At 34.8% G+C, this 47,306-nt stretch carries 32 protein-coding genes and 1 pseudogene; 6 read left to right on the top strand and 27 right to left on the bottom strand.

Annotated elements, in window-relative coordinates:
* Window positions 1-4: 4 nt before the first annotated feature.
* A complete protein-coding gene (locus QZN33_RS06385) occupies window positions 5-8,818 on the top strand; it encodes an amino acid adenylation domain-containing protein (protein ID WP_342764140.1) in 8,814 nt (2,937 codons plus the stop codon).
* Between the two features lie 11 nt (window positions 8,819-8,829).
* On the opposite strand, the gene QZN33_RS06380 is transcribed toward QZN33_RS06385, so the two are convergent.
* The 11 genes from QZN33_RS06380 to QZN33_RS06330 form a co-directional block, all read right to left on the bottom strand.
* The gene (locus QZN33_RS06380) at window positions 8,830-10,494 is read right to left on the bottom strand and encodes an AMP-binding protein (protein ID WP_296790121.1); all 1,665 of its coding nucleotides are present in this window, start codon (window positions 10,492-10,494) and stop codon (window positions 8,830-8,832) included.
* Window positions 10,495-10,655: 161 nt separating this feature from the next.
* On the bottom strand, window positions 10,656-11,228 hold the full coding sequence (locus QZN33_RS06375; RefSeq protein ID WP_296790120.1) for a helix-turn-helix domain-containing protein: 573 nt from the start codon (window positions 11,226-11,228) through the stop codon (window positions 10,656-10,658).
* A 378-nt stretch (window positions 11,229-11,606) separates the two neighbouring features.
* Window positions 11,607-12,404: a tetratricopeptide repeat protein gene (locus QZN33_RS06370; protein WP_296790119.1), complete on the bottom strand. Its 798-nt coding sequence runs from the start codon at window positions 12,402-12,404 to the stop codon at window positions 11,607-11,609.
* A 69-nt stretch (window positions 12,405-12,473) separates the two neighbouring features.
* Entirely contained in the window at window positions 12,474-13,334 is an 861-nt protein-coding gene (locus QZN33_RS06365) for a hypothetical protein (protein ID WP_296790118.1), read from the bottom strand.
* A 297-nt stretch (window positions 13,335-13,631) separates the two neighbouring features.
* Window positions 13,632-14,495, bottom strand: a complete 864-nt coding sequence (locus QZN33_RS06360; protein ID WP_296790117.1) for a hypothetical protein — start codon at window positions 14,493-14,495, stop codon at window positions 13,632-13,634.
* 186 nt (window positions 14,496-14,681) lie between these two features.
* A complete protein-coding gene (locus QZN33_RS06355) occupies window positions 14,682-17,252 on the bottom strand; it encodes a DUF3344 domain-containing protein (protein ID WP_296790116.1) in 2,571 nt (856 codons plus the stop codon).
* 276 nt (window positions 17,253-17,528) lie between these two features.
* Complete coding sequence (locus QZN33_RS06350; protein WP_296790115.1) at window positions 17,529-17,864, bottom strand: DUF2149 domain-containing protein; 336 nt, start codon at window positions 17,862-17,864, stop codon at window positions 17,529-17,531.
* A gap of 13 nt (window positions 17,865-17,877) precedes the next feature.
* Window positions 17,878-18,522, bottom strand: coding sequence for a MotA/TolQ/ExbB proton channel family protein (locus QZN33_RS06345; protein WP_296790114.1), 645 nt, complete (start codon window positions 18,520-18,522; stop codon window positions 17,878-17,880).
* Between the two features lie 9 nt (window positions 18,523-18,531).
* Entirely contained in the window at window positions 18,532-19,239 is a 708-nt protein-coding gene (locus tag QZN33_RS06340) for a DUF2162 domain-containing protein (RefSeq protein WP_296790113.1), read from the bottom strand.
* Between the two features lie 37 nt (window positions 19,240-19,276).
* Window positions 19,277-24,313, bottom strand: coding sequence for a cobaltochelatase subunit CobN (locus tag QZN33_RS06335; protein WP_296790112.1), 5,037 nt, complete (start codon window positions 24,311-24,313; stop codon window positions 19,277-19,279).
* Window positions 24,314-24,575: 262 nt separating this feature from the next.
* Window positions 24,576-25,943 carry an MATE family efflux transporter gene (locus tag QZN33_RS06330; protein ID WP_296790111.1) on the bottom strand — a complete coding sequence of 456 codons (1,368 nt, stop codon included), beginning with the start codon at window positions 25,941-25,943 and terminating at the stop codon, window positions 24,576-24,578.
* Window positions 25,944-25,989: 46 nt separating this feature from the next.
* On the opposite strand from QZN33_RS06330, the gene QZN33_RS06325 reads away from it, so the two are divergent.
* A complete protein-coding gene (locus tag QZN33_RS06325; RefSeq protein ID WP_296790110.1) occupies window positions 25,990-26,397 on the top strand; it encodes a flavodoxin family protein in 408 nt (135 codons plus the stop codon).
* Here the strand turns inward: QZN33_RS06325 and QZN33_RS06320 are convergent.
* Together QZN33_RS06320 and QZN33_RS06315 are read right to left on the bottom strand one after the other, a co-directional pair.
* Entirely contained in the window at window positions 26,394-27,212 is an 819-nt protein-coding gene (locus QZN33_RS06320; RefSeq protein WP_296790109.1) for a hypothetical protein, read from the bottom strand. The genes QZN33_RS06325 and QZN33_RS06320 overlap by 4 nt on opposite strands.
* Window positions 27,212-27,994, bottom strand: a complete 783-nt coding sequence (locus QZN33_RS06315) for a hypothetical protein (protein ID WP_296790108.1) — start codon at window positions 27,992-27,994, stop codon at window positions 27,212-27,214. Before QZN33_RS06315 ends, QZN33_RS06320 begins: the two co-directional genes overlap by 1 nt.
* 102 nt (window positions 27,995-28,096) lie before the next feature.
* Between QZN33_RS06315 and QZN33_RS06310 the strand changes: the two genes are divergently transcribed.
* Entirely contained in the window at window positions 28,097-29,935 is a 1,839-nt protein-coding gene (locus tag QZN33_RS06310) for a subtype A tannase (protein ID WP_296790107.1), read from the top strand.
* 77 nt (window positions 29,936-30,012) lie between these two features.
* Here QZN33_RS06310 and QZN33_RS06305 read toward each other — a convergent pair whose 3' ends face one another.
* The 9 genes from QZN33_RS06305 to QZN33_RS06265 all read right to left on the bottom strand — a co-directional run bounded on the left by QZN33_RS06305 (window position 30,013) and on the right by QZN33_RS06265 (window position 39,662).
* Window positions 30,013-30,147 carry a hypothetical protein gene (locus QZN33_RS06305; RefSeq protein WP_296790106.1) on the bottom strand — a complete coding sequence of 45 codons (135 nt, stop codon included), beginning with the start codon at window positions 30,145-30,147 and terminating at the stop codon, window positions 30,013-30,015.
* Between the two features lie 27 nt (window positions 30,148-30,174).
* Window positions 30,175-30,351, bottom strand: a complete 177-nt coding sequence (locus QZN33_RS06300; protein ID WP_296790105.1) for a hypothetical protein — start codon at window positions 30,349-30,351, stop codon at window positions 30,175-30,177.
* 16 nt (window positions 30,352-30,367) lie between these two features.
* Window positions 30,368-31,213, bottom strand: a complete 846-nt coding sequence (locus QZN33_RS06295; RefSeq protein WP_296790104.1) for a hypothetical protein — start codon at window positions 31,211-31,213, stop codon at window positions 30,368-30,370.
* A gap of 172 nt (window positions 31,214-31,385) precedes the next feature.
* A complete protein-coding gene (locus QZN33_RS06290) occupies window positions 31,386-33,698 on the bottom strand; it encodes a RyR domain-containing protein (protein ID WP_296790103.1) in 2,313 nt (770 codons plus the stop codon).
* Window positions 33,699-34,036: 338 nt separating this feature from the next.
* Window positions 34,037-34,192, bottom strand: a complete 156-nt coding sequence (locus QZN33_RS06285) for a hypothetical protein (protein WP_296790102.1) — start codon at window positions 34,190-34,192, stop codon at window positions 34,037-34,039.
* A gap of 53 nt (window positions 34,193-34,245) precedes the next feature.
* Complete coding sequence (locus tag QZN33_RS06280; RefSeq protein WP_296790101.1) at window positions 34,246-37,761, bottom strand: Hsp70 family protein; 3,516 nt, start codon at window positions 37,759-37,761, stop codon at window positions 34,246-34,248.
* Between the two features lie 20 nt (window positions 37,762-37,781).
* Window positions 37,782-38,576 (bottom strand): FHA domain-containing protein, encoded by a 795-nt coding sequence (locus QZN33_RS06275; protein ID WP_296790100.1) that lies wholly within the window; start codon window positions 38,574-38,576, stop codon window positions 37,782-37,784.
* A gap of 27 nt (window positions 38,577-38,603) precedes the next feature.
* Window positions 38,604-39,404: an SIS domain-containing protein gene (locus QZN33_RS06270; RefSeq protein WP_296790099.1), complete on the bottom strand. Its 801-nt coding sequence runs from the start codon at window positions 39,402-39,404 to the stop codon at window positions 38,604-38,606.
* A gap of 114 nt (window positions 39,405-39,518) precedes the next feature.
* A complete protein-coding gene (locus QZN33_RS06265) occupies window positions 39,519-39,662 on the bottom strand; it encodes a hypothetical protein (protein ID WP_296790098.1) in 144 nt (47 codons plus the stop codon).
* 248 nt (window positions 39,663-39,910) lie between these two features.
* Between QZN33_RS06265 and QZN33_RS06260 the strand changes: the two genes are divergently transcribed.
* Complete coding sequence (locus QZN33_RS06260) at window positions 39,911-40,450, top strand: tetratricopeptide repeat protein (RefSeq protein ID WP_296790097.1); 540 nt, start codon at window positions 39,911-39,913, stop codon at window positions 40,448-40,450.
* Window positions 40,451-40,561: 111 nt separating this feature from the next.
* On the opposite strand, the gene QZN33_RS06255 is transcribed toward QZN33_RS06260, so the two are convergent.
* The 5 genes from QZN33_RS06255 to QZN33_RS06235 all read right to left on the bottom strand — a co-directional run bounded on the left by QZN33_RS06255 (window position 40,562) and on the right by QZN33_RS06235 (window position 46,250).
* On the bottom strand, window positions 40,562-43,168 hold the full coding sequence (locus QZN33_RS06255) for a BspA family leucine-rich repeat surface protein (protein WP_296790096.1): 2,607 nt from the start codon (window positions 43,166-43,168) through the stop codon (window positions 40,562-40,564).
* A gap of 70 nt (window positions 43,169-43,238) precedes the next feature.
* On the bottom strand, window positions 43,239-43,739 hold the full coding sequence (locus tag QZN33_RS06250) for a nitroreductase family protein (RefSeq protein WP_296790095.1): 501 nt from the start codon (window positions 43,737-43,739) through the stop codon (window positions 43,239-43,241).
* On the bottom strand, window positions 43,740-45,296 hold the full coding sequence (locus QZN33_RS06245; protein ID WP_296790094.1) for a ClC family H(+)/Cl(-) exchange transporter: 1,557 nt from the start codon (window positions 45,294-45,296) through the stop codon (window positions 43,740-43,742).
* Entirely contained in the window at window positions 45,296-45,778 is a 483-nt protein-coding gene (locus QZN33_RS06240; RefSeq protein ID WP_296790093.1) for an MGMT family protein, read from the bottom strand. The genes QZN33_RS06245 and QZN33_RS06240 overlap by 1 nt, the downstream gene beginning before the upstream one ends.
* A gap of 163 nt (window positions 45,779-45,941) precedes the next feature.
* The gene (locus QZN33_RS06235; protein ID WP_296790092.1) at window positions 45,942-46,250 is read right to left on the bottom strand and encodes a hypothetical protein; all 309 of its coding nucleotides are present in this window, start codon (window positions 46,248-46,250) and stop codon (window positions 45,942-45,944) included.
* 145 nt (window positions 46,251-46,395) lie between these two features.
* Here QZN33_RS06235 and QZN33_RS06230 point away from each other — a divergent pair, with 145 nt between their 5' ends.
* Both QZN33_RS06230 and QZN33_RS11755 read left to right on the top strand, forming a co-directional pair.
* Complete coding sequence (locus QZN33_RS06230) at window positions 46,396-46,653, top strand: hypothetical protein (protein ID WP_296790091.1); 258 nt, start codon at window positions 46,396-46,398, stop codon at window positions 46,651-46,653.
* A gap of 93 nt (window positions 46,654-46,746) precedes the next feature.
* Window positions 46,747-47,184 (top strand): annotated as a pseudogene (locus QZN33_RS11755) (transposase); the annotation flags it as partial.
* Between the last annotated feature and the right edge of the window lie 122 nt (window positions 47,185-47,306).

Raw genomic sequence — 47,306 nt, 5'->3', positions numbered from 1 at the left:
GGTCATTGCAGAAGCATTTGAAAAAGTGTTCGGTCAGGAAAATATAGGAATATACGATGACTTTATAAAATTAGGCGGTGATTCATTAACTGCAATCCGCCTTGTGAGTTTACTTAAGGATTATAACATTTCTGCTGCAGATATTTTAAGTTTGCGCACCCCACATGCAATAGCCAATAATATCAATGATGTTTCTCTGGATTTGGACATTTATTCACTAGATTCAGGATGTCCTTTAAACGAATCTCAGCTGAATGTATATCTGGATATTGTAGCAAATGACAAGTCTGACTCTTACATGATTCCTCTTGTTATGGATATCGCCGGTGATTATACCGCCGATGCTGTAATTAACGCTTTAAATGAAATGATGGATGCTCATCCTGTTTTAGGAATGTGCGTCAGTGATGAATTTGACATTCCTTACTTAGTTAAAGGATCAAAACCAGCCATTACTGTTGAATCTGATGTCAGTGATGAGCATATTAACAAATTCTTATTGAAACCTTTCGATTTGCATGATTGCCTGTGCAGGTTTTTAGTTGTTGAAAATGACTCAGGATTTAAATTATTTGCTGTTTTCCACCACATTATCTTTGATGCGTTATCTGAGGCAATATTTAAAAAAGACCTGCAGTCTATTCTTGACGGAAAAACTGTTGACGCCGATAAATCATTTTTAAAAGTGTCTGCGTTCACTCAGCAGATTCAAAAATCCGATGAATTTGCAGAGGCCGAGGAGTTTTTTAACTCCATGCTGGCTGATAGTGACAGTGCAGGTGTGCTGCCGGATAGCGTACGGTCTGATGGACCGGGTTATTGCGCAATGAATTTAGATACGGATTATAAGTCATTTAATTCATTTTTAGATAAGTATAATGTCAGTGAAAACATTTTATTCAGCAGTGCTTTTGCCTATACTTTATCCAGATTTGCCGGAGACAGTAAAGTTCTATTCAACATTGTTGAAAACGGCCGTGACAGATTTTCAAATTATGACTCCATTGGAATGTTTGTAAATACCCTACCTCTGCTTGTTGAGTGTAAAAATCAGGATATCCGCTCATTTATGGAACATGTCTCACACAGGGTTTATGATGTAATGAGATACAATTATTATCCGTTCAGATTGCTTGCAAATAAATTTGATATTAATTCAGATATTTTATTCCAGTTTATTCCTGACTGGATTAGGGATACTGGTAATTCTGATGAATTTGACAATGAGAAAAATGACTTATTAAATAAATTTGATGATTTGATAGCTGATTTGATTGTTGAAATTATTCAAAAAGAGGATAATTATATTTTAAGCGTTTCATATTCTCACAGGTATTCCGGTGAGTTTATTGGACGTTTCATTAAAACTTACAAGTTAATTTTACACGGCATTTTAAATGCTCAAAAATTAAGCGAAATCAGTTATATTACAAAAGAGGATGCTGAACTGCTGGACAGCTTAAATCAGACCGAGCATGATCTGGAATATGGAAATGTCCTGGATGCTTTCAATCACAATCTGGTTAAAAATTCTCGCAATAATCTTGTATCTTATGGGGATGTTTCTTATTCTTATGGCGAAGGAGCATTTATAGCTTGTGAAATTGCAGAAAAACTGAAAGCATTAAGTGTTGATTCAACAGATTGTATCGGATTTTTACTTCCGCGCAGTGAATTATACCCATTTGCTGTTTTAGGTATAATGTCAATGGGTGCTGTTTATGTTCCTTTAGATGATGCTCTTCCTGACGAGAGCATACAGTTCATGCTGGATGATTGTGAAATTAAAGCCGTTCTTGTAAGCGATTCTACTTACAGACGTGCTGAAAAGCTGATAAATACAAATACTGTACTTTTAAATATTTCAGACATTGTTAAAGGTGAAATTAAAACATTGACAAGTTTGCCTGTGAAGTATAATGATTTGACCTGTATTTTATATACCAGCGGAACAACAGGAGTTCCTAAAGGAGTTAAAATCACCCGAAAATCAATTGTCAATGTCAGCCAGTATTATAGCGATAATTATGGTCTGAATAACAATGATGTTTTCGCACTGTTCTCAGCAATTGGTTTTGACGTATCCAATTTCATTATTGCTGCGGTTCTCTACAGCGGATCTTGTCTCAGCGTGATTCCTGAAGACATCAGGCTGAATATGGTGGAAATGAACAATTATTTCACCACACATGGCGTTACTCACGCATTCTTAACAACCCAGATAGCTAAGCTCTTTATGGAAAGCGTCAGTGATATTTCCTTGGATGTTCTGCTTGTTGCCGGTGAAAAACTGGGTGAAGTTGAAAATCCTGACAATTATGAGCTGATTGATGCATACGGTCCAACAGAAGCATTTGCATTCATGTCTTCCATCAATAACAGAAATAAGATAAATCCGTCTTCTGTAGGGCATTTGAATTACAATACCAAAGCTTACGTATTGGACGGGGAAAACAGGCGCGTACCATTCGGTGCTGTCGGTGAGCTGTGCATTTCAGGCTACCAGATTGCTGACGGTTACCTGAACCGTGAATATGAAACACAAAAAGCATTCACTGAAAATCCTTTTGATGACTATCCTCTGCTGTACCGCACCGGAGATATGGTCAGATTACTGCCAGACGCTTCCATAGGCATTGTAGGACGTCGTGACAGCCAGGTAAAAATCAGAGGAAACCGTGTTGAATTATCAGAAGTTGAAGCAGCAATCCGTGAAATAGACTATATTGAAGACGTTACCGTTCACACCATTAAAAACGGAGATAACAATGAGCTTGTAGCTTATGTCGTATCTGATAAAACAGACAATCTGAAAGATTCAATATGTGATTATGTCTCCACACATAAACCGGATTATATAGTTCCTTCATTTGTCATTAAACTGGACAGCATTCCTTTGAATATTAACGGCAAGGTTGACCGCCGTGCACTGCCTGAAGTGGATGTTTCTTCACTGGGTGAGGAGTATGTTCCTCCATCAACAGAAATCGAAAAGAAAATTGTCAATGCATTTGAGGTAGTGTTTAATCAAAAAGGCATTGGATTAAATGATGACTTTGTCCGTTTAGGTGGAGATTCTATTACGGCAATTCGTCTTATTACATTGCTTGAAAAAGAAAGTATTTCTTGTCGTGCTACAGATATACTGAATTATAAAACTCCATACATTATTGCAAAAAATGTGGAAAAAATAACTAAAAAATCTTACGCAGCAACTGAGGGAGAAGTTGATTTATTACCTGTTCAATCATATTTCTTTGATCAGCTTAACACCAATGATTTTTCACAGAAATTCATTCTTAAATCCAAGACTGCACTGGATTTGAAAATTTTACAAAGGGCTTTTGATGAATTAACAAATATTCATGACATGTTAAGAGCAACATATAAATACAGAAATGACAGTGTTGTGCAGGAGATTCTGCCTTTAAATACAAGTGTCTGTCAAATTAAGGAATATTCAACAGCCAGTTTGGATAAAGGTATTGAAAAAATCATTAAAGAATCTGAAATGTCCCTTGACATTGAAAATCAGCTGATTAAATTCTCTCTGGTTCACTGTGATAGTGAAGATTATATTGTTATTGTTATTCATCATCTGATTGTTGACGGCGTTAGCTGGAGCATATTAATTGATGATTTGACCTATATCTATAATCAAATTAAAAAAGATGGTGAAATCAATCTTTTAAGACCATATCCTTATAAAAACTGGGTTGAAAATGTTAAAGATTTAATTGAAGATATTTCTGAAGATGAAAAACAGCACTGGGCTAAAATTAACGGATTACTGGATGACACACTCATTAAAGGCAAATCCAAAGGATTTTATTTCAATGCTGATGCTTTATTTAATATTGACAACCAGCTGATGCTGAAAGAAGAGGAATATCTGGCTTTAGCTATATCCAGAGCTTATAAAAAGACCTACAGAGAAGACATTATATTTAACCGTGAGTCATATGGTCGTGATGAAAGTCTGGCAGAGGTTGGCGGAACCGTCGGCTGGTTTACCAGTCAGTTCCCTGTTCTTGTTGATGTAAATAATGAATATGACACCATTTCATTAATGAGTGATGTTTACAGCATAAAAAATGCATTAAATGATGTTAAGCATTTAGGTTTGAATTACGGATCTTTAATTTACACTACTGAAGAACTGGAATATAAACACTGTCCGGTTACATTCAATTTCTTAAGCACAGAGTTTTCATATGAAAATGAGTTATTTGTATCAGTAAATAAAACAGAAGATTCCTCTGATGAATTACAGACAGTTGATTTGGACTCTGATTCTTATGGCATTAGCCTAAATGTTTCCCGTGACGGTGATTCTTACACAGTTGGCGGAGATTATGCTGACGGCACATATCTATCAGACAAATTTGAGGAATTTGTTGACAATATTAAATATGAATTAAGGTTTATCGGTACTTATGAATCAGATGCCATTGTTTGTGCCTTGTCTGAACCTCAGCTAGGTATTTATTTAGATGAAAAAGTTAATGAAATAGGCACAGCGTATTCTGCTGCGGGAATATTGGAATGTGGAAAGCATTCTATTGATGAAATTAAAAACGCCATCCATAAGTTAACTGATAAACATCCTGTTTTATTGAGCCGTGTTGTTGATGGGGAAGTTCCATTACTGTATTGTGACAGTTATCCTTCAGTAGATGTAGTGAAATCCGGCGATTATTCAGAACTGATTAAGTCATTTGATTTAAATGAATCTCTGGCCCGTTTTTATATTATTGAAGATAATGATTCCAGATTCGTATTTTATGATATGCATCATATTATCTGTGATGCTACAAGCCGCACAATTATCAATAAAGAATTGACATTAGCTTTAAATGGTGAATTGGATGATGAAGTGGATTTAGGCTTTGTTCATGCAAGCCGTGATTCCTTTGATTTTAAATTTGATTTCAGTTACGATGAAGCTCATGAATTTTATAGGGGCAATCTTTGTGATGCAGATGATGTAAGTGAATTAATGAATGATGTTGACGGAAGCAATAATCATATCCAGCTTCCTATAAGAGACATTCGTGATAACGTGGAAGCATTTTGCCGTGAATACGGTATTACTGTAAGCAATTTATTTAATGCAGTATTTGCCTACACCTACTCCCGTTTTACCGGCAGTGAAAAGGTTTATTATACTTTTACTGAGCATGGCCGCCATAAAGATTACACTCAGGATGCACTGGGCATGTATGTTCGCACAATTCCAGTAATTATTGACTGTAAAAGCAGGTCTGTCGGCGAATATCTCTCTTATGTTTCCGGGTTGATACTGGATGCTATGAAATACAGTGTTTATCCGTTCCGTTTACTTGCTCATGAATTTAATCTGAATAAAAATGTTTCATTTGAATATAATGCGGATTTAAATGATATAGACATTGGAGATGAACTGGTCATTAAAGATTCAGATATCGGCCTGGTTTCTGATTTCTTATGCATTGTCAATGATCTGGCTGACGGTTATGTGGTATCTGTTCAGTCCTGTGATAAATACTCTGATGATACAGTTACCAGATTTTTAAATTCATTTAAAGAAATTCTGATTCAGATTTTGGATAAAGATAATTTATCCGATATCAATTACACATCCGAATCTGATTTAAATATTTTGGACAGTTATAATCTAACAGAACATAATTTAGAATACAGTGACGTTTTGGATGCATTTAATGATAATCTGGCAAAGTATCCTGACAAAACTCTTGTTTCATTCAAGGATGTTTCATATACTTACGCTGAAAGTGCATTTATTGCATATAAGCTGGCTGAGAGGTTAATTGAGTTAGGAGTAACTTCAAATGACTGCGTTTCATTCATGGTTGAACGTAGTGAACTATATATGTTCTCTATTTTAGGTATTCTGTCAATGGGTGGTGTTTATGTCCCTCTGGATGATAAGTTGCCTGATGAGCGCATAGAGTTCATGATAAATGATACAAAATCCAAAGTTATTATTGTTAGTGATGGGACTTATAATCGGGCTCTAAATTTGGCTGAGAATTGTTTAATTTTGAATATTTCTGATATTGTTAATGGTGAAATTAAACAGTTAAATAGCTTAAATAATAATTATGGTGATTTAGCTTGTATTTTATACACTAGCGGTAGCACTGGCCTCCCTAAAGGAGTAAAAATCACTAGAAAATCTATAATTAATTTCATTGATTTTCATGTTCATGATTTAGAAATTTTATCAGATGATGTTTATGGTTTATTTGCATCTATTGGTTTTGATGTAGCAATGGCAGCAATGTTTTCAGTAATTTATTCGGGAGCTTGTTTAGATGTTATTCCTGAGGATGTAAGATTAAATATAAGGGAATTAAATAATCATTTCATAGAATATGGTGTTACTCATACATATATCACTACACAAATAGCCAAATTGTTTATAAATCAAATTGAGGAAACTTCGCTTAAGGTGCTAGTTGCAGGTGGTGAAAAATTAGGTGACATTGATGTATTTAGACATTATCGTATTGTTGATGCATATGGGCCTACTGAGGCTTGTGTATATGTAATTAGTGCTACAACAATTGATAAAATTGATTCAAGTAGTGTGGGGCATGTGCATGCTAATACAAAAGCATACGTTTTGGATAGTGAATTTAGGCGAGTGCCTATAGGTGCAGTAGGGGAGTTATATTTATCTGGAAGTCAACTTGCTAAGGGTTACTTGAATAGGGATGAAGAAACTGTTAAATCATTTATGAATAATCCTTTTGAAAGTAATTCTGAATATTGTGAATTATATTGCACAGGGGATGTTGCAAGGGTTCTGCCTGATGGAACTTATGGTATTGTTGGTCGTCGTGATAGTCAGGTTAAAATTAGGGGGAATCGTGTTGAATTATTGGAAGTGGAATCAGTAATAAGAAACATGGATATTATATCTGATGTCACTGTTCAAACTGTTAATAATGATGGGAATAAAGAATTAGTGGCATATGTCGTTTTATCCAATCAAGAGTTTTGTGGTAATATTAGGGATATCATTTGTGATTATGTGAATGAACTTAAACCGGAGTATATGATTCCATCTTATGTTGTGAGATTAGAATCTATTCCATTAAATGTTAATGGGAAAGTTGATAAGCGCAGACTGCCGGAAGTTGATTTGGACAGTTTACGTAAGGATTACGTTGGCCCAAGAAACAAAAAAGAAAAAGAAATAGTCAGGGCTTTTGAAAAAGTATTTGATTTTGATAAAATCAGCATATATGATGATTTTATCCAATTGGGAGGAGATTCCCTTACTGCTGTTAAATTAATACAATATATTGAATCAAATGACGTCGTTACAGCAGATATTTTAAAATTACGCACTCCCGAAGCAATTGCCAAAAATATGGATGATATTTCTTTTGATTTGGATATCTACTCTTTGGAAAGCGGATGTCCTTTGAATGCATCTCAAATTAACGTATTTGCAGACGTGACCTTATTTAATAAAGTTGATGCTTACCAGATTTCAAATTACATAAAGATTGCGAAAAGCTATTCTCTTGAGGATATAGTTGACGCATTGGACAGATTATTATATGCTCATCCTATTTTAAGCATGATTTTAAGCGATGAATATGAAGTAGATAAAAAAAACAGCGTAAGTACTCGCCAGGCTTTAGAAGATCTGCTTAGAATAGCTAAAAAAGTAGGAATTAATGAAATCACAAAGCTTATCAAATCTTTCGGATTGAGGAATCTGGACGGCCTTTACAATATGCTTAAAATTTCAATAAGATTTTTTAAAGGAGAATACCCATATTTAATAAAAGGACCTAAACCTCCAATTTCAATTCACTCAAACTTTGATAGAGATATTCTGATAGATTTCCTATCTGAGAGTTTGAATTTTGATTCAAGTTTGTCAAAATTCATGATTATGGAATCTGATGATTCATATTATTTATTTTACATGATTCATCATATTATATTCGATGCTACATCCCAAAATGTATTTAAAAACAATTTCTGGACTCTTCTTGATGGAGGCAGCGTTGATTTGGATGATACATTTTTAAGAGTGTCTGCTTTTACACATCAAATAAGAAAAACTGAGAAATTTGATGAAGCAAAAGAGTTTTACGAATCAATGCTTGGAGATGTTGGCAAAGCAGGACATTTACCGCAAGACAATTCCTCAAAAGGATATGCAATATCCGAATATGATATGGAATTTGATAAAAATGCATTAAAATCATTTTTAAATAATGCTGAAGTCAGTGAAAATATATTATTCACCAGCGTTTTTTCATATGCCCTATCGAAAGTCGTTGAAAACTATAAAGTTTCATTCATTATGGTTGAAAACGGACGTGACAGGTTTAGTGAAAATTTCATTGATATGACATCCAATGTAATGCCGTTGTTAGTTGACTGCAGTGACCAAAGCGTAGGCTCATTTATGGAAAATGTTTCAGATATCATTTACGGATCAATGAAATACAGCTATTATCCGCTTTTAATGCTTTATCAGAAATATGATATCCAGATTAAAATCATGTTTCAGTTTTTACCTAACTGGATATCTGAGGAAATCGAAGATATAGAAGAAATCAGCTCTTCAGAAATTATGGATTATGTTTTCGGCTCTTATAATGATTTTCTAGCAGATTTATTTGTTCAGGTTACCCAGAACGGTGACGATTATAAATTACTTATTATAAATTCAAAAAAATATTCTGATAAAATGATTAACGATTTCAAAAATATTTACATGTCAATTTTATCGGATATTATCAATGCAGATATGTCATCTGATTTAAGTAAACTAAAAAAAAGTTAAAAGATGAAGAGCTATAACTCTCCATTTTCACGACGTTTTTCAAGAAGTTCCAGACCTAAATCTCCAAGCTTGTACTTTTGGATTTTACCGCTTGTAGTAAGAGGGAACTCATCTACAAAGAACACGTATTTAGGAACTTTATATCTTGCAATGGAACCTATACAGAAATCACGGATGTCCGCTTCTGTAACGTCGTCAAAGCCATCTTCCTTAATGATGAATGCACCGACGATTTCCCCATATTTTTCATCAGGAATTCCTGCAACCTGAACGTCCTGAACACAATCGTGAGTAAAGAGGAACTCTTCGATTTCACGAGGATAGATGTTTTCTCCTCCTCTGATGATCATGTCCTTGATACGTCCTACAATGGAATAGTATCCTTCTTCGTCAACTGTTGCAAGGTCTCCTGAGTGAAGCCATCCGTCAGGCTCGATTGTCTCAGCAGTCTTTTCAGGCATGTTGTAGTATCCTTTCATTACGTTGAAACCCCTGCACATTATCTCACCGGTTTCGCCCGGACCCAGTTCCTCACCGGTTTCAGGATCTACAATCTTGACTTCAATATTCGGGAACTTGCGTCCGACAGTATTGATTTTTTTCTCGAATGAATCTGCAGCATTGGTCTGTGTAAAACCAGGAGCAGCTTCTGTAAGGCCGTATACACTGGTAATCTCTTTCATGTTCATCTTTTCGATTGCATCCTTCATGGTTTCAACAGGGCATGTGGAACCTGCCATGATTCCTGTTCTCAGTGAGCTCATGTCAAACATGTCAAACATAGGATGGTTCATCATTCCGATAAACATTGTAGGAACACCGTAGATTGAAGTACATTTTTCCTTCTGGATTGAAGAGATAGCTAAAAGAGGATCATATTCCTCTAAAACAACCATGGTTGAACCGTGAGTGATTACTGCCATTACTCCTAAAACTGTACCGAAACAGTGGAAAAGAGGCACCTGCAGTAATAACCTGTCCTTTTCTGTGTAGTTCATGTTTTCTCCAATGTAATAACCGTCGTTTACGATGTTACGGCTTGTAAGCATTACGCCTTTAGGGAATCCTTCTGTACCGGAAGTATACTGCATGTTGATTACGTCATGCTGAGTTACTGCATCCTTTACTTTCTGGTATTCGTCATCGTCATAGTTCATACCGAGTAAGATAAGCTCATTTGTATTGTACATTCCACGGTGTTTTTCCTGTCCGACATGGAAAATGAATTTGAGATGAGGGAATTTCTCAGCAATTAAATGACCTCTTGCGCAGCTTTTAAGTTCAGGTACAAGTTCGTTAATTATATCAAAATAGCTTGTATCCCTGAATCCGTCTGTCATAGCCAGAGCTTTCATATCAGACTGTTTCAGCACATATTCAAGTTCGTGTGACTGGTATGCTGTGTTTACTGTAACGATTGTTGCACCTATTTTTGCAGTTGCAAACATATAGGTCAACCATTCAGGAACGTTTTTAGCCCAAATTCCAACGTGGTCTCCTTTTTTAATTCCGATAGCCAGCATTCCTTTTGCCAGATTGTCTATTCTTTCATCAAATTCCTTGTATGTAAATCTTAAGTTTCTGTCCGGATATACGATAAATTCATGGTCCGGCTGTTTTTCAACCATTGTTTCGAAAAATTTTCCCAGTGGCAGTTCTGTAAATAGTTCACTCATTTTATACTCCTCCGTTAATGTTTGTTGTTTGTAGATTTTGGCCCAATATGTTTAAACGCAACAGCAACAATCCCAACTCATGAGTAAATAAATGCATTTTTCCAACTAGGTCGTATTTTAATTCTAATTTAAACATATCATCAAGCCTCTCGTTAATTGTTTTAGTATGGAGTGTAGAGTACCGCTAAGATTTTAGCCTTGTCGTTTCCGCTTGCGTGAAGGTGGTGTGGCACTACTGAGTCGTAAAAGATTGTGTCTCCTTTGCCTATTGTGAATGTGTCTTTTCCATAGATTAATTCAATTTCTCCTTCAAGTACATAGATGAACTCTTCGCCTTCGTGGGATGAAAGTTCCTTATCCCCTTCTTCAAAATCAATGTCAATGATGAAAGGATCTATGTTTCTGTCTATTTTACCTGCTCCTAAGGAGTGGAATTCAAGATTGGTTGCATTTGTAACGTCTTCACGTCCTGAAAAGTAAAGTGAATTTTCGGTTTTACCTCCTCGGGTTACAACAGGTCCGAGTTCAGGTGTGTCATCGAGAAATGTTCCGAGACGGACTCCTAAAGCTCTTGCCATTTTGGTTAATGGAGTAAGTGAAGGAATTACTTCACCGTTTTCCATAGCCTGGAGAACTTCAAGTTTTACACCGCTTCTCTCGGATAGCTCTTCGATTGTCATGTCTTGTCTTGCTCTTATGTCTTTAATCTTTTGTGCAAAATCTTCGTTTGTCATATTTTTCACTCATTTTGGATTGTTACTTAAATTATTTAAGTATTTATAACTATATTTAAAAAGATATATAAAAGTTACTTTTAAATGAAAATTTTTTAAACTTTATTTAGATTTGATTTGAAAAAGAATTAAAAAATTAGTGGTTTATTCAGAATTTGCAATGCTTTTTCAATATTGATTTAAAATATCTAAATTGTCTTAATTCAAAATAATTGAGCTTATTTAATACAAAAAACATATATAAAAGCATATACAATCTATTAGTGTAGAGATTAATCCTCAAATCTTTACAAAAATCATGCAGAATTGAAATTAGTTGTGAATGAATCTAAAAAATTGGCGTATAAGGTTGGACTTCCAGCCTTATACTATTAAAAATCAGTTGCAGTTATCCCATAGCTGCTTATCTTTTTCATCCAAAGCATATATGGAATCTGCCTTTTTGAAAAATTCACCTGCATCTTTGAATTTTTCCATATCGTAATAGGTTAATGCTTTTCCTCTCAATGCATCAAATGACTGGCCGTCAACATTTAAGACGCTGTCATATATATCTATTGCATCTTCATAGTCTTCATTAAGTCTGTTTGCATCACCTATTGCCACTTTAGCATCAAGATTTTCTTCCAGTGCAAGGCTGTTTACAAACTCTTCAATAGCTTCATCATACTTTTCAATGTTAATCAGCGCTTTTCCCTTAATGAGATATGCTTCAGGATTCAAATCATTTACCTCAATAGCCTTATTGCATAATCCGATTATTCTTAAGTTTGTTTTTTCAGCATAATCAGGATTGTCTATAGAATCCAGACGTTTGAATTTCCTTCTGGCTCTTCTTACATAATCAGCGTCCCTGTTCAGTGCAACTTTGGCATTTCTGGATGAATCCTTTAAAAATTCAAGATCCTCACGGGAATTTACAACTTCATCCTTAAATTCTGACAGGTCACAGACAACATCATCGATTTGATTTACAGCATCTTCACTGAATTCCTCCAAATCAATATCGTCAAACTGCTGTTTAAGTTCACTGGAATCCAAATCCTGAAGTATTATATCAGCTTCCTGCTTTAGATAGTCTATGCTGTCTGATATATTCTGAAGAAATGTGGATTCGAAATGAACCTTATCACCTGTTCTTCTTGAAACTTTAATATCTTCCCAATCTTTTTTCATCATATCACCTCTGCGAAATGATTGTTTAAAGTATTGGCAAAAAAGTATATAAATTTTTTTAAAAATAGTCTAATCCTTAAAATTTTCCGGAAACTCTGCCTTTAGCCCGTCAATAATGTCGCTTATAATGATTTCCTTTAAAGGTTCGCCTTCATATTCGAAATTATCCAGACATCCGTTATAGTCATAGCACATGTTCTTTTCATGGGTTTTGATAAAGCATTCCAGATTCATGCCTGTGATACGGGAGTACTCTTCAGCATATTTGAGAAAGATTTCATGACCGTCAAGAGCCCTGTTCCATGATCCTTCATAATATCTTATCTTGATGTCTGATTTGTCCTGCTTGTCATGCTGTCTTTTGACTTCATGAACCAAATCCTTGGCCTTAGCGATTTCCATATCATAAACCTCCCTATTGTCATCGTCACCCATGTTGGTGTAAAACATCTTCTGGGTTTTGGATAAATCATCAAGAAATGCAGAATCTCTGAAATAAAACATAGAGTGTTTGACAGGTTTTAAATCCTGAAATTCATTATCTTCAAATTTATCGAATGGAATCAGAGCATGCATGATTGAAAGCTCAGTAATTGATACGTTTCCTACAAATTTTACAAGTTCAGGATATTCATCTATGGTAAGTCCGTTGACATTTTTATAGTCAGGTTTCCATCCGAGCTTATGTCCTCTAAAACAGATGAAAAATGTCCTGTCAAAATCAATTGACCTGAAGTCATCTAGAATAATGCTTTTGTCGGTGTAGTCGTTTAGAAGAGAAAATGCAACGTCCCTATAGTAAAGAATAATGTCGTGCTTGGCACAGTATTCTTTAAGATATGGGAAAACCTCCTTTAAGAAGTAGTAATATTCACCGAACATATCATAAAATGTACTGGTAATCATCAATGTAACATGTTGAGTCGCCATAAATAAAATCCTCTTAATAATATTTTAGAATTTATTAGTATAAATAGTTTTAAAAATGTTCAAAATATTAATGAAAAAAATGAATTATTCCAAAACTAAAAAAATAAAATTAAGTAAATGTAAACAATGAAAAAAATAAATCCGAAAAATATATTCAAATGACTAATATATTTTACTCAAAAATAATTAATTGGGTTTAAAAAGTGCTTTATTTAAAATCGAATCTAAAAATATCCAAATCACATAAAAAAATTTTAAAATATTAAAAAAAAATGAATAAATTTAATATAAATTAAATTATTTAAAATTTTCAGGAAACTCAAGTTTAAGTTCATTCAGAATATCTTCATACATCACTTCGCCAAGAGGTCTTCCTTCATGAGAAAGTTGTGATAATGCTCCTTTTTCATCTGTGCAAAGATATTCCCTGTGAATGTCTACAAAATCATCCAGGGGATTTTCTGCAATTTCGGAGTATTTGCCAACATAATCCATAAACATTTCAAAGCCGTCGAGATTTTTATCCCATACTGCATCATAGTTTCTTATAAAAATACGGGCATGATTATCAGGATTATCATCAAAGGCATGCTTGATTTCGTTAATCAGATCTTTTGACTTGGCAACTTCTATATCCTGTATTGATTTGAGCTCGCCGTTGGTTTTATTAAGATAATATGGCTTAATTGAATCATCCAAATCATTTTCATATCCATGATTCCGGAAATAAAAAAGAGAATGCTTGACCGGTTGCAAATCGCATTTGACACCATCCACATATCTGTCAAAGGGCACCAGCGCATGCATGATTGCTAGTTCCGTAATAGAAACATTTCCTATATATCCAACAAGTTCAGGATACTCATCGATTGTAAGACCGTCAATATTCATGTGGTTAGGTCTCCATCCAAGTTTTTGAGCCCTGAAGCATATGAAAAATGTCCTGTCATAATCAATGAATCTGAAATCCTGAAGCACAATTCCCTTATCAGCTTCTTTTCTTGGAACTGAAAAAGCAACATCACGATAATTAATCTCAATATCATGTTTCAGACATTCTTCCTGGAGTTTTGGCAGCACTTCATTAATAAAACAGCTGTACTCAGCTACCATATCATAGAATGTACTGTTAATCATTAATGTTAGTGTTTTTTTAACCATTTTTCCCACAATAATAAATATATGTTCATAGTATATATAAGTAATTATAAAATTAGTTTTATAACAGCCGAATAAATTAAAACATTTTAAAAAAATTGAACCAAAATTAAAAATAATTTAACTGAACTGAATAAATTCTGAAAATTTTCAAATCATTAATAAAAAAAAGGAAAATAGGGAAAAACCCTATTTAATAACAATACTGCTTGTTTTGGAAATAGCATACTTGGAATTTCCGGAATAAATTACAACCTTATGCTTACCGACTTTCAAGGATTTTGTATTGATTTTAGCAACACCCTTGGAGTCAGTTTTAGCAGTGAAAGTTTTGTATTTTTTGCCGGTGTATACTTTGATTTTTACTTTTATATTTTTAACAGCCTTTTTGGTTGCTTTGTTTTTGACTGTTGCCTTAAAGTATTTGGATTTTTTCACTTTTGCAGTAACTTTTGGAGCAGTGACAGTGGTTTTTGCCTTAGCTACTTTAATGGATGAAGTGGTCTTTTTGACATTATAGTTAGTTGCAGATGAAGTGATTTCCACTTTATGAGTTCCGATAGCCAATTTTGAAGCGAGTGAAAATGATGCAACACCATTTTTAGTTGTTACATAATAAGTTTTGGATGTTTTTCCTGTGAAAACTTTTAAATTAAGTTTTAATCCATCAACTGCATTACCATATTCATCCTTGACAGTTACAGTGAATAATTTGCCTGAATCATAAGTAGTGGACAATGCTTTAGGAGCAACAGTTGTATCAAGAGTGATTTTTTGACTGATAGCAAATATCTGCTGTAAAGCTAATATGGTGGAACCTGTTGCGACAAATGAAACATTATTCTGATGATAGAATTTTGTTACATCAGTGTAGAATACACCAATAGAGTTTGAAGAGCCGTTCCATACATTTTCAGATACCTCACCATTGAAGATTATATTACCTTCACCAGGCTGTGCACTGGCTGCAAAAATAAGCATGTTTACTTTTTCAAACTGATTAACCTCACTGTCAATTTCTAAGGATGCATCAGTTTTAACAGTTCTTCCTGCCTTGTTGTAGCTGCTTGCAGAGAGTAAATCAGCACCGTTTCCAATGAATATGGTGGTTAAAAGATCACTGCCTGTCATATTGGTAAAGTAAATTAAAGTACTTGGATATACAGCAGTCAAACCTGACTGTTTAGTGATGATTAATGTATTGTTGCCTTCTGCAATTAAATCAGAAACGTCATATATGAACAATCCATATCCGTATTTACCGTAGGTACCTAAATTGGACTGGTCTCTGTAATGAGCTTTAGGGGCAACGGAAACGCCGTTGAAAGTTGTGTTAAATACAGGTCCTGCAACGCCGGATTTATCCCAGTTATATGCAACATAAACCAATGCGTTTGTAAATGTGGAATTTTCATCAAGTTTTATTTCCCAAACGTCGCTTCTGTTAGTTGTAGCGGCAGACATATATGTTGAATCATCTTTAACTAAAACTTCCATCATTCCTGTTATTTCATACTTTTGAGTATCTTCAATATAGGTTGCATTGTAAGCGAAAGCTTTGCCTAAATTACCATTGTACAATACAGGTACTGTTTTGTTTGCCTGAGCAACAACATTATCACCGTATTTAACATTGACTGCATAAGTGACTTTAACATTATCTGCACCGTTAACTGTTGTTTCATTTACAGGCCTGACTGTCTGGTCAGTCAACAGGACTGTAGCTGTACCGTCAATATCAGTTTCAGTGGAATTTACAACAACACCGTCAGCCAATAATTCAACAGTGTATTTTCCCGGTTTATTTGAGTTTACAGTAATTGTGACAGTATTGTTTGTGCCTGCATAGCAGGTATTTGTGTATTCGGTAGCAAGTGTTGCATCGGCACTAATGGAAGATGTTTTTAATAGTGATAAAACATTCTTTATTGAACCGTAGGCACTTGTTCCAGCATACATTGATAAAAATTCAGTATCTTCACCTTTTTTAAAATTATCAGTTACATCCCAGTAATTGTACTGATAGTAGTTGCCTGATGCATGGTCTTTAGCATCACCCAACAGTACATCATTGACTTTATAGCTGCCGTCAGCACTGGAAAGAACAATACTGTATAATTCTGCATTGTTTAAAGCAGTTATGTTTTTTGTTGAAAATACTGTTGTAACATTTGTTTTTGACCATTTTTGTGTAGAGTCAACCCAGTAGTTGATTACATCGCTGTCTCCGTCATCATATGCAATAACCAGTCCTATCAGTTTGATTCTGCCGTCAAAGGTTTTATTATCCATTTTGAAGGTGTCCACTTTAAGTGTTATTGCAGATCCGTTTAATCCTTTAAGAGAATCAGTAATATCATAATACATCTGATAGTCTGAGTAACATTTTGTTGTATGGTCATTGACCGGGTAAACAGTACCATCTGCAGAACCGTCTTCAATCCAGAGTTCCTCACTGGCTATCTGTTTTTCGCCGTTTTGTGTTATTAAACTTATGTTAGCGTTTGCTCCATGAGTATTTTTTGCACTTCCGCCATATACATTTACATAAACATTTGCGCTTTTAATATCCTGAGCATCAGCAGGTATGTCATAGCTTAGCTCACCACTTGTATTCCACGGATTTGCGGTTTTAATATCAACATCACCAGATACTTCACCGGATATTCCGTCCGGACCGTTATCTGCACTTACCGCACTAAGAGAAAAAACAATCATGAAAACCAAAGCAAAAATAAAAACTAATGATTTCCTTTTCATAATATCCCTAAACAATTTTGTAGGCAGTTTATATATAAAGCATAAGGAATAAGAGATTTTTCAAATAAGAATTTTAATGCAATAAATAAAACAGCCTCAATTAAAATAGAGTAGTAATAACAATATAAAGATTATCTTATTACTAAATCAAGAAAAAAGCCCATAAAAGTATTACTTTTGCAAAATAGTAATACTCAACAAAGAAAAAAATTATAAAATGTAATACTTTAAAAAAATTTTTAATGATAAAAAGTAATACTTTTTACCAAATTTCTATTAACCTTCAACCATTATCAGCTTACCCGTGGAAGGGTCCTTATATACTTTACCCATTTCCATATATCCCTGACCGGAACTTTCTGAAGACTCCGGAGTCTCGTTTAGCTCCTGACCTTCAGTCACTTCAGTAATATTGGTTGGAGACTGCTGAACAGCTTGAGAAGGGTCTTGAGAGGTATCCTGAAATATGACACTCTGCATATTCCAGCTGATTACAACAAAAATCAAAAAGCCAACAGCAATAACAAGCATTGCATCTACAAGGTTGGAAGTTCCTGCCATAGGGTCCTCTTCACCCTCGCTGAATCGTTTTTTGCATTTGCGCCTGACCATATATAGAGCTCCATCAATGTTTTAACTTATCCAAAAGCGCATCACACAACGCATCCAGATTGGAAAGGTCCTCTTCATACCATCTGCGTCGGATTTTTGAAACAAAATATCCCACTGCACCTGCACCGATACCGACAACTGTTGTATCGAATGCTACAATGATAGCATTTGCAAGGGTATTTACGTCACCAGCTCCCAATGCCGCAAGACCAGGACCCATTGGAATTAAAGTACCCATCAGCCCTAAAGTAGGACCAATACGTGTAACGATATCTGTTCTTTCAATCCTTTTAGCAGAATTTGCCTCTTCAAATTCAACCAGCTTTCTTGCAAGAGTCTCTCTGGTTTGTGCAGTTAGGCTGTCACCTCTTAAAATCTTAACCAAAATGACTTTCTGATTGTCATAAAGCTTAGCGTTTTTAATGACATTCATCAGCTCATCACTTGACTGTGCATTGGATATTGCATAAATCAGTTTTTCAAGAGCCTCAGGAGATACCTTTTTTCTTGAAGTATACTCCGCAATCAGACTTCCCAGTGTAACCACTGCAAAAAATGCGAAGATTACAAGAAATATAATTACAGGAATCTGCAGGCTTTGAGCAATCATATTCAAACCGGAAGTTAGAATTTCACTTCCCGGAACAGTAGTAACCATAATAACACCTCAGTCCAAATAACTATTGTTTTTAAAGTAAAATCCGCCTAAAAACATTATCAATAACATTAATCCTAAAACAGCCAGAATATATTCAGGAGACTGAATAGATATTGCATCCATAGGGTCTGCAAGCAGTGCTGTTATATTCGGCAGGAACAATGCGGAAATCAGGAAATAAATTCCTAAAAAGAGCATGAAGTTACCTAGCACAATAGGATAAGGTTTTTTGATAAACTGAACAAGATAATTTGAAGCATAATAAGTCACTAAAATTGTCAGCATCAAAGCGCCCGCAACAATTACACTTAAATTCATCAGCCCAAGTCCTACAGTAGGTGCGACCAGCATAATACTTACAATAATTGATCCGAAACAGCACGGACATGGTGCAACAACCGCCATACAGGTTGCAGCAGTAGTATTCTTTTCAAATACCTTATATTCCCTTATTGTAAATATTCCTGCAAGAATCATAATTACTGCCATTATCAAAAAGAACTCAAAATTATAAGTATAAATCAGATCTGTTATCTGAGTTGTGAAAAATGATGAAATTTCAGTCAAAATTAAAACTCCACCACCATAACCAATAGTAACCATTGCCAAATATCTCTTGGACATATTTGCCAGACCTGTTGCAAGGCCCAGTTTTATTCCAAATATCAAAACTGCTGATAAAATACCCAGCTGCCATAATAAACTAATTACATCCATTTCCTTACCTCTAAAATAAAAAAATTAAATGAACTATTCATAATTTTTCATTGAATAGCTCATCCAAATTACTATTCGATTTTTTGTCTTTATCATTATCTCTAAAGTAGCCGACTCCAATAATTAATATTAAACATATTACACCTAAAACTGCAATAAGGCTCATTCCAACCTCGCTTGCAGATTGTTGTGTAACAGGATTGATTTCTATGGATTTCTTAACATCAGCACCTTCGCTGCTTGCTCCGCCAACATCTCCCTGAGAAGAGCTTTCGCCGGCATCACTGACAGATTGTCCCTGTGAATTTGCACTGCTTTGTGAATACTGATTGCTGTTTGTAGTTGTTGAATTTGCAGATATTGTTGATGAAGATGTTGATCCTTTGGTAGGATTAGGAGTTGATGCTTCATCATTTGTAGGGTCAATATTTTCAGGAGGAACATTATTATTGTTTTTCAAAAATATCGGATTTTGAGTAGCCTGATACAATTTAGGAAGTAACTGAGCCAGAATATCCGGATTTACATATTGAACTGCCCATTGCATCATAGCAATATTTCCGCAACTGCAGTCACAGCATGCAACGCCGTTCTGAACTGTAGCCTTAGCCCATGTATTGGCAATATCTGTTAAAGTTGACTTATCCGCATTCCAGTAACCCTCATAGGCTGCTGTCAGCATTGTTCCACTCATGGAAATTAATGAATATGCATTATTTCCACTCATCAGCCAGTCTTTAACACCAATTCCATATTTATCCTTGTAATATGTATTGTATACCCTATTCCACAAATCATCACTGACGGATGTTGGTCTTGTTACCTGCCAGCCATATAAATTGCTAACAAATTTATTTGACATATAGCGGGCTCCGCTGTAACCTTCATTCATCATTCCTTTAATCCAGTTCGGATTGTCATATCTTGCAGCAATTTCCCTATACATTACCTCTTCAAGAGAGGAGATATAGGCATTGTCCTTATCTGCATACATCAGCACTTTCATTTTCGGTGTTTTTCCGGAAGCATTTTCAACAGCCATGGAAAGACCGCCCCAGTAATCGAAGAAGTCATCATTGTCAAGAACACCGTACTGATTGGTGTTACGGCTAGTAATGATAGTGTCTGAGTTGGATAATGCTCTTAAAAAGACTAATGAGTTTGTATCTCCCCAGTAATTTTTAGAGTACATGTTACCCATTCTGCCCAGATAGAACTGAGCCAGCTCATCTGTATCATTCCATGTCCATGACATTGAAACCAGTTTGGATATTCCGGCACCGTAATCGCCGTTAGGAGGTGCGAAAATACGTGTAATAGCACATTCGCCGGCATAAGTAGCATTATAACCTATACTTAAATAATACAGACAGTCTTCAATCCAGTGCTGTGCAACATAATTTGTGTTTAAAGCTTCATTTGAAACTCCGTAATAATTGATTCCGCCGACAACACCTTCCAAAGCTTCCCTGAGCAGTGCGCCTTTTTCTCCGCTCATCAATGTTTTATTATTGATTAAAGTCAGATATGACCTTGCAAGAGTAACCCTGTATGCATTGTCAAGAAGGATTGCCTGTGAAGAATATAAATCCCTGAATAACCCACTGGTAATTACAGTTACATCTATTCTTTTGTTTTGCCATCCTTCAGGTCGGGTTAAATCATTGAGCTTGATTACTTCCGGCATTGAGCCTACCTTTTTACCTGTAGGGTTTCCTTCATCGTCAAAACCTGCACTTGAAGAATCTGTCCAGACCGGTTTCATTCCAAGCAGATACAAAACGGTTGATACTAAAGCACCATCGTCCCTTGCGGTTTCAACACACCAGATTCCCATGATAATCTTTTCGGTAGTGTCATTTAAATCTGCAAGAGTTAAAAGAGCGAGTGTTTTAGCATAATCCCATGCTTCCATTGTAGGAAGTTCGCTTGACTGGTCCTGGAACATGTTCTTTCCTGTCGGAAGAATTGCAGGTTTTACAACGATTTCTCCACCTTCACTAACTGGAATATACCTGCCGTTTAATCCGTCAAGCATTGCATTTAGTTCAGATGAAATGCTCTCATTAATCAGGATTATATAATTTTTACCCAAATTCAGACATCCCAAAACATTTGAATTGTTGAATTTGGAATTTTGACTGATTAAAGTGGAATAAACAGTATTTACATCCCAATAAATCAATGCCCTGGCTATATCATAGGACCTGTTGAGGATAAATTCCCTTTCAAATGCTGTCAGGTCACTGTATGCTTTGGAATAGTAGATATCTGAAAGCTCTCTGAACAGATTTAAAACTCCCTGATTGTTCTCTAAAACCAAATCTTTTGAAAGCATTGCACTGACAGTACTTGCCAGATCATTTTCATTCCACATATCACCTAATGCATGAAGACCCAGAGGATATAGTGTATCCTGTGTGGATTTCAGGAAATTATCAATCTTTTCAATAAGCACACTCATTGAAATGCTTTTGACATCACTTTTGTTTAATCCCAGATTGGTTGACAAATCATTTTTGATTATCAAATCACGAATCTCAGATTCAGTTTTCATATTTTTATTGGACTGATAATCATTCATCAGATTTGCCAATACTGTGAGATTTCCATAAAGGTGAGTGTATGCCATAGGAGAGGTTAAATGTGAAATTATAACTGCAAAACCTCTTCTTTTAGCTTGAATAGCTTCTGCTAAACCGTCTGCAATATAGAAATACAGCTGCGGAACATCACCTACAACAACTGAACCGTAATCAGTTGCTGAGAGAAGAATTTCCTTACCCGGAAGCCATTCATGAGTAGCGTGCCTACCCACAAATATCATTGCATTGGAATATTTAGTCTTCATATAATAATATGCCGCCAGATACTGATGTGTCGGAGCGACAGCAGTACAGTGGTAAAGATTTTCAATATCTGACTCCCATCCCCTTTGAGGTTCAGGAGCTATGAAAACATTACCAAATGTCAATCCAGGAATTACAAAGTAATCTGTTCCGTTTTTTGTGATTACCATTACATTTCCAGGAGCTGCACCCCATCCGTTTAATCCTGAAATGTTTAATTCATTGAATTCATTATAATACTTTAAATATAAATCATAATAATCGTCTGACTGAGTTTTAGCATAATTTTTCAGGCTAGAAACTATATTGTCAAGAACTCTTTTTGCTTCAGCGGATTTGTCATCCGGAAGAAGTGATACCACCTGATTGTACCAGTCTGTAATTGTATCGGCAATTGTTGAAGTGTAGTTCAGCTCAACTGCACGTCTTGTCAGCTCGCCGATATATGCTACAGTACCGTTTTCAACCTGTATCTTTACAATATCATCGAGAGAGTTGAACCATGATGTGTATTCATCTACCGCAAGCAGAGTCACTTCTGAGCGGTTTGCAAGTTTTGCAAGTTCTCCCGGCGCCCAGGTAGCTACATTGATACCGCATGAGATAATCAGATTTTCAAGCTCTGAAACATTGCCCGGAAGTTCACCGACATCATAACCTGCATTCTTTAAGGTATGAAGCATATTATATATACTTTTGATTGTATCCAGATAACTTGAACCGATATTCTGCTTTCCAGGAGGATAATTATAATAAATTATTGATATAAGCTTATCCTCATTGGATGTGTACTTCAAATCAACCCATGAATCAATTCTGTCGGATAAAAGCTCTATATTGCCTTTATGCGCAATGTATGTTGTAATCTGGGCACCTGTCAGATTTGAAATGTAACTGGATGCGCCACCTACAAATGTAGCATCAATAATTCCCTGAGTTTCTGCTATTGTAATATGCCACCATTTGTCACTTCTCTCAGTGGTAAGACCTGTTGATCCAAGCTCCCACTGTTCATTTGAAACATAATCTGAGTGAACTGCCCTGAATACAGGAACTCCGGCTTCTTCAAAAAAGTCTGTAGCCTTTGTGAAGTTTTCGCCTCCGACACCATATGCCACCATGGAAACAATTGCATCAACATAGACTTCATATGATGAAGAATCTGCCAGAAATCCTGATATATCTGCTCCTGCATTAGTCCATGACTCAACCATCACAGCCAGCTGTTCGGCAGAACCTCCTGCAGCAAATACTGGAATTACATTATATCCTCTTGATTCCAAAGATTCAATAATTTCATAGCAGGTATGCAACTGCTGAGATTCAATATACATGGTACTTTCCAGAACACCTACTGTACGGGTGTTGGATTTGTTGAAGAAGGTTTCTATGTATTCATCAAGGGAATACCATCTGTCCCTATAAATTCCATAGCTTTTAGAGCCTGTGAATGTAGGTTTTTCATAATTAAAATTCAAACCCATATAATTAAGAATATAGAGAATCTGATTTTTCAGATTGTCCTTGTCATTGAGGTTTTTGTATAAAACCAGCTGATTTAAAAATTCATTGAAGTTGTCTGCATCCTTAGTCACATAATCATTGACGCTGGAGTATGCGAGACCTCTTTTGGTATTTTTAAAATACTTGATTAATTCATCATTTGTAAAACCTGCAAATATCTTGTTATAGTTCACAGTATTGTTTCTTAAAAGCTTGATGGAACTGGAATCTGAATTCAGATTACCGGAAGGAGCCTCCAATATGAGAAATATTTCCTTGTTGGACATTTCAGGATATTTTCCAAGAAGACTTGTTAAAACTGAATCGACATCACTGCTGATCCATTCACCTATGAATGCATCACTGTTATTTAAAAGAAATGCCAATTCATCTTCACTCATGGTTTTAACCTGATTACCATTACGGATAACCAAATTCACACCTTTCATGTCATGTTCAGCGAAAAGTTCCTGACTGGCCTTATCCAGAACGTTTGTTCCAGGATTATCACTGACTATAAATAAAGTAGTATTTTTAGAATTCTGAACAATATCATTAGAGTCACCAGATTCACTATTTACAACTACTTCAGTATTATCATGCTGGCTTAAGTCTTCGCAAGTCGTATTTGACTCTGCAAAGGCAACCTGAGAAAATAAACTGACCGACAATATTATCAGCAGCAGAAATAGTACAATCTGTTTTCTTCTAACAACATTCATTTTTAAACTCCTTAATAAAAGGTTAACATAGTAGCAAAAATTTATAAAAAAATATTACTACAATTAATTATTTTGTAATAAATCTAAATATAAACATTTCTAAAAAAAGTATTACTAAATTGCTTAAATTCGCTAAAAAAGTAATAATAATCAGTTACATTAGATAAAAGTAATAATCAATATATAAATAAACTTTTTAAAAGTAATACTCCCGATTAAAGTATTACTAAAACCTTAAAATCAATAAAAAAAGTAATACTTTTTAAGAATTTAAGCATACATTTCTGAATTTCAAATTGAAAATCCAGATTACGCAAAATCCTATGAAGGAACCTATATTCATTCCGATGATTGCTCCAAGATATACTCCAAAAATGCCCATATTTAACGTAATGCCCAAAATATACGCAAATGCCATACTCAGGACAAGTTCCCTCATGACTGTCAGAGTTAAAGACTTGAATCCTGAACCGACACCCTGATAGGTATAGGCTGCAGTTGCTCCGAAAGGTATTAGAAAGTTATAGAATACAAGCATCTGAAGTATTTCAGCTGAGCGGTGAACAAGTGCAGGGTTTCCCGCCTGGAAATTAAATATTTCACATAAAGGATAAGCAAAAACAAAAAATATTCCGCAGATAAGAAATGTGATAGCAAGACTTAAAAGAGTCGAATACTTGATGGTTTCATTGAAATTCGGCCAGTTACGGGCTCCGTATGCAACTCCGGAAACAGTTATGGTTGCAAGACCTATTGCCATACATGGGATAAATGCTATTGATATGAATCTCCATGCTATTGTAAAAGCCGCAACCTCACCTACCCCTGCAGTTAAAATTATCAGATAATTCAAGATAATAACAACAAGTGAGAATATAATCTCTTCTGATGCTGCAGGAAGTGAAACAACCAGTATTTCCTTATATATTCCAAGATTGCGGATGTAATATGATAAACTGAACTTGAAGAAAGTGTCTTTTTTGATATAAATCCAGTAAAGCATCCAAATCCATCCGATTAATGACGCAATAACAGTTGCAAGACCTGCACCGAAAATACCCAAATCAAAGCCGTAAATCAGTACAGGATCCAAAACCATGTTTAAAACAGCTGTCAGCATCAGAGGCTTGGTTGCACGGCTCACATCGCCTTCCCCCCGAAATACGCTTGCGGTAACATTGGGTGCAAGAAATACAATATTCAACAAAAAGATAATGCTGCCGTAGCTTAGGCAATATGACCTGACATCAGATGCTCCCAAAAGAACAACAATATCCTCCAAAAGAAAGATACCCACAATTAAAACACCAACAGACACCATAACTGTTAAAATTATTGAATGGATAACTGCGTTGTTTGCATCACCAATACGTTTCGCACCGACATATCTTGATATCAGTGAATTGGCACCTGCTCCCACACCACTGCCCAGACCTATGATTACCAGATAAAGTGGTGTTATAAAACCCAGTGCGGCAAGAGCATCAGCATTGATTCCTGAAACCCAAAAACTATCTATCAGATTATTTAAAAACATCAAAAGCATCGAAGCTATTGTCGGAAAGGCCAGTTTGTTTATGGCCTTTCGGGGATTTCCTAAAATTGAATCAATATTAGAATTATTTTGCATTATATTTATATTGTTTAAGGAGTAATTAAAATATTAAGGTGAAAAAATGAAAATTGCAATTAGATACTACACAAAAACAGGAAATACTAAAAAACTTGCAGAAGCGATTTCCAGTGTTGTAAATGTTGAAGCAAAAACCGTGAATGAGCCTTTAACCGAAGACGTTGACATTCTGTTTTTAGGAAGCGCAGTTTATGCTGCAGGAATTGACAAAAAAATTAAAGAATTCATACAAAACATCAATGTTAACGTTGGTGAAGTTGTAAACTTCTCATCAGCAGCTCTCATCGAGTCCACATACAAACAGGTCAAAAAGGAAGTTGAAGCAAAAGGACTTAAAATGAGTGAGGATGAATTCCACTGCAGAGGAGCATTCAAGCTTGTCCACAGAGGACGTCCTAATGATGAGGATTTAGAAAACGTGAAAGAATTTGCAAAAAGAATAATTAATTAATTTTTCTTATTCTTTTTAATCAAATCTTCGATATGGTCAAATCTCTTGAAAAGACTTCTTCTAACGATTGCCACCGCCAGTGTAGCCGAACCGACACCAGATAAAATGAAACCTGCCCACACCAGAAGTATAGCATTAATTTTACCAATACCTGATGAACCTAAAACCGCATAACCGTTACTTGTAAAAGCATTGGAAACCATCACAATTGAATCCAACGGTGAAACATCTTCCACAACGATTGTAAACAAAAAGCTGAACAGTACTATCAGATACAAAAGCATTATTGTTATTCCCAAACCGTTTGTCTGAGTATAATCCCGGAACTTCTGATAATAGACTTTTATCATATAGACATATGACAGACAGTGAAGCAGATCCAGGACATAGAAAATCATGGACCCGAAAGGATCTCCTCCGATTAATGTAAAAATTGAACTGAACGGAATCAAAAAGAAAAACAGAAATTTTCTTTGAACACTTTTTTTATTCATTTCATATGCAAGATATACTGAAAATACTACATCAATTGCAATAATAATATGTCGGCCGCTTTGCCATCCGAATATGGAGTATAACATGATGAATACAAAAATTATAATCATTATCAGATAATAAACCTGTTTTATTGTTTGTGCTTCCTCCATAGGCAGATATTCCTCAATTTTTAAAAATTTTGAAGATTTAATTTTGGAATTGTTTTTAAGTCTAGGAAAAATGAATCTTACAGCGAAAAACATGCCCGCAAAAATTAAACTGCAGGCCAATAAACTCACAACTAAACCTAAAATTATCATTGACTCACTCATCACCATTATTCATCACTCCCATCTTCGAGAAGATTTTCCAATTCATCCAGCCGCCTGTTGAATTTTCTAATTAAAATTGCTGCGGTAAGAGTTGCTGAACCGGCACCTGATATAATATATCCTCCCCAGACGAGAAGTATACTGTTCAGTTTTCCGAAAATGGAATTACCGAGAACTGCATAACCATTACTTGTAAAAGCATTGGAAACCATTACCAGTGAATCCAGTGCACTTTTGTTCTCAGCAAATTGAGTAATGAAAAAACTGAAGAAAATTATTGCAAAAGTCAGTACAACTGTAACCCCAAGACCGTTTGAAAATGTATATTCCTGGAATCTGTCATAGTAATACTTAATGAAATAGGCAAATATCAGAAAATGAACTAAATCTGCTACGTAAGTCAAAGAAATACCATCGAAAAGTAAAAACGATAGAGATCCGTAAGGCACTAACAGCAGCAGAATTATTTTATTTATCCTGGATGTTTTTTCAATAGTAACAGCGATAAACAGTGAAAGCAAAAGATCAAATACTACAAAATATATCCATGAGTTATCAAAGAGAGATATTGAATAAAACAGGTTAATGAAACATAAAGCCATCAGTATGAGATACAATACCTGTTTTAAGGTTTGAACTTCCTCAAGAGGAAGGAACTCCTCAGGATTAAGAAACCTGCTGGAACTGTTTTGAATCTTATCAGATACCTTCATGCCTATAAAGACCAGAACAGAAAAAATAGCTATTACAATAATAAATTCCAATATAGACTTTGCAACTAATTCCACTTAAATTCACCTACATAATACATTTAATTAATTTAGTATATGTAATTTTACAAAAAGTTAAATTCCATTACGATATACTACATATTATAGAACGGTGAAAATATGAAAAACATATACAAAATACTCATAGTTGCCATTGTATTGATAATAGCCATTGCAGGAGCATTCACATTATTTGGAAAAACCGCACCGGCAGGTGAGGGACCTTCATATAATGCCTCTGCATTAAGCCAGAAGATATCAATAAACATGGACAACTGGAGTTACGATGAAGAAAATGACATTTACTATCAGATAGGACTCATATACTGTATGAATACTGAAGATACAAAATATCAGTCATGCGGAATATACGTTCCCGGAAAGTACTTTGAAGCAAGCGAAAACTCAAACGGAACATACTCATGCAAAATAAAAGACGGGCAAAAGGTTGGAAACTACACAGCAACATCCGCACCAATAGTAATGCCAGTAAATACACCGGGATACTCATCATGCACAGCACCAACCAGCTACAAATCAGGAGAAGTTAAAGACTACACCGATGCAGGTTTCATTTATTTGAATGCAGGCTGCAGAGGAAGAGACAATGCTGAAGCGCCAGACGGAGTAACCGATTTGAAATCAGCAGTAACCTACTACAGATTCAACGGCGATGTCCTTCCGGGAGATTCAGAAAAAATATTTACATTCGGTCACAGTGGTGGAGGAGCACAGTCTGCAATAATGGGTGCAAGCGGAAACAGCAAGCTCTACAACCCATATCTTGAAGACATTCAGGCAGCAATGGTGGATAAAAACGGAAATTCTCTATCCAATGCAATTGCAGGAGCAATGTGCTGGTGTCCGATTACAAACCTTGACACTGCAGATGCTGCCTATGAATGGAATATGGGTCAATATGTAAGAAACAGCTCTACATTCACTGGTGAGTTCAGCAGTGACTTGGCAAAAGAATATGCAACATACATCAATAATTTAGGCCTTAAAGACCCTAATGGAAATACATTAAAACTGGAAGAAAGTGATTCAGGAGTTTATGCATCAGGATCATATTATGACTACATGTTAAGCGTTACTGAAGAGTCACTTAACAACTTCTTAAATGACACCACCTTCCCTTACACTCCAAGTGCAGGAGGAATGGGCGGAATGCCTTCAGGAGATGCACCAAGCGACTCAGGAAGTATGCCATCAGGTGAAGCTCCATCAGGAGATATGCCATCAGGTGATGCGCCAAGTGACTCCAGAAGTGCACCATCAGGCAATGCCGGCGGTGAAATGGGTTCATCAGGCAGCTCAGACAATACAACATACAATACTGCAAAAGATTACATTGCCTCACTTAACGGCAATGACACATGGATTGAATATGATGAAAAAACAAATACTGCCAAGATAACCAGTCTTGAAGCATTTGTAAAACACTGCAAAAATCCTTCAAAATCAGTACCAGCCTTTGATGATTTAAATCGTTCACAGGCTGAAAACGGACTATTCGGACTTGATGCAAACGGTTCAGCTCACTTTGATAAAATAGCTAGTGATCTTCTTAAAAACAACAGTGACAAATACTCCAAATTCGACGATTATTCATCCAATTATGCTGATGAATACCAAAGCGATTTGGAAAAAACAGATGCAGTGAACAGTACAATGCAAAGCCGTGTTGACATGTACAATCCGATGTATTACCTATGCGATTATTACAATGGTTCAGGCAGTTCCGATGTAGCCAAATACTGGAGAATAAATACAGGTATTGAACAGGGAGACACATCCCAATGTGTTGATGTAAATCTGTATTTAGGTGTTTTAGGTAAAGTAGGATCAGACAATGTTGAATTTTCAACTGTCTGGGGCCAGGGACATACCCAGGCTGAAAGAACCGGTGACAGTACCACCAATTTCATCAATTGGGTAAACAAATGTTTAAATTAAGAAATCAATTTTGATTTCTTAAACTTTCTTTTTTTAATTAATTAGAAGACTTAATTTCTTTTTCAAGTTTTTCAATCTTACTTAGGCAAATTAATATTCTCAGAAACAAATTCCGCAGAAAAACCATTGATTAACAAATTTTTAGCAGCTTTCATCATACCTCCTTCAACTTTTTCATTAGCCAATTCTACAATACAATCCACTTTAGTCATGAAATCAACCCCAAATAATGATTAAAATTATTTAGAAGATTCAACTTCTCGTTTTAACTCTTCAACTTTATCAATAGGCAACTCCATAATATTAGAAACAATATCTACTGGAAAACCTTTAACTAAAAGTTTCTTAGCGCCCTCCATAAAGCCCTCTTCAACTTTTTCATCACATAATTCAACAATACAATCCACTTTAGTCATGAAAATCCTTCCAAAATTATTTAGAAGATTTAATCTTTCTTTCAAGTTCCTCAATTCTACTTAAAGGCAACTTAGTATTCTCAGAAACAAATTCCGCAGAAAGACCACTAATTAAAAGGTTTCTAGCAGCTTCCATCAAACCTTCTTCAAATTTTTCATCACATAATTCAACAATACAATCTATTTTTCCCATGAAAACACCCTGTATTTTTTTTCTAATCCTATCAGTAATATCAAAATAGATATTGCTTAACAACAGCAAAATGCCCACAAATGATATCCTTGCCTCTTCATCTTCAAAAACAATATAATCCATCATTTCTGAGAGTTTGTAGAACTGATTAATAATTCCTTCACGAGTTGGTGGCATTAATGAAGTTAAAGCTAATTTAACCAGTTCTTCAGCTGAAAAGACTTCTTGTTTTTCAATTTTGTCCAAAGAGTTATTTATAATTTCCTCATATCCAAGCTCTGCAATGTTGAAAATAGTTATTTTGAAATTATCTATATCTCCAATTTTGTATTCTGCGATTTTAGATTTCTCTTTTGTGGTTATAACGCAAAATATTATGTCCAAATCATCATCATTATGTTCATAGTCATACAATGCAACATATGCATGAAATCTTTTTTTAGATGGCTTTCCGACATATGAGCTTTCAAATTCGAACATAACTATAACATTGCCTGATCTGCCTACAAAGTCCGGTTTAAGCTGAGAGATTTTTAGAGATATCATCTCCTCAGTTTCTTCCCTCAACTGATACGGGTCAACTGTTTCAGGCATATTGACAAGATCGAATAGTACTTTAATGAAATTTTTTCCAATATATTTAAAAGTAGTATCTTTCTCGATTGCCATAATATCACATCTAATCAATACATTAGATTATTAAAGTATTTAAATTAATATGATATAAGTTTAGGGCAATTATACAAGGTTAAAACAATTTTAAAGAAAAAATAAAAAATTGATTTCATTTTAAAAAAAATAGATAAATTAATGAATTGAAAATCCATTAACTTTTTAATAATTATTCGCTTTTAATGATTTTTAAGCCAACATTCGGATCTTTACAGATAAACGGAAGATTTTCAAATGTTTTCTTGTTCATTTGCTTGACTGATTCGTCCAAATCATCCCATTTAACCAGATTAGGTGAAGTCATGTCTTCACCAGACCCGAATTTCCATCCCAGGTCATATTTGAGTTTGCACCAGCCATAATGCTCTCTTTCAGCAAAATAATTGATTTCATCCTCATCAAAATGATTGACTGGTTTACCTGCCTCATCAACAGAAACCAAATCATATCCTTTTTCATTCAATATTTTTACAAGGAAATTTGCCTGTTTGAAATTTGCATATTTGATATGATTATTAAGTTTGTTGAATTCATCTTCACCTGTTGAATTAGGATTTAACTCCTCATTATCAAAGAATTCCTGCATTTTGAATGTTAAAAGTCTGATTTTGCTTCTTACAACCTTCAATCCAAGATGTTCAAGAAGTTCAGGAATAATCAGTATGGCATTTCTATCCAGCTGTTTGGTTCTCTCATCAAGTTTATCATATTCCACAAGATAAGGTGTTTCACGCTTGGTCCTGTCCTTGATTTCACCAAAAGTCCATCCGGTACCTATTTTTTCTTCACACCATTCAAGATGTTCAAATTTAGCCAAATCTTCAATTTCCTTTTCATCAAAATCATCTTTTGTCAGGGCTCTTCGGTTATCCGCATCAATACTTGCGATTTCACATCCGATCATGTTTAATTTCTTTGGAATTGATCTTGCCTGTCTGAGATTGGACAGTTTGAATTCCGCATCCAAATCATTGAAATCGCACATATATTCATATGATTTCTGCAGATTCTCATCAATTGGAAGGCCTTTTTCCAGTTTTTCTTTGTATTCCTCTTCAATGCTTACATTGTACAGCCTGTTGATTTCAATGGCAATCTCTTCAATGTTTCTCATCAGCACATCCGGAGCCTGAATATCTTCAATATCTCTATTTCTCATAATTTCCTCCTGAATTCCAGGTTCCACATCACTTGAAACAACCAGACCCATATCAAATATTGAATGAACATCCAATACACTGTCAATGAATGATTTTTTATCCTTGGAAAATCCCAGTCCGAGATAACCGTTTTTCAGGATGTATTTTACCCTTAACAGTTCCTTGTCTATACTGATTTCAAGTTCGTTTACATGGAGTTTCTTTTTATCAATCTGGCCAAATGGCTGTCTGTTCCATTCCTGGAGTTCATCACATAAAATAAGCAGGAACGCAATAGGGTTTTTGTAGGGAGAAAGCAATTTCAGGTTGAAAGGATCCTTCTGCAGTGTCTTATTATAATAGTTGTGAAGCAGAATTGCAGTTGCACTGTCCACAACAGGATAGAAAAAGAAAACCTTATCCTTTTTATATTTCTGGAAGATTTTACCGTATGAATTCAAAACAAGAATAGCTGAGTAGAATCCGTGGTCAATAAAATCATTTTCTCTCATATAATCAACAAAGGCATTGAGATGATTAGTCACCTGCAGAAACTTTTCATCATCAAAACCGAAATCAAGGGAAATCTTATGTGCCATAATATCAGTCGGTTTAAATAAATCCAGCATCTTTGTCTGCTTATATTCCTCACGGTAATTATCTGCAAAATCAAAGGGATCCATTTTGATTATTGAATTGAACTGATTGAAATCACTATAATTGATACCTATATCAACATCATAAGAGTTTGAAATTGACTTGACTCCGTCATTTATAATCTTTTTCAACTGCTTTCCGACAATTTCAAAAGGATAACCTATATCATGCAAAAGTGAAGCCACACCCCAGCGGTAGAAGAACTCTTCACGAGACACTTTGCCTACGTCATGACCGTAGTATTTTTCATATTTGCTGTCAGTAATGTATTTTTTAAATATTGAGCGGAACTTTTTGTTTTGGGAGTAAATTGCTAAACCCAACAGAAATACATTAACTGAATGAATGAAGTGGTCTCTTTGCCTGTCAATCAGCTCCCCAGTGTTCTTTTCATATTTTTCCATTACTTCAACAAGGCCCAAAAGAGTATTCGGTTCACTTATAACAGTCATATCTTCCTGTCTTTGGGATTTATCCTCATCAGTTATCTGATAAATCATGAAAAATGTTCTATAAATTTCTTTAGCAGTGTAATCACTTTCATGATCTAGAAATACATCAATTCCCGCCTTTAAAATATCTTTATAGTGATGTCTTCCACCATAATCATCATATAATTCAAGTCCTTCAAAAAAATCATCGATATATCTTTTGAAATTGTTTGTTGAATCAGTATTTTCGCTCATATACCCACCTTATAAAATAGTTAGTATTAGTTTTATACAAAATAATAAATAAAGCAATATCCGAATGGAAAATTTAATTTACAAAATCCATGAATGTTAAAAATTTAAGTGATTTTCATATTAATGGATACTGTGATTTTTAATATTATTCCATCCATGGTTTTGCGAAAGAGTGTAGAAATTTGAAAATTCCCCTTTTCACCACATATCTTCATAATTACAACAGAACCTTACCTCCATCAGTTCCACAATCAGATTTTTGGCAAAAACAATGAAAATCTATCAATATTAACCCACAGACTTAGATAATAAATATTATCACCAAATTCCGGAAATCACTAACAACCATTACCATTCTCCTCACCTTTTTTAATTTTGTTCAGCGCATTAATTGCTTCGGATAAATCATGTGATGAATTGAAATCCAGAAATCCATCAGAATTATTTTTATTAAGCACAACTGTTGATTTTATAGAATTTTTAGGGTTTTTCATAATAACCACATATTTAATTTTATTCAATTATATACTTAAATTATATAAAGCTTTTAATTTACCCATCTCTCATCAAGTTCATAGAGCATATTAACAATATCCAATAGTTCATCATAATCTTTGACATATAAAGCTGATTGCCCTTTATCTAATAGCTCAAAGGCAAGGTTTTCGTTATTTGAGTAAACTCCTTCAAGTTTCAAGTTATAAAAACATTCTCTGATGACTTCATTTTTGTTCAAAAAGACATATTTTTCAATCAGACTGCTGTAGAACTCCTTCAGCTCGGCCAGATTTTCATTTTTAGAAATGTGTTGTGTATCATCAATATCAAACAGGTCATTTTCTTTGACTATCCTGATTTTTCTTAAAACATTTTCCCGAAGTATTGAAAATTCAAGATCCTCTTTGAAATTATTTACAATATAATCCAGGTGATTTAGATAGATTTGAGTCAAATTGAAAGCAATTGGGTTTCTTTTGGATATTTCAATCAATCTGTCAATGTATTTCATCAAATCATCATCAATTCTGTATGAATGGTCTTTTAGAAACTCAACCTCCTTCAAAAGACGAATATATCTATTCATCAGACTGTCCAATGATACGGCGTTCCCATCGATTGAAAATGAACTTTCAAGATATGGAATCCTGATTGTATCTCCACGAGCAGAACCGGGCGATTTTATATCAAGATTGATTTCAGCATCATTATGGTAAATGTTAATGTTAAAGTTATTATCATCCAGTTCAACACTGAATTCACCGTCAATGCTGAGAGGAACCTTAACCAGATTATCCCTGCTTTTAAAGCCTATCTCAAATCCTAAAAACGAGAATCTCTCATCTATGGAAAATACCTTACCTAACAATGAATTATTTTTTCTGTATAAAATAACGGAAAATTCCTCTTTTTTGACTTCAACTGAAGGTTTCACCAGACTTCCGGCATATATTGCTGCCCCCTGTGAAACTACAGTCAGAGGATTAATGCTTGAGTCAGTCTCAATGTCAAATTCATCCTCAATACATTCAGCTACAATAGGAGACAGGCATGACCCTCCGACCAGAATAATTTTATCCAGGTCACTGTCATTTAGTGAATGCTTATTTAACAGGTTTCTTGACATCTTAAATGTATAGTCAATAAGGGGCATGACAGTTTCCTTAAGCTTTTCTCTTGTTAAATGGTATTTAAATGTATAATTTTCAAAAAGCTCATCAACACATATGGATGCATCTGTTGATTTTGTCAAATCTTTTTTAATTTCTTCAGCGGCATTTTTCAGTCGGGCAAATGTCTTGACATATTTCGGGTTTTCACGTCTGAAATCATTAATATTCACGTCAGATGCAATTTTGGGACGGAAGAGCTCATTTACAATTTTCCAGTCAAAAGCATTTCCTCCAAGATTTTCCAGCCCATCGCTAGCAATCATCTCAATTTCACCATTATTGTCACCTATCAGAGTAACGTTGAACGTTCCTCCGCCCAAATCATAAATCATCCAAATGCCGTTATCCTTTCTAAGCCTATATGCAAGTGAAACTGCAACAGGCTCCGGTATAAGACGGTGTGACCTGAATCCTGCCAGTTTTGCAGCATCATTTATGGCTCTTGTTTTAATAGGATTGGAATTTGCCGGAACACAAATTACAGCATGTTCAACGCTGATTCCATCCTGCTTGAAGACGGATACCCTCAAATCCTTTAGAACTTCAGCAGAGAGGTCTTCAGGATACATAACGCGGGAAGAGTTTTCAAATCTGAAAGGAATTGAAAAACCCATATTGTTTTTGAATTCAGATACTGCATTGTTATCCTGCTCAAAAATGGCATCCCTTGCACGGACACCAACTTCCATCCCATAATCATTTATTAAAACAGCAGATGGAGTAAAATCATCTCCTGTCCTATGATTTTTAACAATAACCGGATTACCATCGTTAAAGTAAGATATTACCGAATCTGTTGTTCCCAAATCAATAGCATAATCAATAGTTTCTTTATTGGATTCATGAGTATGATTGAAATGCATTTTCATGTTCTGTTTCCATAAAGACATCTTGTATGCATATTTTTTTCGGATTTCAGAATTCGAAACAACAGCAAACTCCATCAGATTTGCTGCCTCGAAGAGATTATTTGATTTAACCAGACTGACAGCTTCAACAACAATATCATCAACAGAATAGCTTTTAAGTGCAGGAAGAATATTCCTATAACGTTTTTCTATCTCAGGACTTGTATCCATAAGATCTTCGAGCAATGCTACTGATTTAAAGAGATTTCCATGACTTTCAAGATCAATGAAAATTTCCCACAAATCAATATAATGCTGATATTTATTTCTAAGTGACGGATTATATGCAATAGCTTCATTTAAAAAATTAGTGGCAATTTTATAGTTTTTTCCTTTAAGATTTACTGTGAATGCCTTTGATATCAGTTTCAAATCAGGATTTTTTGATTTCCAAATTCTCAATATTTCAGAATAGCATTTTCGAACATTATAATCGCTGAGAACTTCATGTTCCATAATTTCAATAGCATCATGCAGTCTGTTCTCACATTTGGCAAGTTCAAATGCCTGCTTTATCGAATCGTTGATGATGTATTCTTCATATTCATCACGATAGTCATCGATTATGCTGATTTCAGTTACAATATGTGCTGAGTTATATTCATCAATTGCCTTTTCAACATCCCTTAAAAGTTCACCGGCATCAAAATATCTGCTGCCTGCATCAAAATCAAGACACTTCAAAACTATTTCATCCAAATCTTCAGAAACATTTTCATTATAATAACTTGGAGCCTTAATGTCATTTTCCCATGGTTTCAGGTCAATCAGCTCATGGTTGGTATATTTTTCAACATCATAGGGATATCTGTTGGTGAGAAGCTGATAGAATATTACACCAACCGCATAGATGTCACTTCTGGTGGATACAATCTTTGAGAATAATTCCGGAGCCATGTAAGGCCGGGTCCCTGCAATGTCAATATCGGAAATGGATGTTGTAACTTCCTTTGCAAAACCGAAATCGGAAATCTTGATTACAATGTCTCCTGATGCAGTGAAACTCAAAAGGACATTGTTGAGCTTTAAGTCCCTGTGAATTATCGGAGGTGAGGCGGAATGCAATACCTTAAGGCCGCTTAAAATCTGTCTGATAAAATCAAGGCTGCGGCTGATGGATATGAACCTGTCATTTTCAATGAATGAATTCAGGAAATGTTTCAAATCTCCTCCCGGGACATATTCCATTAAAAAATAAGCGTGATTGGCCCCGTCTTCAAAATCAGAAATCTCAGCTGCATCATAAATGCTTATGATGTTTTCATGCCTCAGCTGGCAGGCCATAGTAACTTCGCGAAAAATATCTTTTTTATTGGTGGAGACTTTTAACGGCTCCTTGACTATTTTCATAGCCATCAGGGCATCAAGATAGTTATGATTTACAAGATAAACCTTTGCAAAGGATCCTTCACCCAGAAACTTTTTAACTTCAAATTTACCGTTGAAAAATTCTTCAATTAAGTGTTTAACCTCGTTAAAGTCCACTTAAACCACCTAATATCTAATTAAAATAAACAATAGATAACTGCTCCTCCATTTCCTCTGGATAGTTTTAAAAATGAATTAGCCTTTAACTTAGTGGCTTTTCCTTTCCGTACTTCAATATCACCAATGAATGTTCCGTTTGAACTGGCTTCATCAACTATATACCAGTCTCCATTTTCATGAAAGATTTTAAGATGAGGTTTGGCAATACTGGAAACAGTTTCATAGCTGTTATCCAAAAGGATAGCAAATGAAGCCACATCAGCCTGATTGAAATCAGCCTTACGACCTATCAGAACCGTTTCATCTTTTCTAACCTTAAATGTCTTTCCCTTATCTACACCGTTAAATACTGTCAGGACACAGTTTTCATCTTCATGGAATCTCTGATTGAACTTGTACAAATCAAAGAATGTGAAAAGCTGGTCTGCCAGAAAGTTGACATGCAAAAACAAATCGTCAAAAGCATCTTCCTTGAGAGCATATGCCTTTACGGTTCTTTTTCCTATCTTATTGGGAACTTCCTTTTTGATTTCAATTTCACTGACCCAATCAGCGCTCATCAGCTGTTTCATGTGTTGACCCAACATTTGAGGAGTAATATTAATGTTATAATTTTTTAAAAGGATGCTGTTGATTTCGCGGGAGTATAAAGGTTCGCTTGATTCAGTCCTATTGTATCTCTGATTATCTCTTAGAATTTCAAGTATTGAAAATCTGACATTATTGTTGACAGCCGCTAATTTTTCTGAAATCAAATAAGAGTCTTCTGAATCCAAAATTAATGTTTTGCTGATATCTGAATCATACATCATAAAATCTCCCAAATTTAATATTGCTTTTTAAATTGCACTACTTAAAACATCATGGAAAGCCTTCAAGTCCTTTTCACGTAAATTCAACTTATGCATCAGTTCAACGATTAAAGCATCAAGCAAAACCAGGGCTGATACTTCAAAAGCAGTTCCCATTAAAATCAATTCAAGCGGACGATAAATATTACTTATCCCATATATTTCATGAGGCAGTTCATACATCTGAGCCATTATCTTTTTATCGGCCATATCAATGTTTTTTCTTGGAAGTGCATCCAGCTGACGTTTGACTTCATCATTATTTTCAAAATTCATTATAGTCTTCGGTAAAAACTCAATGAAATTGTCAATATCAGAATCTTCAAGATTTACAAGTATCTGGGGCAGAGAATCGATGACTATTCTTGCATCAGATTTTTGGGCAAGTTCAGATTCAGTGTTGCCGCAAACAGCCAGAAATTTAACATTGTCTATTTTAGAATCTTCAACAATCTGAGTAATTGAATTGGATTTGCCTGATTTTGAAATAATTATAATTATATCTCCATCCTGAACAGGAGGGGCTATTGTTTCATTAAATACATATACATAGAAACCAAGATGCATCAGCCTCATAGCGAATGATTTTGCAACAAACCCTGATCTTCCGGCTCCTGCCAGAAAAATTGTGGTTTTCTGCTTAGGTGAAGTTCGCTTATTTGAAGCTGTCAGAATAATATCTCTGAATTTGATAATTGCCTCTTGCTGATTTTCAACTACAGTTTTAGTTCTATTCAGATTCTTTAATATTTCATCCAATGATAAATCCATATATTTTAACTCAGACATGTCAATAACCTTTATTTAAGCTTTAAAATTGTAAACTGGTTTACAATATACTACTTTAACTTATCTTTAACATTATTTAAAATATTATCTATCGGCCTTTTGGTCATTGGATATTCATAATATTTTTCTGTGATAGGTATTGAACTGCCACAACTTATAGAAGTTGAGAACTGCTGCAAATAGTAATGCATTCAATACAGCATCTTTCGAAATATCATGGAAACTGCCTGAAGATTTAAAGTTCCATACTATAATCATCAAACAGAACACTAAATTAAATCTTATCTTATTTCTATAATCCAAATTATTTAACACGATTAAAGTTTTTTCTTTATGTGACTTATTATTTTAAATAGTTATATTATTATATAAGTGTTAAATAATGATTAACCTTATCTAAAAAAGGAATTAAATTGAAGATAATATGAAAATTATCTACCCCTCATTAAGTTTAAATCTTTTTTAAAATTCATTTTTTAAAAAATTAATTTGCATAGGGGATTTTCGTGCAAGAAGAATATATTACAGAAAAAATTAAAAAAGCTTATGATTACATCCACAATGACAGCAACAAAGCTCTGACTATTTTTGAGGAAGTTCTAAGAGTTGAGCCCGAAAATATTGATGCAATAACCGGCAAAGGATCAACACTGATGAAACTTAAAAGAATTGATGAAGCGGAAAAATGCTTTGACCAGTCTTTAGAAATTTGTGAAAATCTTTCTGCTCTTTTAAACAAAGGAATTATTTTAAAACATAAAAATGACAGTGAAAAAGCAATGGTTTATTTTGATAAAGCATTGAAATTGAATCCTGATTTTAAAAATATCATATCAATTCTTAAAGGAAATCTTGAAAATGACATACATGCCGATGAATATAGCGATGAAGCAAACAGGTTAATTCAGGAAGGAATGGAATTAAAAAACGAAAATAAACTACAGGATTCACTGGATTGCTTTAAAAAAGCTATTGAAGTTGATAAAAATTGTGAAAAACAAGTCAGCGAATTAATTGATGAAATCAAAAAAACACTTGAAAAATAGCCAAATACGACACAGCAAATACCTCGATAGCTATAATCATACAATCCACATGTGAAATCTATTTATTACTGCCTATTTGCAAAAAATTAAAACTTATGAAAAAATAAGAAATCATGAATCTTGATTTGGCTCTTTTTCAAGTTCATGCTTTTCCTTAAGCTTCTGCCTAATAGCTTCCTTTTCATTATTTGCCAATTCTTCTTTTTCCTTAAGCTTCTGCTTAATAGCCTCTTTTTCCAGTTCTTCTTTCTCTTTAAGCTTCTGCTTAATAGCCTCTTTTTCCTGCTCTTCTTTAAGCTTTTGTTTTAATTCTTCTTCCTGTTCCTGTCTGATTTTTTGCTCTATCATTTCCTGCTGTCTTTGAAGTGCCAATAAAAACCATTTCGGATACTGTTTTAAAGAGCGGCATCCTTCAAAAATCAAGTCCATTTTTTCAAGTTTTTCAACATTCCAATTATCAAGAACAGATCCGTCCTCAAGTTTTTCACAGTCAAAGAACATATGGTCCATGGAACTTACATTGCTGACATCCCAACTGGCCATTGGAGAAGCATTTACAAGTGCCCTGCAGTGTTCAAACATTCCGGACATGACATTTACATTAGAAACATTCCAGCCGGCAAGGGATGAGAAGTTTTCTATGGAAATGCATCCGAAAAACATTCCGTTCATGTTTTCAACATTTCCAACGTTCCAGCTTCCTAAAGAAAGAATATTTACAAGAGATATACAGTTCCAGAACATTGCTCTCATAAACTGTACATTTTCAACGTTCCAGTTGCTTAAAGGCACATCAACCAGTGACAGGCATCCTAAAAACAGCCCGTTCATGTCTTTAACCTTTGATACATCCCATGAGGAAATTGGTGTTAGATTATTGAGGAATTTGCAGTCATGGAACATGAATTTCATATCTTCCACATTGGAGACATCCCACAGCTTTAAAAATGAAATATCTTCTAAAGACTGGCATTTGGCAAACATTCCAGTCATTTTCTCGGCGCTGTCGACACCATACGCAAATACTGCCTTTAGAGATGTAAGACCTGCATAATGTTCGGTCAAATCGGTTACGCCTGATAAATCCTCATTGACATATAAAATGTCCTGCCTGTTTTCAACCTTATCCCAGCTGGTCAGGTTTGTACCGTCCTTTAATATGATTAAAACTTCAAAATCTCTCAAATTAAAGATATTATCAGTAATTTTATTTAAACTGTTGAATTCAAGAAGATATTTGCTGCTTCCTTTAAATACACCGCTTGGACACCACATCGGATAGATTTTAATGTTTTCACAGTTTTCAAAAACATTATCTGCATACTGAATCTCATCCAATATCCAGAAGTCAAGTGAATTAGTATTTTCAAGTGCCTTGCAGTCACGAAACATGTCATTTATGTTTACTATATTAGACACATCCCATTTTTCAAGTCCTGAAATGTCAGTCAGTGATTCGCATCCGTCAAAGAGACTTTCCATTGTCTTTACATTGGATGTGTTCCAGCTGAAAAGTGATGAAGCGTCAGTCAATGATTCGCAACCTGCAAAAATACCAGTTAAGCTTTTTATATTGGAAATGTCCCATGATACAAGAGGTGTGATGTCAGTCAATGCTTCACATGAGTTGAATAAATCCTCCATTTCATTAACATTTGCAATATCCCATGATTTTAGAGCAGATATGTCTGTCAGTGATGTGCAGCCGCAAAACATTTCAGTCATGTTTTTGACACTGCCAACATCCCAGTCCTTTAAAGCGGAGATGTCTGTTATGGATTCACAGCCGTTAAAGACACCTTCCATATCTGTAACCTTTGAAACATCCCAGTTTTTCAATGCGGAAATGTTTGAAATTGAACTGCAACCGTCAAAAAGCCTGCTGATTCTGGTTATATTTGATAAATCCCAGTTTTTCAAAGCAGAAATATCCTTTAGGGAAGTGCAGTCAGTAAATAAAGATAAAAGTGATGAATTGTTGCTCATCCCGGACAAGTCCCAGTTTTTCAAAGCTGAAATGCTTTTCAGTGATTCACATCCCCTAAACATTGCAGTTATGTTGAATGCACTGGACAAATCCCAGTTTTTCAGGGCAGAAATGTCTTCAAGAGAGACACAGTAGTCAAATATGCATGCCATATCAGATACATTGGATACGTCCCATTTTTTTAAAGCGGAAATATCGCTCAGAGAGACGCAGTCAGAAAATATGTAGTGCATATCCTCGACATTGCTTACATCCCAGTCCTTAAGTGCATCCAAATCTTCAAGACTGGCACAATACCAGAACATGTTTCCCATGTTTTTAAGACTGGAAACGTTCCAGCCAGAAAGTGCTGAAATATCGCTTAGAGACTGACATCCTTCAAACATGCTGGCCATATTTTCCACATTTGAGACATCCCATGATTTTAATGAGGTAATGTCCGATAGGGATTCACATCCCCGAAACATTCCTTCCATATTATGGACATCACCGAAACCGAAAGCTATTATTGCCTTTAGATTCTTAAGACCAGCATATCGTCCTGCCAAATCAGTTTTTCCAAACAGATCTTCAGTAACATAGATAACATCATCCATATTATCTACGAAATCCCAGCTGGTTAAATTGGAACCGTCCTTAAGGATAATAAGTACATTTAACTCATTCAATTCATAAATACTCTGAGTTGTAGTATTCAGCATCTCAAATTCTCTAAGCTCTTTACTAATCATGTCATCATCTAAAAAATAAATACAAATAATAATTTTGTACAATGGACTATATAAAAATAATTAACACTATTCAATATCGGTCAAAATGAACCTTTGATTTGTCATATCTAAGGCACACTTGACTTTCTACTGCCGGATAACCGACACATATTACTGAAAATGGAATGCAGTAATCAGGAATATCCAAGTACTCCTTTAATCTTAATGTACGATCTTCTATCGGATGAAAACCCAGCCATACGGCACCCAAGCCCTCATGTGTTGCCTGAAGCAGGATGTTTTCATTGCATGCTCCAAGGTCCTGTTCAATCATTCCGATGACTTTTGCCTCATTTAAGTTTCCCAAAGTAATTATCAGATGGGATGCACCTGCTGCCGGCTTTGCAAACTGATGCATCTGAGAAATTGCTTTTTTATCTTCATCTTTTGAAACGACAACAAATTCCCATGGCTGGGAATTGCATGATGAAGGTGCCTGCATACCTGCTTTAAGCAGGTTTTCAATCACATCATCTGGAACAATTTCATCTTTAAATTTACGTACACTATGTCTTTTAAAAATTAAACTCATTTAACCACCGAATAGCTCTTCAATTTCTTCTCTAACATAAGGATAATCGTTGCTGTCTGTTAAAATCTGAATCTGGTCTGAATATTTGATATGGAAATCTTCAGTTGGAATAATATATCTTCCATTTCTTATTACTGATACTACTATTGCATTTTTCGGAAACGGAATGTCTTTAATCTTGAAGTTAATGTAATTGCAGTCAAGAGGAACAACATATTCGCTTAAAACATGTTTGGAAGGCTTTTTGACAAATTCTCGGTTTTTCTTTAAAAGCAGTCTGTCATAAAGTGATTCATAAATCGGTTCATTGCCTAAAAGGGTAGGGATTACATAAGCAATCAGTGAAACGATAATCATTGCAACAAGGGATTCTGTTGAACCGCACATCTCCGCCAAAAGAACGATACCTGTAATCGGTGAGCGAACGGTAGCTGCAAAAAATCCTGCCATTGAGATAATTATGAACCTGTAAATCAAATCATGCTGCCATCCGAAAGTTGGAACAACAATTGACCCGAATACGGCACCAATATATGCACCCAATACCAGAATAGGCAGGAATATGCCTCCAGGAGCTCCTGATGAGAATGAAAACATGGAAAATACATATTTTAAAACCAAAAGCAAAAGTAAAACGCTTAAAGATGGAATAGCTATATCCAGCATATCCATCATGAAGTGTCCTCCATCACTTATTTCAGGAATCATCAGTGCCACAACACCGGATACCATAAATACAAGTACAAATTTAAGCCATGATGGAATTTTAAGGTTGTTTACAATATCGCTTGATTTAATCATACCAATATTGTATACGTATCCTAAAAGGCCTATTACGACTCCAAGTATAATTAAAATCCAGTAGGACTCCAATGGAATATTTAAAACAGGGAAATTCAGGATTGTAGACTGACCAAATATTCCTTTTGATATAAAATCTGAAACTATTGCAGAGACTAGTGCAATAAATACCAGAGTCTTGTCAAATCCGTGATTGATTTCTTCAAAAACGAATATTACACCTGCAAGAGGTGCATTGAATGCTGCTGTAATACCTACTGCAGATCCGACCAGAATCAGTCTAAGCTCATCAGTCTTTGATCCCTTAAAGAGTTTCGCTATTCCTTTTCCTGCCATACCCCCAATCTGAACTGACGGGCCTTCAGGACCTAATGACAAACCGCCGAGAGCTGTTAAAACTCCGGCAACAATCTTTGAAAATAAAACTTTTGCCCAGTTAGCTTCCATGTGCCCTTTTACCTCAGCATAAACCTGAGGAATACCGCTTCCGGCAGAGTCAACTTCCCATTTAGTTAGAAAATCTATCAAAAGACCCATTAAAGCCAGGGCAATGAAAAAGATAATAATATAAAAAATATTTCCATTAATAATACTTAAATAGTCTCTTAAAACATGCTCTGAACCTGAAAGTAAAAAACGATACAGACAGACCATAAGTCCTGCAAATATACCGACCATTACTCCCTGAAGAGTTAGTCTAAAAATATATTTGGGATTTTCCACTACAGATTTCAGAGTTTTTTCAAGAGCTTTCATCATTTATTAATTTGACTTAAATCATATAAGTTATTTTCATAATCCTCCACAAAATACCTTAAAAATTTTCTCCCCTTAATGATAATCTTGTGACCTTCACATTCAAGCATATCCTTTTGAAATTCGATTCCTCCAGGATATTTCGGATTTAATTCACCTCCTGACTTTAAAGTTCTCCAGAATGGAATTTTACTGTAATTTCTTTCAAAACTTGCCTGTGCTGCCAGAGAGATGAATATTCCGGCAGTCATCGGACATGTGAAGTCTGCACCATGCTTTTTTGAGAGAAACTCCCTGATTTCTCGGGTAGTGATTAACTTTCCTTTAGGAATTTTAGCCATTATGCCATTATATTCAAGCGGAGGAGCTATCAGCATATTTTTACCGCCAAATATCTTAATGGACTTTTCATTTTCAACTACTACTATTTTCGGCAAATCTTTAGAGTCTCGTAATTTATCGTTGAAAGTTATTTGAGCCATACTATCACCTAAAATTTAGTGTAAATAGTATAGATTCATTAGTATTTAAAAATAATTACTTTCAAAACAGTTAATGATTAACTGAACAAAAAAAAGAGCATTTTATAATATAATTATTGCAAGAATATTTAAAAAATAAAAAAAGAGTAGTGAGAAATTAATCTCACTTGATTGTTAATTTTATTTTTTTGCTGACTGCATTGTAGGTATTGCTTCCAGCGTATTTTACAACTGCAGTGAATTTGCCTTTTTTAGTCAAGTTAGTGATTTTGAAGGTTGCCTGACCTTTGGCGTTTGTTTTTGCAGTGTATGTTTTGCCGTTGACTTTAAGTGTTACTTTTTTACCTGCTACAAAGTAAGTTTTACCATCAATGGATGAACCTTCAATGGTTTTTAAGGTAACTGTGTATGATTTGGTTTTTGCAGAAACCTTATAATAAGGTACTAGAAAATCAATACATGAAACTAGCATAAAACACTATTTATTTCACCAACTACAATATCAAGTTCATTAATTTGAATGGGATTGGCTAGTTTTTTATTATTAAAAAAATAGAGTCATGATAAATCATAAAATTTAATAATAATGAGTTACATATATTTATTTGTGATTCAAAATGCAACCAGGATTAAACTATGACAAACACGACCATAGATTTATTCTATTGGGCAAAGTATTTAAATTTATCGAAAACGAAAAAGTAAAAGACATATATAATCGTAATGGTATTAAAAATCGTTCCAAATTTGTTATTTACTTAAAAATATTTTTTAATTATAGGATATCTGATGTTGTTAATGAGTTAAATAGATCTTCTAATCTTAGAAAATTTACAGGAATTTCTGAGGTTACAGACGAATCTCAAGTTTTATGAGTATTTAAGCAGATATAGCTCCGAAATATATTGTAATATTACAAACTCAATACTAAGAAAGTTTTTTAAACCTCATAAAACAAGAAAGATGTTTATATTACTGATGCAACACCTGTCGAATGCGATATCAATATTTTAAGGAAATATATCTCCCAAAATCATCTGAAAAAATTAAGATTAAAATTCGGATATTCTAACTCCAAAGGATATTTCATAGGCTATAAAGTAACAGTTGTCCTCGAAAAGAACACCCATACACCAGTTTCCATTTTAATCCATCCTGGTGCACCTAATGATTCAAAAATTTTCGACGAAGTTTTAAAAGAACTCAAAAGAAGAAGCCTAATCAAACCAAAAGACCTAATATATTTCGATAGAGGATATTTCTCCTATGAAAACTATAAAATTGGAATTAACAAATATAAAATCATACCAGTAATATTTCCAAAAGAAATATTCAAAATAAACAAATTCCAAGACCAAATGTCCTACTCTTTAATGATTTACAAGATTGAACTTCCCCGTCTTTGAGAAGACGGGGATTCGCAAACCCAAAAAAAAGATATGTATTTTTTTGGGATATTTTTACTGCACCGTCGTCCCGACGATTTTTAATCCTTCATTAAGGATGTTTATAGCGGCATTCCTGTCAC

The sequence above is a fragment of the uncultured Methanobrevibacter sp. genome (genome assembly GCF_900314615.1).
GTDB lineage: Archaea > Methanobacteriota > Methanobacteria > Methanobacteriales > Methanobacteriaceae > Methanocatella.
Note: the sequence above shows the minus strand (reverse complement) of the source record. Positions and strands in the feature narration are given on the sequence as shown.

Bases quoted from the DNA above. Each gene is read 5' to 3' on its own strand.
- QZN33_RS06330 (WP_296790111.1), bottom strand. From the start codon at position 25,943: ATGCAAAATAATTCTAATATTGATTCAATTTTAGGAAATCCCCGAAAG.
- QZN33_RS06340 (WP_296790113.1), bottom strand. From the start codon at position 19,239: ATGGATGTAATTAGTTTATTATGGCAGCTGGGTATTTTATCAGCAGTT.
- QZN33_RS06285 (WP_296790102.1), bottom strand. From the start codon at position 34,192: ATGAAAAACCCTAAAAATTCTATAAAATCAACAGTTGTGCTTAATAAA.
- QZN33_RS06335 (WP_296790112.1), bottom strand. From the start codon at position 24,313: ATGAATGTTGTTAGAAGAAAACAGATTGTACTATTTCTGCTGCTGATA.
- QZN33_RS06350 (WP_296790115.1), bottom strand. From the start codon at position 17,864: ATGGTCAGGCGCAAATGCAAAAAACGATTCAGCGAGGGTGAAGAGGAC.
- QZN33_RS06240 (WP_296790093.1), bottom strand. From the start codon at position 45,778: ATGGCTCAAATAACTTTCAACGATAAATTACGAGACTCTAAAGATTTG.
- QZN33_RS06380 (WP_296790121.1), bottom strand. From the start codon at position 10,494: ATGAGTGAACTATTTACAGAACTGCCACTGGGAAAATTTTTCGAAACA.
- QZN33_RS06325 (WP_296790110.1), top strand. From the start codon at position 25,990: ATGAAAATTGCAATTAGATACTACACAAAAACAGGAAATACTAAAAAA.
- QZN33_RS06235 (WP_296790092.1), bottom strand. From the start codon at position 46,250: ATGCTAGTTTCATGTATTGATTTTCTAGTACCTTATTATAAGGTTTCT.
- QZN33_RS06370 (WP_296790119.1), bottom strand. From the start codon at position 12,404: ATGAAAAAAGATTGGGAAGATATTAAAGTTTCAAGAAGAACAGGTGAT.
- QZN33_RS06305 (WP_296790106.1), bottom strand. From the start codon at position 30,147: ATGACTAAAGTGGATTGTATTGTAGAATTGGCTAATGAAAAAGTTGAA.
- QZN33_RS06295 (WP_296790104.1), bottom strand. From the start codon at position 31,213: ATGGCAATCGAGAAAGATACTACTTTTAAATATATTGGAAAAAATTTC.
- QZN33_RS06270 (WP_296790099.1), bottom strand. From the start codon at position 39,404: ATGTCTGAGTTAAAATATATGGATTTATCATTGGATGAAATATTAAAG.
- QZN33_RS06345 (WP_296790114.1), bottom strand. From the start codon at position 18,522: ATGGTTACTACTGTTCCGGGAAGTGAAATTCTAACTTCCGGTTTGAAT.
- QZN33_RS06250 (WP_296790095.1), bottom strand. From the start codon at position 43,739: ATGAGTTTAATTTTTAAAAGACATAGTGTACGTAAATTTAAAGATGAA.
- QZN33_RS06360 (WP_296790117.1), bottom strand. From the start codon at position 14,495: ATGGTTAAAAAAACACTAACATTAATGATTAACAGTACATTCTATGAT.
- QZN33_RS06375 (WP_296790120.1), bottom strand. From the start codon at position 11,228: ATGACAAACGAAGATTTTGCACAAAAGATTAAAGACATAAGAGCAAGA.
- QZN33_RS06275 (WP_296790100.1), bottom strand. From the start codon at position 38,576: ATGATGTATGATTCAGATATCAGCAAAACATTAATTTTGGATTCAGAA.
- QZN33_RS06230 (WP_296790091.1), top strand. From the start codon at position 46,396: ATGCAACCAGGATTAAACTATGACAAACACGACCATAGATTTATTCTA.
- QZN33_RS06255 (WP_296790096.1), bottom strand. From the start codon at position 43,168: ATGATTAGTAAAGAGCTTAGAGAATTTGAGATGCTGAATACTACAACT.
- QZN33_RS06320 (WP_296790109.1), bottom strand. From the start codon at position 27,212: ATGGTGATGAGTGAGTCAATGATAATTTTAGGTTTAGTTGTGAGTTTA.
- QZN33_RS06355 (WP_296790116.1), bottom strand. From the start codon at position 17,252: ATGAAAAGGAAATCATTAGTTTTTATTTTTGCTTTGGTTTTCATGATT.
- QZN33_RS06310 (WP_296790107.1), top strand. From the start codon at position 28,097: ATGAAAAACATATACAAAATACTCATAGTTGCCATTGTATTGATAATA.
- QZN33_RS06300 (WP_296790105.1), bottom strand. From the start codon at position 30,351: ATGACTAAAGTGGATTGTATTGTTGAATTATGTGATGAAAAAGTTGAA.
- QZN33_RS06265 (WP_296790098.1), bottom strand. From the start codon at position 39,662: ATGATTATAGTATGGAACTTTAAATCTTCAGGCAGTTTCCATGATATT.
- QZN33_RS06365 (WP_296790118.1), bottom strand. From the start codon at position 13,334: ATGGCGACTCAACATGTTACATTGATGATTACCAGTACATTTTATGAT.
- QZN33_RS06290 (WP_296790103.1), bottom strand. From the start codon at position 33,698: ATGAGCGAAAATACTGATTCAACAAACAATTTCAAAAGATATATCGAT.
- QZN33_RS06245 (WP_296790094.1), bottom strand. From the start codon at position 45,296: ATGAAAGCTCTTGAAAAAACTCTGAAATCTGTAGTGGAAAATCCCAAA.